Origin of the sequence: Fontibacter flavus (assembly GCF_042432905.1) — a bacterium.
GTDB classification, from domain to species: domain Bacteria; phylum Bacteroidota; class Bacteroidia; order Cytophagales; family Cyclobacteriaceae; genus Fontibacter; species Fontibacter flavus.
In genome coordinates this window covers 57672-115342 of record NZ_JBHLWI010000037.1, presented here as the reverse complement: position 1 = coordinate 115342, position 57671 = coordinate 57672, and the positions used below count along the sequence as shown (strand labels likewise).

The following is a 57671-nucleotide window of genomic DNA, read 5'->3' as shown; positions in this document are numbered from 1 at the left end:
CAGGAAAAACACAGTACTGATCTCAGTGCCACCTTTCTTTCCGGAACCCCCATTTCCAACAGCCTGACGGAAATGTACCTGCTTTTCAAATACCTGCGCCCCAAAGAACTCCAAAGGCAGAAGATTGAGAATTTTGATGCCTGGGCTGCGGTATTTGCCCGCAAAACGGTGGATTTTGAGTTTTCGGTCACCAATGAGATCATCGCCAAAGAGCGGTTCCGGCATTTTATCAAAGTGCCTGAACTGGCCATGTTTTATAATGAGATCACCGATTACAAGACTGCCAAACATATACAGCTTGACAAACCGGAGTTGGATGAAAAGCTGGTCAATATCAAGCCTACTCCCGACCAGCAAGAGTTTATCGGCAAGTTGATGGATTTTGCCAAAACCGGGGATGCCACCCTGATCGGACGAGCGCCTTTGTCGAAGACAGAAGACAAAGCCCGTATGCTGATTGCCACCAATTATGCCAAAAAGATGGCGTTGGACATGCGGCTGGTAGGTGAAGAATACGCAGACCATCCCGGGAGCAAAGTCAATGTTTGCGCAGCTCAGGTAGCCGGTATCTACCGGGGAAGTGCGCCCCAAAAAGGGACACAGATTATCTTTTCCGATACCGGTACGCCGAAAGATGGCTTCAACGTCTATGACGCCTTAAAGGAAAAACTCATCAAAGATCACGGCATTCCCGCAAGCGAGATCACCTATATCCATGACTGGTCGGACAAAAAGAGACACCGGCTGTTCCAATTGATGAACAGCGGCCAGATCAGGGTGCTGATTGGAAGTACAGATAAAGCGGGAACTGGTCTCAATGTACAAGAACGTGTAGTAGCCATGCATCACCTGGACATTCCCTGGAAGCCTTCGGAACTGGAACAACGCAATGGCAGAGGGGCAAGACAGGGGAACTGGATTGCCAAAGAACATTTCGGGAACAAGGTCAAAAGCTTTGTATACGCCGTGGAGCAATCCCTAGACAATTACAAGTTCAACCTGCTGAAGAATAAACAGACATTCATCAGCCAGATGAAAAACGGTTCCCTTCAGGTAAGGAGATTGGATGAGGGAGCGATGGATGAGCAGAACGGAATGAATTTCTCCGAGTACATCGCCATCCTTTCCGGGGACACCTCCCTGCTGGAAAAATCAAAACTCGAAAAGAAAGTGGCTGTCCTTGAAAGCCTGCGGTCTGCCCATATGAAAGAGTGCGCAGGCTCGAAAGTAAAACTGGGATACCTCCGGGAAACTTTGGATAAAACGATGACTGATCTGGGAAGACTTTCAATGGACGAAAAGAAATACAATGGCCTGCTCAAACATGAAAAAGACGGCAGCAAATCCAACCCCATCAAACTGGAGGGTTTTCATTCCGATAAGCCGGAAAAAACAGGGGCGCATATCATCGACCTCCATCAAAATTGGAAACCCGGATCGGGGGAGGAAGGCCATGCCAAAATAGGCTCACTCTATGGTTTTGACCTCTGTATCAAAAGGCAAAAACAGGTTTATCAAGTTGAGGGAAATGTGTACACAAGTTATGCGAACAGCTTCTATGCGGAAAGCCCGGAAACGGGTCTGAAATACACCTACAACAGAGGAGTTCCTAACACCGATAACCCGAAGCTGGCAGCCCGTCATTTTCTCAATGCCATTGACCGGGTTAACACAATCAAAGAACAGCATGTGGAGAGGAAAAATGGGCTGGAAAAAGAGATTCCCAGCCTTGAAAGTCTGGCCGAAAAGCCCTTTGAAAAGTCAGAGGAGCTAAAAAGTCTCAAAAATGAATTGGCCGGATTGGAAAGGGAAATAGCCATCAATATCCAAAAGGAACAGATCAGTGATGCTCCTGCACAATCACAGGAAGAAACTTCAAAAAAGAAAACCCACCTGAACGGACATGGACTAAACGGGCACGGAGTGAACGGCAAAAAACTAAAAGCGAAGAAAAGCAAAAAGAAAAGTGTAAAACTATGAGCTATACCATTAACAAAGGCATCAACAAGCCCATCGAACTGAAAGGCTTCAAAGCCCAGTACATTGCCTATTTGGGCGCAGGACTGGTGGTACTGTTGATCGCATTCGCAGTGCTTTACCTAATTGGATTCCCACTCCTGCTGCTGTTTCCGCTTATCATCGGTGGTGGTGTCCTGCTTTTCACAAAAATCTTCGCCATGAGCAAGAAGTACGGACGCCACGGGCTGCTCAAAGAAATGGCCTTCAGGAATGTCCCGGGTGCAGTGGTATCACGAAGCAGAAAGCCATTTTACAGACTAAGGAAAAAACAATGACACACAACGCACACTACAGAATCGTGGATATGGAGAAGGTTCTTCCGGTCTGGAAGATCGAAAATGACCTGCTGCTGTCCAGACAGGGCGACATTACCTCGGCTTTCAGGGTGGAGCTTCCCGAAATATTCACCCTTTCGGAGAAAGATTACCAAACCCTGCATCTGGCCTGGGTAAAGGCCATCAAGGTATTGCCAAAATACTCCGTTCTCCACAAACAGGACTGGTTTGTTCAGACGGGTTTCAAAGCAGACTTTTCGCACGGCGACAAATCTTTCCTGTCCGCATCAAGCGATAGGTTCTTCCACGAGCGACCGTTTTTGGAACACGAATGCTACCTCTATATCACACAACGGCATCCCGGGCACAAGCTTTCCACATCGGCGGTATCCAACCTTTTTGGAAAGGGTATCGTACCGGAAGACACCCTTAACGAACAAATACATCAAGAACTGGACAATGCCATTGGCCAGTTCAAAAGAATACTTACCGATTGCGGCATGGTCAGCCTGAACCCGCTGGATGCCGGACAACTGGCCGGAACAGCATCCAATACGGGACTGCTCGAAAGGTATTGCTATTTGTTGGAGAAGGACAACGCTCCGGAATTACAGGACATCGTTTTCAGACCCGAATGGAAGATCGGCGAGAACCATTGCCAGATGTTTTCCTTGGCCGACGTTGAAGACCTTCCATCCTCTTGCAGTCCTTCCACCGGCTACGAAGGTTACTCCACAGACCGCACACGCTTCTCCACCGCATTTGCATCGCCTTTGGGGTATCTGCTTCCCTGCAACCATATCTACAACCAGTATGTCATCGTGGACGATGCTGCACTCACCCTCAAACAGCTTGAAAGCAAGCGGCTCAGGTTACAATCCCTGTCAGCATACAGCAGGGAAAACGCCATCGCCCGGGAAGCTGTATCGGACTTCCTCAACGAAGCAATTAGCCAGCAGAGGATGCCCGTAAAAGCACACTTCAACATACTGGTATGGACAGACGAAAGGGATAACCTGAAAGACCTTAGAAACATGGTGTCCTCGTCACTGGCAAGGATTGATGCGGTACCCAAACTCGAAACCCGTGGAGCGCCACAGCTTTTTTGGGCAGGAATACCGGGCAACTCAGGGGACATCCCTGTCAACGACACTTTTGACACCTTTATAGAGCAGGCAGCCTGTCTCTTCAATGCGGAAACTGCCTATCGTTCATCCCTAAGTCCAGTAGGGATAAGGCTGGGCGAAAGGTTGAATGGAACACCTGTCCATGTGGACATATCCGATGAACCCATGAAGAGGGGTTTCATTACCAATAGGAACAAATTCATATTGGGGCCATCCGGTAGCGGCAAATCATTTTTCACCAACCACATGGTACGCAGTTACTATGAGCAAGGCACCCATATTGTTCTCGTTGATGTGGGACACTCCTACCGGGGACTGTGTGATCTGGTAAATGGCTACTATTTTACTTATGAAGAAAACAACCCCATCCGTTTCAACCCATTTTATTTGGAAGATGGTGCCGTTTTGGATACTGAAAAGAAGGAAAGCCTGAAAACATTATTGTTGGCTCTTTGGAAAAAAGACGATGAAGTGTTCAAGCGTTCCGAGTACGTTGCCCTTTCCAATGCACTGACGGGCTATTATCAAAAGCTTGAAAAACACCCGGACATTTTCCCCTGCTTTGACAGCTTCTATGAATACCTGCAAAACGAATTTACCGAAACCCTCAAAAAGGACAGGGTAAAAGACAAAGACTTTGACGTGGAGAATTTCCTGTATGTCCTGAGGCCATACTATAAGGGAGGGGAATTTGATTACCTGCTGAATGCCCGCAAAAACCTTAACCTGTTGCAACAGCGCTTTATCGTCTTTGAACTCGATAACATCAAGGATCATCCCATACTTTTTCCGGTTGTCACCATCATCATTATGGAGATTTTTATTTCTAAAATGAGAAAACTCAAAGGCATCCGAAAGATGATCCTGATTGAAGAGGCGTGGAAAGCCATCGCCAAAGAGGGAATGGCCGAATACATCAAATACCTTTTTAAGACCGTTCGGAAATTCTTCGGTGAGGCCATCGTAGTCACTCAGGAAGTAGAGGACATCATTTCCTCACCTGTGGTCAAACAGGCCATCATCAACAACTCCGACTGCAAGATCCTCCTTGATCAGAGCAAATATCAAAACAAGTTCGACCAAATACAGGAACTGTTGGGGCTTACTGAAAAGGAAAAATCCCTGATCCTGTCCATCAACAAGGCCAATGACCCCGAACGGATGTACAAAGAGGTGTTCATCGGTCTTGGAGGGCAGCTGTCCAAAGTGTACCGCACGGAGGTTTCCCTTGAGGAATATCTGGCCTACACCACTGAGGAAAGCGAAAAGGTAAAAGTCCAGGAATATACCCAAAAGTTTGGCGGTGACATGAAAGCCGCAATAAAAGCCCTGGCTTCCGATATGCGCAAAACCAAAAATCCGAACCCATGAAAAGAAAGCTAAAATCACTATTGCTGGCATTGCTGCTGACAATGACCGTATCTCCACAACAAGCCAAAGCTGATCCTGTAATTGCAGAAATCATCAGGCAGGGTATAATCAAGGTAATTAAGGCGGTGGACTTGAAAATCCAACGCCTTCAACTCAATACCATCTGGTTACAAAATACACAGAAAACCATTGAGAATGTACTTTCCAAACTCAAACTGGATGAAATCTCCGAGTGGACAGAAAAACAAAGAGAGTTGTTTGGGGACTATTACGATGAACTCTGGAAGGTCAAGAATATCATCACCCAATACCAGCGTATCCGTGACATTGCCCGGAATCAGACTTTGTTGATAAACGAATACCAGACAGTATGGAATCTCCTGCGTCAAAGTCAGTATTTCTCTATCGGGGAAATACGGTATATGGAAAATGTCTACACTAAAATCCTTGAATCCAGTCTCAACAACATGGAGCAGATTTACATCGTGGCCAGCTCATTCAGGACACAGATGAGCGATGCGGAAAGACTGGAACTCATTCACCGGGTTGACCGGGATGTCCGTAACAATCTGGCTGATCTAAGAAGATTCAACCGCCAAAATATTGGTCTGGACAGCCAAAGAGGGGGAAACCTTAAAAACATCAACATCATACAGGAAATCTATGGGCTTTAAAATACTTCCCCTCACCGTGGTTCTATTGCTGGCAACTTCAATGTCTTCCCACGCCCAGAAATTTGATGAATGGTTTAAGCAAAAAGAAACACAGATCAAATATCTGGTTGAACAGGTCGTGGCCTACAGACTCATATTGTCCCAATCAAAGAAAGGTTACGACATTATGCAAAACGGACTGGGGTCGATACACGGATTCAAATCCGGCGAGTTCAACGACCACCAAAGTTATATTTTTAGTCTGGATGCCGTCAGTCCCGAAGTCAGAAACCATCAGCGGGTTGAGGACTTTGTCGGAATGCAACACCGGTTTTTGAAAGAATGGCAGACCATCAGTGTCTTCATGGCCAACAATTCCGGCCTTACAGTACCTGAATCAAGCTATATCTCGGATATACACCGACAGGTATCCAGAAAATCGGGGAATCTGTCGATGGAGTTTCAGGATGTAATGTCCAATAGGAATCTGCAAATGACCGATGCGGAAAGAATAGAACGAATTGACCACCTCTACAGAGACTATCTGAAAAACTACCTTCTCTTCAAACGCTTCAACAACCAGATAAAATCCCTGATGGTATCGAGAAGGCATGACCGGAATGCCATTCAGTTTCTGGAAGAATTATACTAACCCAAAAACAACAAACAATGAGAAAAATACTGATGATATGCCTGATGGTATTTTGCCTTTACCAACCGGTAAAGGCACAAGAGCAAGAAACTGCACAACTTCTGCTCAATGTCGAAAAACTCGCCACCCTGAAAAATATTTTGGAAAATATGTACGATGGATACACGATTCTAACCAACGGTTACAATGCCGTAAAGGATATCAGCCAGGGTAATTTTAGTTTGCACCAGACATTTTTGGATGGCCTTATGGCTGTCAGTCCCTCCGTAAGAAGATACCAACGGGTAGTTGATATCATCTCCCAACAGCAGGCCATACTCTCTGAATACAGTAGGGCTTATAACGTCTTTGTGTCGGGAGGGCAGTTTACCCCCGCAGAGATCAATTACATCGGAAGAATATACAGCCAACTCTTTTCCCGGAGTCTGCAAAACCTCCAAGAGCTGACCATGATCGTTACCGCCGGACAGGTAAGGATGAACGATGCAGAACGGTTAAAATCAATTGACCGGATTTATGAGGATATGACCGAAAAGCTCAGCTTTCTCAGGGGGTTCAACAAACAGACGGCTGCCCTGCAAAACCTTCGCAAGCACGACAGCGACAACCACGAACTACTCAAATTGATATACGGACTTTAATTTAATACCAGATGGACAAAAGAAAAACCATGTGCCTTACGGCAATTGCCCTTATGCTGCTGTTGATTGTCCCCGAACAGGCATCAGCCCAGGGATTGACAGGAAGCGTTAGACAGCTCCATGGAATACTGCAAAGGCTCTACGACGACATGATACCTCTGGCAAGCCAGCTTATCGGAGTGGGTAGGGTGATAGCGGGTTTTGCCGCACTGTTGTTTATCTCCCAAAGGGTGTGGCGACACCTTGCCAATGCAGAACCCATTGACGTGTATCCCCTGCTGCGGCCATTTGCGATCGGTATGGCAATATTGCTTTTCCCTTCCGTAATGGCATTGATGAACGGAGTGCTCAATCCATTGGTCAGGGGTACCGAAAACATGGTAGTCAATAGCAACGACGCTATCATGTGGCATATTGATAAACAAAAAGAGGATACACGTTGGGCGATAGAAAACCAGCCTCATGCAAATCAACCTGAACTTGACCAGTATGAAGAACAGGAAGCCAATGAAAACCTTTCCGGCGGCACTTGGGGTGGAAGAATTCTCTATGTGGGAATGAAAAACATGGCATTGTCAGCCATCCGGTGGCTGTTGGAACTGCTCTACGTATCCGCTGCCCTGTGTATCAATTCCATCAGGACTTTTCATCTTATCATATTAACGATCCTTGGGCCGATTGTATTGGGACTTTCTGTGTTCGAAGGCTTTCAGCACATTCTTTCCAACTGGATAGCCAAGTATGTTAACGTATACCTCTGGCTCCCCATTGCCAACATTTTTGGAGCCATCATCTCAAAGATCGTCGAGAACATGGCGCTGATTTCCCAAGACTTCTTTAGCGGCCTGGCCTATTCGGTTTTCATGTTGCTCGCCATTATAGGCTATACCACCATACCAAACATTTCCAATTACATCATCAGCGGAGGAAGCAGGGACGGCATTCTGCACAAAGCCAGTAAAATGGCCGGAAGTGCGGCAGGTGCCGGGGCTTCCGCAGCAGTAGGAATGATGAAGTAAGATAACCATCAAAGCAAAAATGTTTAGACAACTCAAAAATATTGACACCGCATTCAGGCACATTAAAACCTTCTCTCTTGTACTGGTCATTGCCTGTGCCGGAATCTGCTGTTTTACCGTATATCAGGCTTTTAAAATGGTATTGACGGCTCAGGAACGGATTTACCTTCTTGCCAATGACAAGGCGTTGGAGGCATTTTCGGCAGAAAGGAAAGACAACATTCCCGTAGAAGCCCGTGATCACGTGAAGATGTTCCACCATTATTTCTTCACCCTTGACCCGGACGAGAAAGTGATTGAAAGTCACATCAATCAGGCGCTCGGTCTGGCTGACAACTCGGCTGCCAATCAATTCAGTGACCTGAAGGAAGGAGGCTACTTCACCGGAATAATATCTGGCAATGTCAGCCAGACCATAAAGATGGACAGCATCAAGATCAGCACGGAAAGCCATCCCTATTCTTTCCGCTATTACGGCACGCAGAAGATCATCCGGTCAACCAGTGTGGTCACAAGGAAGCTGATTACGGAAGGCAGGTTGAGAAATGTCAACCGCTCCGATTTCAATCCGCACGGTTTTCTGATCGAAAAATGGAAGGTCATCGAAAACCGGGATATAGACATCAACAAACGGTAACTGTAATATGAAAAACAAAGCAATCATACCATGGGCTGACCTCTTTGCAAGGATGATGGCACCTTGGAAACAAACTGAGAAAAGAATAACGACCTACCTCCAAAAAAAAGAAGCCGGATTAAATGTAAAAGAGAAGAAACTGCTACTGATCCTTTACATCCTGCTGGTCACGGGCTGCCTGCTTTGCATCTTACTCAGGGCGTTTGGAGCACTTGGAGGCAGTCCCATCAGGGTTTTGTTACCCATCAACCCGATGGGTATTCTATAAGAATCCAGCTTATTAAACAATCAATCAAATCCTCAAATATCATGAAAACACAACCCCAAAGCGAAAAATTTAAACGACACCGTAAGTTTCTATTGGTACTCCCGTTGTTTGCACTCCCTTTCCTTGTAACCACCTTCTGGGCATTGGGAGGAGGAAATCCTACTGTGGAATACATCGAAGAAAACACAGGTCTTATTGGGACACTTCCCACACCGGACATTGAAGAAAAGCCGATGGACAAGCTTTCCATTTATGAAAAGGCGAAAAAGGATTCCAGCGAAAAGAGAAAACAATACAACCAAGATCCTTATGCCGATTTCTTTCAAATAAAAGAAAAGGAAAGCCGGGATTTGGAAATGTCAGACCATTCGGAATCTACCATCATTGAAACCACACCGATGAAGGAGCAGGAGATAAAGATCAGGCAACAATTGGATGAACTTCAGGCGGTGTTGGAACAACCCGACCCTATCCCTTCCCACAGTATGCAAACAGAGAGGAAAAGGGAAGTGCCGATTGAATTAAGCGGGGACATTGACAGGTTGGAGAACATGATGAAAACCATGTCAACACCCAATACCGAAGACCCGGAAATGATGCAGATTGAAGCCATGCTTGAAAAGATTTTGGACGTTCAGCATCCCGAAAGGGTGAAGGATAGGCTTAGGGAAAAATCCCTTGAAAACAAAGGTAAGGTATTTCCCATTCATGCCGATGGCAAACCAAAGCAGTCACAAGGCATTCCCAAAAAAAGCCGGGAAACCATCGATTATGAAAAGGAAGAGGACGGATTAGTCCCTCTTTTTACCCAAAAAACACAGACCAATGGTTTTTATAGTCTTGAAGACGAACCCACCCCCGATGAGAATAACATTTTTGCGGTTCCTGCTGTCATCCACGGAGAGCAGACACTTACAGCAGGCGCCACGATAAAGATGCGCCTGACTAGGGATGTGTATATCAACGGAACCCGGATACCCTCCGGCAGCTTTGTGTTCGGCAAATGCGGCATTCAGGGGGAAAGGTTGGAGGTCGAGGTTGAAGGCATACGCCACGGAGAGGTAATCTTCCCGGTAAGCCTTTCAGTCTACGATCTGGATGCCATACCCGGGGTAAGAATTCCGGGAGCGATTACCCGAGAATCGGTGAAGGAAGGTACCGCCAGTGCCATACAGGGAGCGCAGTTTATGGCTTTCAACCCTTCACTCGAAGCTCAGGCCGCCAATGCAGGCATTGAGGCTGCCAAAGGGCTTTTCAGCAAAAAAGCCAAACTTATAAGGGTAACGGTAAAAGATACCCATCCAGTCCTTCTCGTTGACCAAAACCAACGCTATTAATAATCTCCAAAACTCTTAATCAAAAGACCATGAATAAAAAAACCATTCTCTCCGTACTGCTGATAGCTCTTGTATCCGCATTATCCTTATCAGCACAAAGCCAGTCTTTTTTTCATCAGGCACTGATAACGCCATACCAACTCAACATAGGATGGGAAAAGACAACGGTATTGATTTTCCCTTCCCCGGTGCAAAGTGCCGACAGGGGAAGTCGTCACATACTGGCACAGAAAGACGAAAAAGCCCAAAATGTGCTGAAGGTAAAAGCGGCGGCAAAGGGTTTCTCTGAAAGCAACCTCAACGTGATCACCGCTGATGGTAAGCTTTATCACTTTACCGTCAATTACAGTGACCAGATTCCAAACCCTGTTATTGATATGGGCTTGCAGAACCATCATGAGACCACAGCCATGTTGTTTGACCAAATCTCTCTCAACGAAGCGCAGGTTGAGCAGATGGCTGAAAAAGTAGCTGAAAAAAACCCTTTCATGAGAAAACGGGACAAAAACAGCCGCATGAAGCTCACCCTTCAGGGGATATATATCCACGAAGATGTTATGTTTTTTCAGCTTTTCATTTCCAACAGTTCAGGCATAGACTTCAATACCGAACAGTGGCGCTTCTTTATTCGGGATGCAAAACAAACCAAAAGAACAGCGGTAAGGGAATTGGAGATGGTGCCGGTATTCGGTTATCCCGGACTTACAAAAGGTGTATCCGGTAAGGACAACAATACCATCGTCCTTGCATTCGAAAAGTTCACCATTGCAGACAGCAAAAGATTCATAATGCAGGTATTTGAACGGAACGGGGACAGGAACCTGACCCTGTCCGTCAAAGGCAAGCACCTGTTAAAAGCCTTGCCCGTAAGTGAGTATCAATCAAAATCCCAATAATCATGGAACAAAAGAATCTCGAATTTCTCAAAGACAAGCTCAAATATTCAGGCTTTGACCCCGAACTAATACAGGAAATGGAAAAGCAGATAGAAAAGGGGCTTAAAGAATTCCAGTTGCAGCGGACAATGGAAATTGAAGGCAGCAAAGTGGATTTCAACCTTCATTTCAACAAGTCCGATACGTCCGAAATGTACTTCTTCAACAAAACGGATGTGACGTTGAATCCCACAATGGAAAACGGGGCTGCCGTAAACCACACGTTTTACCAAAACCAGAATATTTCCGCTAAGGAAGCATTCAACCTCCTGCAAGGGCGGGCGGTCAACAAAACCTTGTTCAATAAAGAGGGGCATTCCTATCAGGCATGGCTCCAACTCGACCTGAAGGAAAAGGACAAGAATAATAACTACACCGTCAATCAGTACCATGAAAATTATGGTTACAACCTAAAAGACCTGATCGGACAGCTTCCTGTCAAGCTTGACGAAAGGCAAGGTGAGTGGCTGGAAAAATCCCTTCAAAAAGGCAACAGACATGGTGTGGCCATGGAGATGGATGGGAAAAAGGAAAGGATTTATGTGGAGGCGAATCCACAATATAAAACCCTGAACTTCTATGACCAGGCAGGCAAGAGAATTTCCAAAGACGACCTGAAAGTCAAAATGGAACATCCGGGGACAAAGCAGTCAACAGGACAGAAGCAGGAACCTGCAAAGCAGGAAAAGAAAAACGATGAGGGCTCAAAAAAAAAGACTGCCCCGAAGGTTAACCAACGGTCTTCTGTCAAAAAGAAGCCTTCAAAGAAGAAAGGGGTAGGCATATAGTCCTGATTGATTGTCAATAATGATTCTTAAACCTTTGATTAATGGAAAATCAGTTTGAACATTACTGGGAGGAAGAGAACCGGATGGATCCTGACCTAAACCCCTTGCTTTATCATACCCAAAGGGATGAGGATATTGCGGATGCGCTGTTTGAAGGAATAAAGAAAAAGGATCAGTCCAATCAAGCGAAATCCCAAACCGAGAAAGAAAGCAAGAAAGTTCCCGGAAAAATATGGAACAAACCATCCGTGAAAAAGAAAAAGTCCTCGAAAAAAGGGCAGAGCATATAATCCTCTTTTCATTTTATTAATCAACAAAAAGTCCCTTCTGGGGCTTTTTTTTTGGCCGTTACCTGCCTCGGCAGGTCAGGCTTTCCGTTCCAATCTTCTCACGAAGGATTTCCACTGCAATCCTTAACGGTGTCAGTTATAGATATGCAAATGGAAAGAACTGTAAAAACAACTTTTTTTGAGCCTACTGCCAACCGTTGCAGCAAAGGTATGCCCCCACCGCCTGCGGCAAGGCCAAGCCCTGTGGGTGCCAGAGAAAATCTCCACACCCTTACGGGGTAGTATTTTCTCTGGCAGCCTTGCCCACTTTCCCACCGCACCGCATTTTGGCTGCTTAACGGTTAGCAGAAGGCGAAGCCGTGTAGCAGTTTTTTAATTTTTTATTAACAAAAACCGCAGTATCAGGTCTGCGGCATACAAGCGAAAATCCTGTTTGCTTATGTCACATAACATCAATTTCAACAGCAAAACCGGAAAACACAGTTTCTTTAGTGTCCGTGAAAGGGCGTGGCACGGGTTGGGACGAATTGTAAAAGATTGCCCCACAAGTGCGGATGCCATCCGGTTTGCAGGACTGGACTATGAAGTCGAAAAAAGACACTTGTTCACCTATGACAACGAAAACCAAATTGCAGATGAAGACATTACCATCAAAATTCCCGAACTGGAGGTTCCGGGGTATTATGCCACGGTACGTACCGACACAGAGCAGGTGTTGGGAGTGGTAGGGAGAGGGTACGAGGTCGTACAAAACTGGGATATCTTCTCCTTTTTTGATGCCATTGTTGGTGGTGGTGAGGGAATCCATTACGAAACCGCAGGTGCTTTGGGGAAGGGCGAAAGGGTATTTATCACCGCCAAACTTCCCGGTTATATTAGGGTCGGCAATGATGACCTGATCGAGAAGTACCTTTTGCTAACCGCCTCCCACGACGGATTTGGCAGCATCAAAGCTTGTTTTACGCCTATTCGTGTGGTATGCAACAACACCCTCAATGCTGCATTAAAAAACATGCAGAATTGCGTGAAAATCCGTCATACCGCCACGGCAAAGGAGCGACTGGAGCAGGCTCACAAACTGATGGGTATATCCAACCAATTCGCCAATGGCATGGATGCGATTTTTAATCATTGGGCAAAAGTTCGCATCACAGACTACGAAGTAAAGAAGCTCATCCAAATGGCATTGGTACCTTCCAAAGAAGTCTTGCAAAAACTGGAAAAGGGAAAATGGGACGAATTGTCCACCCGTTTCAAAAATACCTGTGAAAGCGCTTTTGAATACGCTATGGCAGATGATACCCAACAGTTGGATACAACCAAAGGAACTTTGTTTGGAGCCTTTAACGCTGTAAGTGGGTATTTCCAGAACGTGGCCAACTTCAAAGACGGGGAAGCAAAGTTTGTTTCCATCATGGAAGGAACGGCAAAACTGCGTACCCAAGAGGCCTTCAGGCTTTGCAACGGGTTTGCCAAATCAGGCTCAGATGTATTTCACATGAACTAACCCAACAGCCAAAGGGGGAGAAATCCCCCTTTGGCTTTAAAACAAACGAATATGAAATCAATTGAAAATATGACAAACGTGGATAAGGCCAAACTGCTTCACAAGCTGTTTCCAAACGAAATACCAGGCCTTTTAACCTTTATAAATGATACATGCCAAATCTTCAAAGAACAGGAGCAAGAGATCAGTGAAAGCTGGGATCACCCCGTGTTTACCTTCGCCTTTTGGAGGCATAAGTCAAAATCCATAGAACAGGCAATCCTACAGTTTGGAGACAGACTGGCAAGCGAAAGCGAGCTGTTCTCCATACACCTGTTTGAAGGATACAGGGCATTTTTTTCGGTCGATTGCACGGTAAAATATGCAGAACGAAAAAGCAAAAATCCAAAATTCAAACAAGCGGTAGACCTGCTTTTCAACTTTACCTAACCTGAAGATACAATCTGCAACATTTAGTTTTAAGATGGTCTCAAGTTCCTGATTCCTACAAAATGACCTTTTCTTTTTCTTCTCATTAATTCCAGTACAAATATCGGCTTAGGGGTGCTGAGCGCTCCAAAAGACTACGGCATAATGGCCATGCCTCGTTCCTCAGCCTGTCCACCCTCCGGGACTTATTCCGTTTCCTTTTGGGCTCTATTCCCCTAAGCCAGAGGAGGTACCATAATTAATTTCTAATCTTTAAAACGAATTGTTATGGAAACTTCAAAAAACCTTATTGTCTCAAATGTTGCTGAAATAGAATTGGTATACAAAACCAATGTAAAAGCATCTGAACGACCCAAAATCGCTTCATCAAAAGATGCAAACACTATCCTTTTGGAAAATTGGAATAGTGATAAAATTGAATTTGTGGAACAGTTCAAAGTGATGTATCTCAACCGGGGGAATCATGTCATTGGGATTGTTGATATTTCTACCGGTGGGATTGCAGGAACGTATGTGGATATCAGAGTTGTCTATGCGGGAGCCCTCAAGGCCAATGCGTGCGCCATCATTGTAGCCCATAACCATCCTTCGGGAGTACTTAAGGCAAGTGAACAGGACAAGACTCTTACCCGTGAATTAAAAAAAGCAGGTGAGATTCTTAAAATTCAACTTTTAGACCACCTGATCGTTACCAGCGAAGGGTATTTCTCCTTTAGAGATGAAGGGCTATTATAGCCCTTTTTTTGGTCGAATAAAAAAACTAGATTGGATCATGGATACTACATTTGTCTTTTGCATATTCAAATATGGGAGACTTACACTTTCACATCTAGTCAAAATTGAACGATAAATATCTTTAAAATGGAAATAAAAATATTTTACTCATGGCAAACTTCAACAAAAACGAAGTACAATAAAAATTTTATTCTTAATTGCCTTGAGAAAGCAACAAAAAAACTTAATAGAAAACCAGATTATAAAGGTATCAATTTTAAAGTACTTGAGGGAGTTCGGGATGAACCAGGATCTCCTTCAGTTGCTTCAACAATAACTGACCTGAGAATACCAAACTGTGATATTTTTGTTGCAGATCTTTCTGTAGTAAACCATATTCCTAATTGGAAAAAAGGTATTAGAAAGTGGATGGGAGATCCATTTAAGCCTTTTCAGAACAATAACGTACTCAATGAGCATGGTGTAGCAAAAAATGCGCTAGGAAATGAAAGGATCATTGGTGTTTTGAATAATATCTATGGCTCTCCAAATAATAATCCTGAGAATATTCCTTTTGATTTACGCCATCTCCGTTTTCCAATAGAGTACAGTTATTCAAAGCGAACAAAAGATATTGAGAAGGTTAAAAACCAACTCATTAACACATTTTGCAGCGCAGTAGAGGAAGTTGTTCTGCACGTTCTAAGACATCAGAAAGAAAAGTATTTGCCCTTCATAACATGGAATGGTTGGCTAGATTACAATGCTCCCTCCAAAGCGTTTTGTACCAATGATAAAATCGTTGATACTATATCTCAAATTAAATCAGGCATAAATGAACATACTAAGAGCATTAGACTACTTGGCCTTTCTGGCTTAGGTAAAACTCGAATCGTACTTGAAGCATTCAGAGAGACAGAAGAACAAAATGTGGATGGTGTGCCGATGAAAAACAAAGTTTTATATATAGATTGTAATGTAAATGAGGGAGTTAATTATCACTCAATACTTTCAAAACTGTCCGAGGATAAAGAGGATAAAGTCATCATTATTGATAATTGTTCAAAATCACTGCATCGTCGACTCCTACCTTTAATAAACAATGATAACAACTCACTTTCTCTGATTACAATAGATTCAAACCCTGAAGAATTTGAATTGGATAGGATTAACGGGGTAAGTTATATTCTCTTCAAGAAGGAAGATTTATCCTCAGTTGTTAATGATATCCTACAAGAGGACTTAGCAATATTAGGTGAAGATACTATTTCCAAAATAAAAGAGTTTTCACAAGGGATTCCTTTAATGGCCGTCCTAATTAGTGAAAGCATGAAAGAGGGAGAAAAGTATGTCGGACGGTTAGATGATAAAGATTTGTTAGATAAGTTACTTGGAAAAAAAGGAGAGGAAGAGACTTGGAGAACTATTCTTCGATCATGTTCGATTTTCAACTATTTCGGATATGAAGACGAACTAAAAAGCCAACTTGAGTTTATTGCAAAAAACAATAATATAACAAGTTTAGAGATTGGTGATCAGATTGTTGTTAATAAGTTTTATGAAGTATGTAGTCATTATTTAAAGCGAGAAATTTTTGAAAGAAAAGGGAGGCTTATTGGGATGAGACCTTTCCCTTTGGCAATGTACTTAGCTCAAGAATGGCTAGAACCATGTACCCCAGAAAGATTGGTGCAGGTTATCAATAGTATCTCTGAACTTGATAATCCTGATAGAAAAAATCTTTCTGAAGCAATGGCAGAACAAATGAAATATTTAGGATATAATGAAAAAGCCAAAGAAATAATTGAGAAAATAGCGGGGCCTAATGGCCCTTTCGATAATGCGGAAGTTTTAAATACCGAATTGGGTTCACGCTTCTTCCGCTCATTTGTTGAAGTGAATCCAATTGCTGTGGCTAAAAATTTCACAAGAATTTTTTCTTTACCACCTGAAGAATTGTATAAAATTGATGAAGGTAGACGTAACATCGTATGGGTGCTTGAAAAATTGTGTTTTGATAGAAGAACCTTTTTAGCGGGTGCTAAAACCCTGTTTTCATTTGCAGTCGCTGAAAATGAAACATGGGCAAATAACGCTACTGGACAATTTATACAGTTATTCAAAATATTGCTCCCGGGGACTGAAGCAAATTTAGATGAAAGATGGGCAATCATAGAGTGGGGGTTGGACAAAAACGAACCCAAGTATTATGAATTGGCAATCAAAGCAATGGCATCCGGTTTGAGTTATGGTCATTTCTCAAGAACCGGAGGAGCTGAGCAACAGGGTACCATGAAATTATTAGATTATCAACCATCATGGGAAGAAGTAAGCACATATTGGAATAGGATCCTGCTCAAACTTGTTTCTATAATTAAGTCTAAAGAACACTTCAAAGACGAGGTATGTGACATAATCGCTAACAGTATTCGCTCCATTTCCAATGCAGGATTTGCGAGAATTATTTTAAAGTATATAGTTGAAGTTGCAGAAATCAAGAACTATGACTGGGATGAGGGATTAAAAGGCTTAAAAGAAGCATTTAAATATGAAAAAACAAATCTAAATGTCGAGGAACTCGGACAAATTGAATTACTGATTGACAAAATGACTAAAAAAGATTTTCAGTCAAAGTATGTCAATATTTCAAATTCGTACTATTTAGAAACTGAGGATTATTCAAGTGAAGGCATCAAAGATGCTGTTATTAATCTTGCAGACGAATTCATTAGTCAAGAATTGTCATGGGAAGAGAATTTACCCCTAATATTCTCACGACAAGTGATATTCTCTTTTTATTTTGGGCGGAGGGTCTATGAGTTGATTGAAGGAGATAAATTAAAAGTAATGAGCTTTCTGGAAGATTCGGTAAGCGTAATAAAAGAAATCAATATTAAAGATAGAAACATTACGGCATTTATAGGTTTTGCAACTCAATTAAATGATGAGGAAAAGAGTCAGTTTTATCATACCTTGAAAGAGGATGAAGATTTAAATTATCTCTTGTTTTCTTTTTTGGCTTCTGATCCTGAAGGATGGAAATATTTTGAATTGCTATTTGAATTGATAGATAAAGGAAAATGTGAGTTATCAGGATTTCAATATTTCACACATGCCAATTCACTTAGTCAGTTTGACTATTCGGAATTGGAAAAATTTAGCAAAAAACTTTTTTCTTACGGGAAAGAGGGATACGAATTAGTATTTGATATGTTTTTTAGTCTTGGCTTTCATAATGAAGAAATTAAAAATAAATTGATCCCGATTTTTAAAGAATGTATTTATACTATTGGAATCAACAAAGAAGCAAAACACCAGCTTGATGGATACAGGTGGTCACAAACTATATGTGATATACTAAACCATAAAGATGAAACAGAGTTTGCTGTTTTTATAAACAAATTAATCATTGATTCATTTTCAAGGGATAACATGGTATTCTCATCAGATAGTGATTTCCAAAGAATCTATGAAGTACTTATGAAAATTCATTTCCAATCAGTTTGGACTGATTTATCAAATGCACTACTTTATATTGAAGATGATTTCGTTAAATTTTATGGATTGAAAAGTATACTGGGATCCCGTATTGGAGGTGTCGGCAGGAGAAGTGTAGGTATATTGTTCGATGGCGATATAGAAAAGATATTTAATTGGTGTAGTACTAAAAAGCCATTAGCCCCTGCAAGGCTTGCAGAGTTGGTTCCAATATATGCTGAAAATAATAACCAGTATACCGAATGGCATCCTTACGCTAAAAGACTTATTGATGACTTTGGACATATAAAAGAGGTGCTAATAAGCCTAAATTCAAATATGGGAACATTTTCATGGACCGGATCACTGGTTCCACTACTAGAGGCTCAGAAGGAATTATTTTTAAGTATAAAAAATCATGAAATTCAATTAGTTTCAGAGTGGGTTATGGGAAACTTGGATAATATTGATGAACAAATAAAACGTGAAAGGAATAGAGATCAAGAAACATATTTATAATGGCTGCTAAGAACTCAGTTTTGATATCAAATTAGTGATTGATTCCTCTGGATGAAAGGGAGTATTTGTTCATTTTTGATGCCAGTTTAATAAGTGTTTTTCGTATATTTGTCTAAGAAGTTATCAAGTTCATCGGCACTCAAACCAGTTCAAAAAAAATGAGAACTGAACGGTGAACTACTTGGAACTTGTTTTGTTAAGTAGTTGATAAAAAGAGATTTACAGGATAGGGTGGTCGTCCTGTCACCCCGACTTTTAACAATGAATTATGATAAAACTCCTGTAAAAAGATGGTTTACAGGAGTTTTTGTTTTTAGATTCCTAAATTCGAAATAATGGACAATAAATAGTCCATCAAAAATAAAACCTTTTTATTGCCCTCATTAAAAACCTCCCAATCCATTCGTCAAAACATTGATATTGAATTAAAATCAGGACATGTTTCACTTTCCAACTATCACGATTGTTTAGTCCCACTTTATTTGAATTACGGGAATGAGTAAACCTGCCAGGTTTAAATGGCAAAATTGTGTTTCATAACAACTAAATATAAAGAAACCTGGCGGTTTTTCAGTTCTCAATCATCAAAGCTGAGAAACTAGGCTTAGTAAAAAATATTTTTCTAAAACTCTTCTACTTTGAGGCCCAGGATTCTGATTGAAAGCAAGATGGTATTTGGATTTTGAATGAAATGCCCTTGATTTCCTGAAATAATCCTTACCTCTGCCCACATATAATCCCTGTAAATAATCTGAATAGGAGGCTAGCAAATCACTTTCTTCTATAGTAACTCCCCTCAGCATCATATCACTTATCTTAATATTTTCATTCAAAATCAAATGAGGGAACAACATAGTCTCAGATGAGGGCTGCACCATGAAAACCAACCAGTCTGTACCTTCATCGGCTCGCCCATCCCAAACCGAAAAAGTCAGATCAAAATCTCCATAGGACTCTATTTCAAAAACATCCAATCCCTTTTCCTGTACACTGAAACCTGCATTGAAAATGGATACTTCTTGTGAAAACTGTTTTGCTCTAAACCGGGAAAAAACCTGAGTAGATTCTTCCTGATAGTTCAACTGAAATTCAACAAAAGGGAAAAACTCAGCATAATCCCCTATTTTGATGGAATGCTGATCCTCAAGAAAACCCACTTCAAGAGGATATTGGGAGTAAAGATCCAAAGGATTTTCAAAACCAAAAATTGAATAGGTGCCAAAAACAGGTTTAGACAACTTTACATCAAGCATACTTAATTCCTTCATCATCCCCAAATCCAATTCCACCTGTCCACCAGCCTCCTTCACTTCATCAGTGAAAAATTTCCCCAATTTTCTTGAACCTTGGTTCAAGCATATGAAAAATTTTGAAGGAATATTGTCAAGAAAAAGAAAATAGTTGGAAGAAAGGGTCTGACCATGCGAAAACACTCCCCTGCTGCCAATCCAATATTCCTGATGGGACGGAAGATTCTTTAATTTTAAACTGGCAGATCCAAATTGTGACTCAGGACTTGTTTCAATAGCCAATGGCCATTTTTTACCTAAAGGCAGTTGCCTGAATACCTGCCCAAGTCCCTGTCCTGCACTTTCTAAAGAGGAAAAAATACCCATCGTAAATTCATTTCCTGAAAAAGCACCAAGAGGCACCATGAGGTTACCTGAAACATTAATCTTATCTACTTGATATAGGCTCCCTCCATCATCCCAAATAACCAGAAAATGCTCAATTGTTGAAGCCAAATAACTTTCATCCACCAAGAGTTCAACCAAAAATTGAGCTTTTTCAAATGTCTTGACTATAACATTCGCTGGATTACTTTTCTGATTGACCTTTAATTGATGAACTCCATGCTCAAAATCTGATAAGGAAACCTGCCAAGCGCCGCTTTCCAGTTTTAGAGGCAAAACCAGTTGTTCCCCAATAAAAAACTCCAACTCATCTGCATCTAAAGCTGGAGAAGAATAAACCTCAAACTGGAGAAAATTCCCAAAGGGTCCTTCTCCGATGATACCTATGTCAAAATTAATTCTAGGGTTTTCATCCTCATGATGACATGCTGTCCAACAGATTGAAATCAACAAGATCACTAAAGGCAATAATTTATAATGCTTCATGTGATTTTGGCTTAGTTAGTCAATTATTTAAAATTTTCATTAACTGTTAGATGGGATAAAAATCTTCGTAGTTGCACGTCTTAATAAAGAATCACTTTCTAATCACAACAATTTCATCATCCTTTCCCTTAATTTAAGGCTATCAATCACACAAAGGGAGTAATTGAAAAAGGAAGAAGGGAAAAAAATAAGCACCATTTTTTCACAAACTGGAGCCAATACCTAAAAATCAACACATAAGGTGACTTTTGTCAGGGTTTAATCCATGTATTTGAAATAGATTAGAGGTAATGAATCAAAAGCCCAGAAGCCATGAAAAAGCGAGAACCTATAAGCAGCATTATGACCACAAAAGTTGTGGCCGTACAAGAACAGGACAAGCTGCAAGATGTAATGGAGATATTTAGAAAACATAAAATCAGACATCTCCCCGTCCTTTCCGGAAAAAAAATTGCTGGAATTATCAGCCGTACAGATATAAACAGACTAACCTTTGGTGCCCTATTTGAAAATCAGGAAGGAGCAGATGAGGCTGTACTGGAAATACTCAGTATTCCACAGGTAATGACCTCTAAACTAAAAATGGTGAATCCCAATGATTCCATCAGGGATGTTGCTGAAATCTTTGCAAATGAAGAATTCCATGCCCTACCGGTAGTGGAAGGTGAAGAACTAAAGGGAATCGTCACCACAACAGACATTATTAAATATATGCTTGAGCAATATTAAGGGAAATATGGAAGCTTATTTTTCCACCTTGGGTTTCTTACTGTTTTCAGTATTCAAATTAATTAGGGATTTATTACACATTGGACAAAGAGAAGCATTGGGATTGAAATTGATAGCCTTTTTCAATGCTTCCTTTCCGTTATCATAAGGACCTATATATTCCCTGTGGCTTACTGGAGGCAGATGCACACAATCTCTATGATGAAGTTCATAGATACCTTTATCAGAAGCTTGGGTTGAGAGGTAAAAGAATTTCATTGGCCGATTAATTTACTCTCAAATTTAACCTAAGTAATTCATTACAAAAATACCCAGAACAGGGTATTTTTTACCTAAGAACCTCAATAAAAGTATGTAACAACTAAAAATAATCACATTATTTCTTTCTCCTGATTTCTGATTGCCTCATAGGCATGGAATCAATAGTCCTAAAAATTAAATCCCAGTCCAAGTCACCTTCCTGATTCAGTTTTGCCATGCCGTCCAGCCCTATCAACACCCATTTACTTTTCCCTGCGCTGATTTGATATTTCATTTTCAATTGCTCTTGGTAATTTTCACTGAATTCCATTTCAGCATTGCTGAGCAAAGGATCGTTGAAAATAATATAGACAATCTTGCGCTTGGCCAAGGCTTCTTGCAGATTATCCGCAACAAGTAGGCTCTCAACCTTATCTTTGGGAAAATACAAAACAACCCTATTTTCCCACCTGAAATCCTCCAGCTTTTTGGGCTTTTCCCATGAAGCAAAAAGCAAGAAAAATAGGATGATATAAATAAAATTCATATCTATTAAACAGGATTCAAAACCATTTGTTTATCAACCAATTTCCGAAAACTAACTTGTGTTATTTTTTCCGTAGTTCAATCACTGTAATCTCAGGCCAAATACCGACCCTTCCAGAAAAGGCGTGGAACCCAAATCCCCTGTTGACATAGAGGTACTTCCCATCTTGTTCTGCAAGTCCGGCCCAATTTGGATAGCGGTATTGTACAGGACTCCATTTAATGATTGGCGTTTCTATACCAAATTGCATACCATGAGTATGCCCCGATAAGGTAAGTTGAACAGGGTTTTCATGTTTTTTCACCTCCTCATCCCAGTGAGATGGGTCATGGGAAAGTAAAATTTTGAATTCAGGCTTCTCCGTTCCTTCCAGAGCTTTTTCCAAATTCCCTTTTGACTTGAAGCCAACGCCCCAGTTTTCCACACCGATCAATTGTAGCATTTGACCATCTTTTTCAATAGTAACATGCTCATCAAGCAGTAACTGGAAACCCATTCTTCCATGCTGCTGCTTTAATTTCTCAAAATTCTTCTCTTTGGCATCTTTATTTGGCCAGGGTATATAATCCCCATAATCGTGATTCCCCAATATGGAAAATTTTCCATAAGGGGCTTTGATGGCCTCAAATTGGTCTAAAAATGGTTCTATTTCTTCAGCTTTATGGTTTACCAAATCTCCCGTAAAAACCAGCAAATCTGAGCCCTGTGCTTTTGCAAGATCTACTCCTTTCTGAATGATGGCCCTGTCTTTGAAACTCCCGGAATGGATATCAGAAATCTGCGTGATGGTAAAGCCATCAAATGCCTCAGGAAGATCTTCAAAATAGATCGTTTCTTTGTGGACTTTAAAATTATGCTTGCCAACTGTGATGCCATAAACAAAGCTGAAAAATGGAATTGCAGCTACCAGAATGGCCAGTGTACTTACCCATGTTTTTCTTGTAGGAAAAGCAAAATCCTTGGCCCCACCAACTAAATAGGAAATGCCTGCCTGAATATTTCTCACTATATCTTCACCAAACAAAAACACTACGCAAACCAGCTGAGTAACCACTACTGTCAAGAAGACATTTAGCATCGTTTGGGTCGAGGTACTGATCTCCCCCTCTAAAAAGATCCTCAGGAAAGTGACCAAGTACCAAATGGTAATCCCTCCGAAAATAATCCAATAAGCGACATAGATGCCCTGTCTAAGTTTTTCCGAAGTCAAACCTAGGCTCAAGGTCTTGATGGCTTGAAATACATACCAGTTGAGAAATGTGGAGAATAATAATATTGCCAGTAAGAAAACTGCGCTACCTAATAGGTTCATGAAGATTATTTTTTTACCATTCTAATACAGCAAATCTGTCAGAAATGTTCACTATTCTAAATAAAATAACACTTCCCCAAGCATAATGCTTCTCTTGAAAATATAGGAAAGGGATAACCCTGCTTTCACAAAAAATCCCACTAGGCAGTTCCTTGGATAAGCAAAACTTCATAGTGGGATAAAAAGAGATGTAGGCACGTTCTCCATGGAATGACCTACATGATTTTCGTCAATTGTCAATTAAGAAATGGTAGAACCATCTGCTGTTGGCCTATCAGGATTCAGCAACCTCAAACTGCCATCCCTATCTTCCGCCATCAGGATCATCCCCTCAGAATCTACCCCCATCATTTTACGGGGAGCTAGATTGATCAGCATGGTTACCTGTTTTCCAATCAGGTCTTCAGGTTTGAAATGTTCTGCCACGCCACTCAAAACGGTTCGGACACCCAACCCGGTATCAACTGTCAGCTTTAGCAGCTTTTTGGACTTAGGCATAGGTTCAGCCGTCAATACCTTCACTAGCCGCATATCCAGTTTTGCGAAATCATCATAGGTGATGATATCCTTCATTGGAGCCGCTTTGGCATTGGCCAGTTCATTTTGCTTTTTTGATTCCATCAATTTGTTCACTTGGGCTTCTACCACATTGTCCTCAATTTTTTCGAATAACAGGGAAGCTGCGTTGATTTTTTGCCCAGCCTGCAGCAAATCCTGACGACCGGTATCCTGCCATTTCAAACCTTTCAGATTAAACATGTCAAACATTTTAGCTGCAGTAAAAGGAAGGAAGGGTTCAGCCAATACTGCAAGATTAGCAGCAATGTTCAGGGCAATATTCAGGATTGTCCCAGTACGTTCTTGATCTTCCTTGATGGTTTTCCAAGGTTCTGTATCTGCCAGGTATTTATTCCCTACTCTTGCAAAGTCCATTACAAAAGACAAAGCCTCTCTGAAACGGTACCTTTCGATAGAGGCCGCAATTTTCTCAGGATACTCTTGAAGCGCAGCTAAGGCGTCTCTGTCAAAATCATTCAACTCCGCCAATGCAGGTATCTGACCATCGAAAAATTTATGGGTAAGCACTACTGCCCTATTGACGAAATTACCGAAAACTGCAACCAGTTCGGAATTATTCCTGGATTGAAAATCCTTCCAGGTAAAGTCATTGTCTTTTGTCTCAGGTGCATTTGCCGTCAATACATAACGCAACACATCCTGTTTGCCGGGAAACTCCTCCAAATACTCATGTAACCATACGGCCCAGTTTCTTGAAGTGGAAATCTTATCTCCCTCCAGATTCAAAAACTCATTGGCTGGTACATTTTCCGGAAGGACATAGCCTCCATGGGTTTTCAAAATGGCAGGAAAAATGATGCAATGGAATACGATATTGTCTTTCCCTATAAAATGAACCAATTTGGTTTCCTCATCTTTCCAATAAGGTTCCCAATCGATTCCTTTTTGAGCAGCCCACTCCTTGGTGGATGAGATATATCCTATCGGCGCATCAAACCAGACATAAAGCACTTTACCTTCTGCCCCTTCTACTGGAACTGGAATTCCCCAATCCATATCCCTGGTCATTGACCTGGCCTGAAGACCTTCTCCTGCCTCCAGCCACGAGCGACATTGACCCAGCACATTGTTTTTCCAGTCGTTTGCATGCTCAACAAGTATCCAGTTTTTCAAAAAATCTGTATATCTCGCCAAATCCAGAAACCAATGTTTGGTCTCTCTCAAAACCGGTGTACTCCCACTTAACTTTGATTTGGGATTAATCAGATCTGTAGGATTGAGCGAACTGCCACATTTCTCACACTGATCTCCATAGGCACCATCATGGCCACATTTCGGACAGGTACCTTCTATATATCTATCTGCCAAAAACTGTCCTGCTTCCTCATCATAATATTGCTCGGTAACCTGTTCCAGAAATTCTCCTTTTTCATATAGATCTTTAAAGAATCCTGCAGCTGTTTCATGATGGATTTTAGCAGAAGTACGGGAATAGTGATCAAAGCTGATTCCAAACTCTTCAAAGCTTTTTTTCATGATCTCATGGTACCTGTCCACCACTTCCTGAGGGGTAATCCCCTCTTTTTTGGCTTTGATGGTAATGGCTACACCATGTTCATCTGAACCACAGACATAGGCAACATCCCTGTCATTGGATCTCAGGTACCTGACATAGATATCTGAAGGAATATAGCATCCCGCCAAGTGACCAATGTGAAGAGGTCCGTTGGCATAGGGCAAAGCTGAAGTAACTGTATATCGTTTAAAATTTTTATTTTTCATCGGCTGCAAAGATAGTCAATTGAACGGGATTGGTACAATCAAACCCCTTTTGGAAACATTTCAATTTAGATTGTCTTATAAGGTTTATCCTAATCCATGAAAATCTTTTTTGGCATCTTCAGTCAGGATTCCGTGATAGATGATCTGAATAACCTGATCATATATTTCGGAAGTTTTCAATCCCATTTTATCTTTGATTTGTCCTGGAAACTGTGCTAAAAATTTAGAATCAATCAGATTTTGGATGGCGGAGGCATATATCAACACTACCAAACTTACATTTACATGAGAAGCTACAAATCCCTTTTCCTTTCCCTCCTGAATAAGTTTATGAAACCGGAGATATGCTGATTCCCGAATATACTCCTGCAGATTTTTCCAGATTTCAGGTGCATGTTCCCTTAAATCCTCCAAAAGCTCAGGATTGATTGGCGCAAGGTCGGTAGCCACTACCGTCAGCAAGGATTTCAATTTAGCAGTGTAGGGAATGTATTGGTTTTCCAATAGCGTTGATACTTTCAAAGAAAGTCGGTTTTTTAGAATCTCAAATGAAGCTGCCAACAGTTCCATTTTACCCGGGAAATACTTGTAAAGCGTCTTTTTACTCATCGTCAAACGCTGGGCAATATCGTCCATGGTGGTATTTTTATAACCCTGTTCCAAAAAAAGTTTGTAGGAAACATCAAGGATACGGGATTCGATATCTGCTTTTTTACTCATATTGTGCTGAATTGAGAACAAATATAGTCAATCCCGATCATTAACGTCATCCATCAAATAAAAACCATTGTTGCCCATGTATTGCTTGTTCATTCTTTGGACAAAGCTTAATTTTGAATGATTACACCACAGAAAGTTTTGAACTAATATCTATGACTCCACAACAGGCCAAGGCTAGGATCGAAGAACTTACCAAGCAGATCAATTATCATAACCATATCTATTACCAGGAACACCGAATCGAAATCTCTGATTTTGAGTTTGATAAACTCTTGGAAGAACTCATCAGTCTGGAATCTGCCTTTCCGGAATTTTTAGCATCTGATAGCCCCAGTCAAAGGGTAGGCGGCACCATTACCAAAGAATTTGAGACTGCACTCCACGAGTACCGCATGCTATCCTTGGGTAACACCTACTCAGAGGAAGAGCTTTTGGCTTTTGATGAGAGGGTTGCCAAAGGGCTTGGCCATAGAGAGTATGAATATTTTTGTGAGTTGAAGTTTGATGGGGTAGCGATAAGTTTGGTGTATGAAAACGGCAGATTGGTAAGAGCTGTCACCCGGGGAGATGGTACACGAGGAGATGTGGTGACTGAAAACATCAAAACAATCAGAAATATCCCTTTACACATCAAGGGTGACAATATTCCTGAAAAATTTGAAGTACGGGGCGAGATTTTTCTTCCGAAAAAAGAATTCGAAAAAATCAATGAGGAGCGAGAAGCAAACGGTGAAGCTTTGCTGGCCAATCCGCGAAATGCGGCTTCCGGAACTGTCAAAATGCAGGACAGCAGCATAGTTGCCAAAAGGAGGCTAAATTGTTACTTCTACCAATTGTTAGGCGATGAGATTGGGGTAGACAAACATGACGAGGCTATCCATCTCATTGAAAAGTGGGGATTCAACGTCTCTCCTACTTATACCAAATGCAAAGACATCAGAGAGGTATTGGGATATATAGAATCCTGGAAAGAAGACCGTTTTACTTTGCCTTTAGATACCGATGGCGTAGTACTCAAAATCAACGACTACGAACAGAGAGAAGAACTTGGCTTTACTGCCAAAATACCAAGATGGGCAATTGCTTATAAATACCAAGCCGAGAGTGCTGAATCTGAATTGCTATCCATTACCTATCAGGTGGGAAGAACAGGTGCCATTACTCCTGTGGCCAATCTTGCTCCTGTGCATTTGGCAGGAACCACAGTGAAGCGTGCATCACTACACAATGCCAATGAAATTGAAAGATTGGGACTGCATGAAGGGGATACTGTTTTTGTGGAAAAAGGAGGTGAAATCATCCCAAAAATCACCGGCGTAGCGCTGGAAAAAAGAAAAAATGGGGCAAAACCAATTGCCTACATCGACCTTTGTCCGGAGTGCGGTACTCTCTTAGAAAGAAAAGAAGGCGAAGCCAAACACTTCTGCCCCAACACCAAAAGCTGCCCTCCACAATTGCTGGGTAGAATTGAACATTTTGTTCATAAAAGAGCCATGGACATTGATTCTTTAGGGACCGAAAGAATCAAAACCCTTATAGATCAGCATTATATTCGAAACTTTGCAGATCTCTACGAATTGGAAGGTAAGGCTGACCAGCTACTTGGTCTTGAAATGAGTCAAGACCAATATCAAAAATCAGATGACGGCTATCTATTTATTTCCCTCACCAAAGCATTTTTTGCATTAACCGATGGTCTGTCCCTGTCAGCAATCCAAAAATTCACAGAGAGACACACTGATCAACCTTTGAAACGGGTTATCAAAGCCTTTGAACTTTTCATCAGAGCCTCCAACAAAAAAGTAGCCCAGAATGTGGGCACACTGATGAAACTGGAAGAAATTCTGGAAAACAGTCCCTTGCCACAAATGGAAGACCATCTACCTGTACCGGTTGTGCTGAATGTGCTGATCGGTAACTGGATATCCTTGAGCAAACTAGTAGAAGCTTCAATGCACGAAAACACAGTACATGGCATCCTTCTGAAGCTGAATCTGCCATTGAGCAGGGAACAGGAAGATAGGGTCAAAAAACTCAAAGCCAATACTTTTCAGGAAGGTGTCATTTCCAATATGCTGGAAGGGATAAGAGCATCGAAATCCCAACCTTTTGAAAAACTCCTTTTTGCTTTGGGAATCAGAAATATCGGTGAAAATACAGCCCAGATTTTGGCCAAGCATTTCAAAAATATTGATGCTTTGAAAAACGCAGGTGCAGAGGAACTTTTGAACATCAATGGTGTGGGAGAAACATTGGTCAGCAGTATCCATGAGTATTTCAAAGACCCGGAAAATCTGGAATTAATTGAAAGATTGAAAACCCATGGGCTGAACTTTGTGTTGGTAGAGGAGGAAAGGAAATTAGAAAGCACGAGTCTGGAAGGATTAAAGATCTTGGCTTCAGGAAAACTTAACCATTTCAAAAGGGACGAAATCATAGACTTCGTAGAGGCAAATGGGGGGCAATATCTCAAATCCGTTTCGAAAGCACTGGACTTTATCATTGAGGGAGAAGACATGGGACCGAGTAAAAAAGAAAAAGCCGAAAAATTGGGTGTTAAAATGATTTCTGAAGATGAATTCCTTCAGATGGTCGGCAAAAAGGCTTAACAGATGAAGTGGATCAAAGACATCATGGTGCAGAAGCAGAACCAATCAAGGATGCGACTGCAGTCAAAAAAAGAAATTATCGTTCCAACTCAAATCAAACAGATCGGCATCCTCGCAGGTGCTGAGGAGGAATTTGAACTTACCAAAGAAGTAATCAGAAACCTTTGGGGCTATAAGGTGAGGATAATTGGCCTGTTTTACAATGAAGGAAAATCAACAAAAGTAGAAGCCTTTTCTCATAAGCATTTCAATATCTGGGGACAGCATTCTGACTACCTAAATGAGTTTCTGCTGGAAAAAATGGATTTTATTTTAGTCCTTCCTTTACAGCTTAATCCATATTTGCGTTATTTGCTGCTCGCTAATAAGAGTTCCCTTAATCTTGGCTTTTATTCTAAGGAAAATGAAGCCTATTTAGATCTCATGCTTCAAACTGAAGGCGATGATCTACATGAAAACATCCAACATTTGATTAATTACTTAAATAAAATAAAAGAAGCATGTTAAAATTTCACGGAACAGGTGTTGCATTGATTACCCCTTTTCATGAAGATATGTCCATAGATTATGATGGCCTAAAGCGCGTCATCGAACATGTCATACAAGGAGGAGTAGATTATCTTGTGGTTCAAGGTACCACTGGCGAATCTTCCACCATGACCAAAGAGGAAAAAAAATCTGTCCTAAAAGCTTCTTTGGAATACAATGCAGGAAGATTACCCATCGTATATGGCATCGGAGGAAATAACACGCAGGCTATTTTAGAAGAAATCAAGCATACAGATTTCTCAGGTATTGATGCCATTTTATCAGTAAGTCCATATTATAACAAACCTACTCAAGCTGGCATCATTGCCCATTATCAGGCTATAGCTGATGCATGCCCTGTTCCTGTAATCCTATACAACGTGCCGGGTAGGACCATGTCCAATCTAACTTATCAGACTACTTTGGAACTGGCCAAACATCCCAATATCATCGGCATCAAAGAGGCCAGTGGGGATCTGTCCCAATGTATGCGTATAGCAGCAAAAATGCCTGAGGATTTTCTATTGATCTCTGGTGATGATATCCTGACACCATCTATGAAAGTCATAGGTGGACATGGTGTTATTTCAGTTTTGGCAAATGCCTATCCGGCAATTTTCCGGGATATTTGCCATGCAGATCTAGAAACTTCAAGAATGGCTGCTTTCAAACTATTGGACATCAATCCAATGATGTACGAAGAAGCTAATCCTGTTGGACTGAAATATTTGATGAGTGTATTGGGAATTTGCGGAGATACAGTAAGACTTCCTTTACTCAAAGCCAGCGAAAACTTAAAATCAAGAATTAATAAAAATCTTGTAAAATAAATACCTGATTTCCCAGCTATTTATGCCCTATCCATAAAACGATAGGGCATTTTCTTTTCCATAATTCAGTTTTCCTGATTAATTTTCCGAATGCAGCAAGCCATTTCACTTTTAGCGCTCAACCAGCTCATCAAGGAGACCCTGGATATCCAATTGGAACCTGCCTACTGGGTAATAGCAGAAATCGCTGAACTCAATCAAGCTAGACAAGGCCATGCCTATTTGGATCTGGTGGAAAAACAGGGAAATCAAATTGTCGCAAAAATCAGGGCCAATATCTGGGCATATACTTTTAGAGGAATTGCCTCCAAGTTCAAAACCATCACAGGGCAGGATCTGAAGACAGGCATGAAAGTACTTGCACAGGTCAATGTGACTTTTCATGAAATATATGGAATAAGCCTAAACGTAAAGGATATAGATCCGAATTTCACTTTAGGAGAGAGGGCCCGTATTCGTCAAGAAATAATAGATAAACTTACTGCAGAGGGTATGATGGAGCTGAATAAAAGGCTGGCACTTCCTGAAGTTCCTCAGAAAATCGCTGTAATCAGCTCTGCAACCGCTGCTGGGTATGGTGATTTTATCAACCAAATCGATAACAACCGTTTTGGATACAGGATCCACTATAAGCTTTACCAGGCGACCTTACAGGGTATAGACGCCCCTGCAACCATGATCAGGGCCTTAGACGAAGTTATACAGGACAATCTTACAAAAGCCTTTGATGCTATTGTGCTGATCCGGGGTGGTGGGTCACAATTGGACCTGGACTGTTTTGATGATTACCAATTGGCAGTTAAGATCGCCTCTTGTCCAATCCCTGTCATTACTGGTATCGGGCATGAAAGGGATGAGACCATTGCAGATTTGGTAGCACATACCAAAATGAAAACGCCTACGGCCACAGCTGAATTCCTGCTTTCAGGATTTCATGCCTTTGAGGAAAAAATAAAAGGTTTGATGAAAATTTTGGAAAGAAACGCTTCTCAAATTTGGTTTTGGGAAGAAAAAATGCTGAGAGAACTTGAAAGAAGGCTTCACCAGCAAGCTAAATTCACTTTACACCAAACCACTGATAATCTTTCCTTTAGAACAAAACAAATCAGGTCACTTGCTGTGCAACAACTTTCCATTAAAGCCCTGAATTTGGACAACTTCAATCAAAACCTGAGAAAGGCGAGTACGCTCCTTATTCAAAAATCAGAGCAAAAGATCAGGCAATTGGAGAAAGACATCGCCAGAATGGACCCCAACACATTCTTTGAGAAAGGTTATACCCGCTCTGAAATAAATGGTGTCCCACTGCATTTGGGAACCATCAAAACGGGAGACAAAATGACTACTTATTCCGTGAAAAACATCATTGAAAGTACAATCATAACTATTGAGAAAAAAAAATCATGACAATATGAGCTACGATAAATCACTTAAAAGATTGGAAGAAATTGTCACCTTGTTGGAAAAAGGTGAAACTGGCATGGATGATCTTTCTAATTTGGTTAAAGAGGCATCAGCACTGGTCAAAGAATGTAAATCAAAATTAAGGATGACTGAGGAGGAAATAGGCAGAGCCTTAAGCGACGAACCTGAAGCTTAATATATTTATTGACGCAATCAAACCATTCTTTTAATCCCTTAAACTTTAAGTCCCTTTGATGTCATTTTCAGCTACCTTTAAACCACTTGTTGTAGGAATTATGTTCTCTTGCTTAACTTTTCCTGCAATTGGTCAGAGTTTTTATAAAGAAAAAACACCCAAAAACAATATTTGGGCTTTGGGAGCGGGACCTTCCTTTATTTATGGAGACAATGCAGGGCCTTATGGAACATGGGATTTTCTATGGAAGCCTGCTATTACTGGTTCTTATACCAAAAAATTCTCTCGGCACTTTGGATACCAAATCAGTACCGGCATACAATGGATTTCTAGTAGTCCAGATGGCTTATATGGGCCAAGAATAGAAGAAATCTGGAGATCAAGAGGAAGTGCTTTTACATTTAGAGGACAAGCATTTTACTTGGATCTGATGCCTGTTTTTTGGCTTTTCCCTTATGAAAACCATATGAACAGGGGTATCTTCAACCTTTATGGAGGAATGGGATTAGGTGCCCTGTTTGTTAATCGCAAAGAATCCTACTCCTATAATGCAACAGAAACCAGGGCCAATACCTTTACTGCCCATGTACCTATACGGGCCGGAATTAACTACAAGCTGGACAATTGGTCAGATCTGGCGCTAGAAGGTACCCTCTTGATTTCTTTTTCTGATGAATTGGATGGAAATGCCGGGTTTAACCGATTTGGAGATCATATGGCCCAAATACAAGTGGTTTACAAAAAACACTTTAACTGGAAATCCAAAGCACAATAAAGATTGCTCAGGTTTAAGAAATCACCTCCAAAAATTTCCTTGGGATATTTACCATCATGTTCTGATTGATTCCAGGGATTCTAATAATAAAGTAATCCTTATTACCTTTATTGACGCACTCCCCTTGCATTCCTTCCAGCGGCCCGCCCAGAATCCTGACCTGTTGGCCTTCTTCGATGTCAGAGCCATCAGTCTCTACAGCCACCCCAGTTTCCAGAATTCTTTTAATCGTATTTATTTCCTCTTCCCGAACAGTGGCATGTTCTCCAGCAAAATGAACAAATTTGACAGCACCCGGTACCTGTAAAGCTTCCCAAAGGTTGGCTTTGGCTGTTTTTACAAACAAATATCCATTGAAAAGTGCTTTCTGTACTTTCTTTTTTCTATCCGACCACTGTCGGAGCTCCTCTACCATTGGCAGGAAAACTTCCAATCCATTCTCTCTTAATCTTTGGGCAACTTTCTTCTCTGCTCTTGAAGTTGTATACAAAACAAACCATTGTAAATCGCTCATAAAATCAATTCAATCTAAAACCCAAATTTAAACATTCTTACTGGCTTATCTGGTTGAAAAAGCTTTTTATTTCATAGTTAAAAAAATAAACCCCTGGAATATTATCCCAAGGGTTTAATCATTTAAAAACCACCAACCTTTATTTAATCATGCTATTTCAGTCTACGAATCAACATGTTTAATTTATCTGCCAGTAAATACATGACAGGTACGATTACTAACGTTAGAAAGGTCGCAAAGGTTAGACCAAATATTACAGTCCAAGCCATTGGCCCCCAAAAATCTGCATTGTCACCTCCCACATAGAATTGAGGATCGAAAGAACTTAACAACGTAGCAAAGTTGATATTCATTCCTATGGCCAAAGGCACCAAACCCAAAACTGTAGTAACCGCAGTCAACAGTACTGGTCTCAACCTGGTTTTACCGCCCACAATAATACTTTTCAACAACTCATCATAAGGAAGGTATTCATCTTCCGGAACATCTAGTTCTTTTCTTCTCCTTTCCCTTACAAGGTTGGTATAATCAATCAATACGATGGCATTGTTCACCACAACCCCTGCAAGGGAAATAATCCCGATACCTGTCATGATGACCACAAAATCCATATTGAAGATCACCAATCCCAAAAACACACCAATTGTACTCAGCACCACCGATGCCATAATAATAAATGGCGTAGTGACTGAATTAAACTGGGCAACAATAATCAGAAATATTACAGAAACTGCTATAAATAAAGCTCTCATCAAAAAGGCTGTGGATTTTGCCTGCTCTTCCTGCTCACCTGTAAATTTGACTGTAATACCGTCTGGGATTTCAAAATTGGCTACCATATCCTTCAACTGATTATTGATTTCAGTGGGGTTATACCCATCCGTAACGTTGGAGAAAATGGAAATCACTTTATTGAGGTCTTTTCTTTTTACCGAACCATAAGTAGATCCATATTCCAGTTCAGCTACGGCAGAAATCGGAACTTCCTTCTTGTTGCCAAATTTGTCCCTGAAATTTATTTTTTTATTGATCAGTGAAGAAAGGTCGTATCGATACTCATCTTTCAATCTCAACTGAATAGGAAAATCATCTTCTCCTTCCTTGAATTTGGAAACTTCCAACCCAAACAAGGCTGTTCTCAGCTCATTGGCGATCGTAGAAGTAGACAATCCAAATCTTCTTGCCTTTTCTCTGTCAATTTTCAAAATCACTTCAGGGCTTCCCAATTCCAAGTCGGATTTCAATTCCTCTATACCTGGAATATTGGCAGACCCGAGATATTCTTTAAACTGATCTTCAAAAGCAATCAATTTTTGAAAATCTTCTCCACTTACCTCAATGTTTACAGCCTTACCAACTGGAGGGCCATTTCTCTGCTTATCTACTGTGATCAGTACACCCGGATATTTTTCCACCAAATCACGTATTTCTTCCATGATCTTATTGGTATTAACCCCTTGGCGATACTGATACTCCACAAAGCTCATCGTAATCTTTGCCTTATGTGGGGTATTGGCCATACTTGGTCCTTCAGATTGATCACCTGTACCTTGTCCCACTTGCGTAATGATAGATTCTACTACACTACTATATGGTTCCATTAATTCCAACATCTCGTCTTCCAACTCTATTAAAAACGTATTGGTCGCTTCAATGTCAGTTCCTATTGGATTTTCAATAAAGATATTGACAAGAGAAGGCTGATTGTCTGGAAAGAATAGCACTTTTGGAGCCTTGATTCCCAGCAACACGATGGATAAAACCAACAACAAATTCACACCTCCAAAGAAGTAATAAGGATTTCTACCTCTTAGCGCAAAGTGAAGCGTGTTTTCATACAAATCTTCCATTCTTACCAGGAAGACATTCTGAAACCATCTGATCGCAGATCTTAAGAAAAAAACATTGAAAACGGTCAGCACAGCAGCAATCATAAAGAGGTTTCCGAAAGTCATGGAACCAGCTAAATAACTGATAATTGCCATTGTTGCGAAGACTAATGCTACAATCAGACTCTTCTTTTTCGGCTTGATCACATCCACATCCTGAATCTTCATATACAAGGAAGTCAGTACAGGATTGACCACCAAGGCCACAAACAAAGATGAAGAAAGTACAATAATAAGCGTAATCGGCAGGTATTTCATAAACTCACCGATAATATCATCCCAGAATGCCAGTGGCAAGAAAGCCGCCAAAGTAGTAGCTGTTGAAGTAATGATCGGCCAAGCAACCTCTCCTACTCCTTCTTTTGCTGCCTGTACAGGCTTCATACCTTCCTGCATCAATCGGTAAATATTCTCTACCACCACGATACCGTTGTCCACCAACATCCCCAATGCCAGAATCAAGGCAAAAAGCACCATAAGGTTAAGGGTAATGCCAAAAGAGTTCAAAACTAGAAATGAAATAAACATGGACAGTGGAATCGCAATACCTACAAAAAGGGCATTTCGGAAGCCAAGGAAAAACATCAATACCAACACAACTAAAATTACCCCGAAAATAATGGAGTTCTCAAGGTCGTTAACCTGGGCACGTGTTGTCTTGGACTGGTCATTGGTGATGCTGACCTCCAAATCACTAGGAAAACGCTCCGCTTGCGCTTTTTGTAAAATGTCTTTTATTTTATCGGAGGCATCCAATAGGTTCTCACCACTTCTTTTCACAACATTGACCGTGACCACCGGAAGCTTGTTACTCCTGGCATAGGATTCCCTTTCCTTGTAAGTATCCGTCACTTCGGCCACATCAGACAGGTATACGATTCGGTTGTTCTCTGTTTTGATAATGATGCCATTGAGCTCATCGGGTGACTTGAATTCCCCAGTGATCCTTAGAGAACGTCTAAATTCACCGGCAAGAATATTACCGCCGGAAATAGTGACGTTTTCTTGGGAAATTGCTTCAGAAATATCTCCAAAAGAAACCCCCATAGCTTCCATCTTATAGATGTCAGCATCAATTCGGATCTCACGTTCAATTGTACCTCTAAGCTCTGCTTTGGAAACTTCAGGGAGTTTTTCGATTTCATCTTCCAGAAATTCCCCGAATTTTTTCAACTCTTCCTCAGTGTAATTACCGGAAAGATTAACGTTCATGATAGGAAAATCAGAAGTATTGACTTCAATCACATCCGGTTCCTGATCTAAGTCCGTAGGCAGTTCACTCTTGGACTTATCAACTGCATCCTTCACGTCCTGAATAGCCTTGGAAATCTCAACACCTGGATTGAATTCCACCACTATGGAAGAGAAATCCTGGACTGAAGTGGACTTGATACTTTTGACATTATTGATGGATTTAAGCTCCTTCTCAATAGGTCTGGTAATCAGGTTTTCCATATCCACAGGAGAGTTGCCCGGATAGGCTGTACCTACATAGACTGTAGGAATGACAATCTCTGGAAAACTTTCCTTGGGCATGGTCTTGTAGCCCAAAATCCCCAATACTGTAATAATGACCGCCAATATCACGACGGAAGTCTGATTATCTACCGAGAGGGAGCTCAATCCAAACTCTCTGGTAACCTTGTTTTTTTGTTCTTCTCCTTTGGACATGACCGATTATTGGGCAACGTTTACCATAAAATTATCACCAACTTCCCTGAACCCTTTATCTACCAAAGTTTCCTGTCCGGTAAGACCTTCCAACACTTCGGTGATTTCCCTATAAGTTTTACCTCTTTTGATGTATTGCTTCTTACTGGTATTGTCTTCCACTTTGAAGATATAATCTCCTTTATTGTCCTGAAGTACCAGGTAATTAGGCACCATGACGGCCTCCTTGCTTTCATAGTCCTTGATTCTCAATACTGAGATCATGTTGGGTTTCACCAATGGCATATTCTGCAGAAAGACTTCAACCTTGAAAGTTCTGTTATTTTGATTGATAATAGAACCTACAGCCGAAACTTTGGTGCTCATAGTCTGATTGATGGATGGGAAAGTAATTTCCACTGAATCGCCTTTGTTGACGATTCCCACATACCTTTCAGAGACATCTGCTTCGATAAACAAATCGCTTTCGCCTACAAATTGGAACATCGGTGTACCTGGCTGCACCAATTCTCCTGTCCTCACCAATACCGACTCCACTGTACCGGTAAAAGGTGCTTTTACCAATGTTCTTGATTCCTGAGTTTTCAATGTCGCCAGACTTTTTTCAAGAGACTCTTTTCTGTTTTTAGCCTCTAAATATTGAATCTCTGTGCCGATCTGCTGATTCCAAAGTCTTTCCTGTTTTTCAAATATGATTACTGCAAGTTCTAGTTGCTTTTGAACCTCATCGATATTTCGAAGAATGGCCTCTGCATCCACTCTCGCTAAAACCTGACCTTTGGATACACGCATGCCTTCAACAGCGGAAATTTCCTGGATTCTTCCTGAAACTTCTCCGGAAATGGAAACATTTTTCTTGGATAAAACAGATCCTGTAACTTCTACAAAGTGATCAAACTGTCCCACTGTTGGTTTTATAGTAGAAATAAGCACTGCTTTTCGGTTGGCCAGTGCAAATTCAGGATCAAGCTGCGCGATTTCCTTTTCCAAAGCCTCAATTGAACTTCTTAATTCAGATGCTTCTTTTTTCATTTTGGCCAAATCATCCTTCTTGGCAGTCAGTTCATCTTTCTCCCCACAGGAAGCCACCAATAGAAGTAGGGCAATGATTAAAAATTGAAAATTCGTTTTCATATGTGTTTTTAAGATTTTGCTTAATAATTGGTTATAGTATTCCTAATGCTTTTTCTAGATCCACTTTGGCTATTAAAGCATCGTAAAGTGCAGAGAAGTAATTGGTTTCTGCCTCTTTAAGCGCAGAATCTGCTTCCACTACTTCAAGGTTGGAACCCACTCCTTCACTATATTTTATTTTGGTCATATTGAAAACTTCCATAGCCAATTCCCTGTTTTCTTTCTGAACTTCTAAAGTCCTAATCGAATTGACGAGGTTTGTTCTGGATTGAAATTTTTCCAATTCAACATTTTCTTCAACAAAAAATCTTTGATTTTCCAGTTGTCTTAGCTGAACTCTATTCTGCTGTATTCTATAGCTTTTTCTTAAACCATCAAAGATTGGTATTGACATCCTCAATCCCACAAAAGAAGAAGAAAACCACCTTTGGGAATCAAAAATAGTATTGAGGGCCTGTGCACCGGTTACCCTCTGGAATGTTCCAAAAGCTGAAATATTTGGGATATACTGAACTTGGTTATTTTTCAAATCCAATCTGACCAAATCAAGATTCGTGGTGATTTGGTCTATTTCAACTCTTTTTGAGCCATTTTCTGCTAGCAATGAGTTCATATCTCCTAAAGCTTCAAGGTCTGAAAGACGAGAGGATATTTGAATATCGACTGATAAAGGCATACCCATTTGGATCTTTAGGATCTCCTTGCTGATATCCAAAGCTGCTTTAATTTTTTCCTGTTCAGAAATCAGGTTATTAGTTTGGACTTTGACTCTACTAACATCCAATTTTTCCACAAATCCGACATTATAGAGCTCTTCTGTTTCCTTCAACAATGCTTTGACCCTTTCTAAATTAGCTTCGACCAATAATTTTCTTTCCTCATTGATCAAGACTGTGTAATAAGCTTTCTTCACCGCTTCTTTTACTTCAATCTCGGTTTTCAACCTATCAAATTCAGTAAGTGATTTTAAGGTCTTAGCTGCTTTAAGTCCAACAAAATATGAACCATTGAAAATCATCTGCTCCAAATTGAAAGCAAGCGATGACTGATAATTAACAGCAAAAGGTATTACTGTAATGTCAGAAGGGCCACTTCCCTGATCAGGATCCCCATTGCCTCCACCAATGACACTCCCTGCCTCGGCCGGTAAAATAAGTAAGGGAGGTTGGAGGTTTTTTGTCATTTCAAATGAACCGGTGATCTGTGGCAATCCAGCAGCTCTGTTTTCTCCAATAATACCTTTGGAAATCAACACCTCCAATTGGGCATTTTTCGCATCCACATTATTTTCCAAAGCATATCTTAAACTTTCCTCCAAGGACAATTCAACCACCTTCTGGGCGATGAGATGAAAAGGAGATAAAATAGCAATCAGGAAAACCGAAATCCTGAAAAGCATTTTAATTGTGGTTTTCATTAACTGTGTTTTTTTGGTTTAGGTAAGCTTCTCTTCCTTTTTCTGTAAAAATTCCATAAAGGAAATGTTCAAATACTTCAATCTGTAAATCCACCGGATTGTACTTAGATGGTGGGAACTTTATCGGATCAAATATGGCCATCATCTGCTCAAGACGCATCGTTGCTATTATTTCAGTGTTGATCTCAGGTCGGAAATAGCCTTCTTCCTTGCCTTTTTCCAATAATTCCTTAATACCCTTGATGACATGCTCTTGCTTAAAATCCTCGAACAATTTCCAGGATTGCGGAAAATAACGCTGTACTTCATTCAATACATAGGGATTGAGTGAAGCAAATCTTTTCCTGATGTAATTAGTAAGACCGACCAAATGCTCAATCACACCATCTTTGACCTTGGGCAAAGTTTCCATTTTCTCGATATCCTGCTTCAGTGCTGAAGAAAAAGTATCGAAAACCAGTTGGTTCTTATCCGAAAACTCCTGATAAATCGTTTTCTTCGAAACCCCCGCTAATCTGGCTAAGTCATCCATTGTCACAGACCTTACGCCATACTGCATAAACTGCTCTTTGGCAGCCTCAATAATTTTCTCTCTTGTCTCCAAAGTTATTTCAAATTCTGATGCAAAACTCAGGAAACTATTGGAAAGTTCAAAGTTTCTTAGGTTTTTTAAAGAAATTTTATTTCGGCAAAACATGAAATCAGAACTAAAAACATTATAAAAAAACAATTTAATTCACAAAATCAAAATATTAAACTTTAAAATAGATATCTAAAGAATTTTGACTCATTAATTTTAACTTTAGCAGACAATAATTTTATTTGATTATGGTATTTCTGGAAACCAGCTTTGGCCACTTGGCTTACGAAAAACATGGATCCGGTAAAAACATCTATTTACTTTTTCATGGCTTCGGACAAAATATGAAAGCCTATGAACCATACTTACCTTTGAGAGGTAAAGATGACTGCTTTATAGTTTTTGATATGTTTTATCATGGTCAAAGCAGTTGGAAATCAGTTCACCAAAAACTGACTAAAGAGATTTGGCGTGAAATCATTCTCCAATTAATGACAAAAGAAAATTTTGAAAAATTCCATTTGATAGGATACAGTATGGGAGGCAAATTTTGCCTGATTACCTATGAAATTTTTCCTAACCTTACCCAGTCACTCCTCTTAATGGCCCCTGATGGGATCAAGACCGGGTTCTGGTACAATATGGCCACCTTTCCAGGAATCCTAAACAGGCTTTTTAAACATGTGGTATTCCATCCTGAACGTTTTTTTAAAACCATGGACGTTCTTCACAGTATTGGCCTTTTACAAAATTCACTGATCAAGTTTGTAAAGTCACAAATGCACTCCCGGACGATGAGGGCACAGGTGTATTTTACATGGAATGTCTTCAAACCTTTAAAACCTAACCTTGGTCAAATCATCAATCATTTGAGGTTAAATAAAACACCGGTAACCTTGGTGACAGGCACTTATGACGCTATGATCACAACCAAAAACCTAAATAGATTTAGTTCTAAAATCCCACAAATTGTCACGATTGAACTTCCCTGTGGGCATAATACCCTGATCGAAGAAACTTTTCATCATTTGGTGAAAAACAAAAAAGAGGTGAACTAAGCCACCTCTTTTTTGTTTTCCACTCTCCACTGACAATTACGGGAAAATACCCAAATCAGTATAGCTGATCACAATTCGCTCAAGCGCTAGAATAAAAGCTGCTGTTCTCAAACTCTGTATGTTTTTCTCTTTTCTTTTTTGATTAAGTGCCTGATAAGAGGTCACCATGGTTTCTTCCAATCCTGACAACACCAAATCCCGCTCAGATGCACCACGGATCAAAGCATCCCTTTCAATATCAGTAAATTCCTCACCAGTGGCATTTTCTATGGTGCTCAGCAACTTCCTGTATTTCTCCATATCATAGCGCTTTTCCAACTTTCCAAATGAAACCCTGGAAAGGTTTTTGAGCCACTCAAAATAAGAAACAGTCACCCCTCCCGCATTGAGGTACATATCAGGAATGACCAATTTGCCTTTTTTCAAAAGGATTTTTTCAGCTTCCTGGGTAACTGGACCGTTGGCTGCTTCACCTATAATTTTTGCCTGAATTTTATCCGCATTTTCCATGGTAATCTGGTTTTCCAGTGCAGCAGGCACCAAAATATCACAAGGATAAGTCAATAACTCTTTACTTTCCTTGATAAATTCTCCCTTGGGATAACCTTTAAAACCTTTGTTCTTGACTTGGTACTGCTTAAGCGCCTCGATATCTATTCCATGCTCATCCCAGATACCCCCATTCCACTCTGCTACTCCAACAACCTTGGCTCCTGCTTCACTGATATATTTGGCGGAATAATACCCTACATTACCCAAGCCCTGAACAATCACTGTTTTATCTTTCAGACCCGGCTTCAGTCCCAAAGCTGCCATATCCTCCTCTACATTGACTGCTTCCCTGATTCCGAAGAATACACCTTGTCCAGTCGCTTCAGTTCTGCCATCAATTCCATGCTGCGACAAAGGCTTTCCTGTAACACAACCTTTTGCATTGATCAATTCGGGGTTAAAAGCTTCGAAAGTATCCACAATCCAGGCCATTTCCCTCGCTCCTGTACCATAATCCGGCGCAGGTACATCTATGGCAGGACCTATAAACTTCTTTTTGATCAGCTCAGCAGTATACCTTCTTGTAATTCTTTCCAGTTGGTGCTCATTGTAATTCAATGGATCTATAGACACGCCGCCTTTCGCTCCACCGAACGGGACATTCACCAAGGCACATTTATAAGTCATCAATGCAGCCAGACCTTTCACCTCTTCCTCATTGACATGGGTACTATACCTAATCCCTCCCTTAGCTGGGAGCTTATGCTGTGAGTGCTGAATCCTGTAACCAGTAATGACTTCATAACTCCCGTCATCATTCCTCAAAGGGAAGTTAAACTTATAGATGCTATTACATTGCTTAATCTGTTCGAGAAGTCCTGGATGTACATCCATATACTTAGCAGCTTCATCCACGAAACCACATACATCATCAAACAAGCTGTATTCTTTCTTTTTGCTCATGGAACTTGTTATTTTGGTATTACGACTAAGATACAAATCATTTTAAAGAAAACTTAGTAAACAATGATGATATTGATCATTCCAAAACATGAGCACTTACAGTAAGAAATTGTTTCTTTTAAAAAATTCAGAATCGCAGGATAAAAGACTTCATTATCTCTTTTGAACCAAAATTAAGTCCAAAAGCCAAGAATAGTACAGAATGAAAATTTTTACATTTTAGGCAAAACTTTATTCAATTGTTGCCAGATTTCATCGAGGAACATAAAAGGGACCAAAGATTGATCAGGGCTTTCCCCCAGCCTGACCATTACAAGTTCCATAGAAGGTATAATGCATACGTACTGGCCATCCCTGCCAAGACCACAGAACATATCACCTGGGGCATTGGGAGCCCAAGAACCCTGAAACACATTCTGAATCGTAGGCAGCATAAATGAATTTTTTCCATTTAACCACCAAAGGTAGCCGTAACTGTTATTTAGCTGCTGGGAAGTATTAACCATTTGCTCGAGGTACCTTTTATCCTGTATCACTTTTTGACCATCCCATTCTCCATTGGCCAATATCAACAGTCCAAACCTGGCCATGGACCGGGAATTGCTGAAAAAGACATTATTGAAGCCAACCTTTTGCCAAGAACCCGTCATTCCAATCTTCGATGCTAACTTCTGATTAAAATAATCCGAAAATGACATATCTGTAGCTCTTTCAACCACCTTATCCAATAAGGTGTAGGGAGCATTGTGATAAGCCCATCTGCTTCCGGGTTTTGCTAAAAACTTCAGGTTGTCAGAACTGAAATCATCCCTATCACCCACTCTGTCATCCAAGCCTGTGGTCATGGTCAATTGGTGCCAAATGGTTATTTCACGCTCTTGGGTCATGGTCAAAGAAGTCCAGCCCTGGCCTAAATATGTTGAAGACGGCTCATTTAAATCCAATTTGCCTTCTTCTTGGGCAAGACAAACCAAAGTAGCGGTCAATGCTTTCCCCGCTGACGCCCAATACCAAAGGGAGTTTTGATCATATGGTTGATTGCTTGCCAGTCGGGAACCGAAATAAACCTCTCTGACAATTTTCCCTTTTTTCAATAGAATGAAAGCCCTTGTACCATTAGCTTCAAGCAAATCATCCAATCTGTTCAGTTCCTGAAGGTTCCAATTGAGACCTTGGGTATCCAAAGTCTCCCAGGTATTCCCTGATAAAGGGGGGAAATATAAATTAGAAGGGCCATTATCCGGTTCTTCCTTTTCTGAACAGGAGAAAAAAACCATAATAAGGGGAATAAACAGAGAAAGAAGTCTTCTAAACATTGATTTATTCAATTGATATGACCTGATAAACTCAGAAATTATTTAATAGGAAAATGTTTTCTCACAAAAACATGACCAAATTAAATTATTAAAATCTAACCCAATAAGATAAAATGAAAGGATGAATCCTCCAGCTTGCTTCTATCCATGGGAAATGATCATGCCGTCTTCCATGACAATGGTCCTGTCAGTTTTTGAGGCCATATCAAAATCATGGGTAACCATCAGCATGGTCTGATGAAATTCCTGGACAAGCTCTTTAAATATTCCTAATACCAAATCTGAATTCTTTTTATCCAGATTTCCGGTCGGCTCATCACTCATAATAATTAGGGGATTATTCATCAAGGCTCTTGCAATGGAAACCCTTTGTTTTTGCCCTCCTGACAATTGATTGGCCTTTTTGAGTGCATGGTCCTGCATGTCGAAAACCTTTAGCTTTTCCATAGCGATTTGCTCCAACTCTTCCCTTGATTTCTGATTGAGTTTAAGCCCAGGAATCATCACATTCTCCAGCACCGAAAACTCATGGATCAAGTAGTGAAACTGAAAAACAAACCCGATTTTTTCATTTCTCAAATGGGACAGGTAATTGGATGATTGACCAGTAATCAGATTGCCATCTAAATATAACTCTCCTTCGTAATCTGTATCCATGGTAGAAAGGATGTAGAGCAAGGTAGACTTGCCGCATCCGGACTTTCCCATGACAGACACAAATTCACCTTTTTTAACCGAAAAGGTAACCTCTTTGAGCACTTGGGTCTTCCCAGGACTGTAGAAGAATTTATTAATCTTTCTGGCTTCAATTACCTTTTGACCATCCATATTACTTTCCTCTGATGATTTCTACAGGATCTACTTTACTTGCCTTACGTGAAGGGAAAAACCCGGCCATATAGGTGGTTACCAAACTAAAAATCCCTCCGATTAAATAATATTTGGGATTGAAATTCACAGGATAAGTTTTGATGGTGGGCAAGGCCTCGGTTTCAAAAGGGATTCTTTCAATGCCCAAACAGGCCAAAAAACCAAAAAGCAATCCCAAAAGCCCGCCTACAAACCCTATAGAAACCGCTATGCTGATGAAAATATTCCTTACATCTGCACCGGAAAACCCAATGGCCTTTAAAATAGCGATGGTATCCATTTTTTCATAGATCATCATATTCAGGATATTGTAAATCCCAAAACCCGACACCACCAACAAGGTGATTCCCACTGCATAACTGATCAAGGACCGTACATTTGAACCTGTCTCAAACAGAGCGTTTACGGTCTGAATATCATCAGCATCAATCCCAAAGGTAGATCGGTATTCTTTGGCCAAGGCCGGAGACTGATTTAAATCATGCAATTTGACCTGAATGTCTGTGATATAGGAAGAAGTTTCTCCCAACATTTTTTGGGCGGTGGCCAAAGACACATAAGATTGTAGATTGTCCAATTCCCCAATTCCTGACTGATAATAACCTACTACCTTTAACAGCAGCCTATTCCCTTGGGCGGTGGTAATCTGTACATAATCTCCAATTTCCGCCATCATCTTATCTGCCGCACCCTTTCCCAGAATGATACTATTGGTAGTATATTGAAGGTCCATAAAATTTCCTGCCACCACATAATCACTGAAGGCGAATAGGCGATTTTCCTCTTCCACTTCTATACCATTTAACACCCCCGGGATATCCACATTGCCCACATTGAAAAAAACCTGAACAGAAATTTTTGAAGCCACCCCCAAAATCCTTTTGTCCTCTTTAAGGGTCCGGATGATAGCATCATTGTTGTAAATACTTACCCTGCTCACGGAAGGCTTCACGGAACGGATGATATTGTGAAAATCTTTAAAATCTTCCGAAAGCGTTACCGGCTGCTCCTCATTAGGTTTGATATCATTATAAAAACGGACATGGGCGGTACGGTTCAAAATAAGACCATCCAATAAATCATTCAAACCGTTCATAAAGCCTAACAAAGCAATAAACATGGTGATGCTGAAAGTGACACCCACAGCTGCCACCATGGTCTGCTTGATCCTAGCCATCATCAGTGCTTGCGCTATTTCTGCAATCAGGGCAAACCGCATGATTATGGCTTTTTGAGTTGTGTGGCTTCATCAATCCCGCTCTGGATTTCTACTTTCTGTAAGTCTTTGATACCCGTTTGTACAAGAACAGAATCCCCCTGGGTATCAATCACAAACTTCTCTTTCAGAAGGAATGCCCTCGGTATGGTCAATGCATTTTCCTTGGATTGGATGATGATATTGGCTTCAAAATTAAGGTTGGGATAAAGTGTTTCCGGTCTTTTGACAAATTCCCCTTCTACGGTAAAGCTTTTGTTACGTTCATCCATTATAGGGTTGATTTTACTCACCTTTGCTTCAAACACTTCCCCACGGTAGCTGTCCATGGTGACCAGTATTCTTTGCCCTGTTTTGATTTTGGCGATATCATACTCATCTACCTGCATTTCCAAAATAAACACCTCTGCACTTCCAATAATGGCCAAGGGTGTTTGTGGATTGACCATCTCCCCAACTTCTACCAAAAGCGCATAAACCTTACCATCTATTTTACTTTTCAAGAGAAGATCACTTTCCAATGACCTGGAAAGGGCCAAGCTTTTACCTGCATTTTTTTCGTTAAAATCAATTTCCCTCTTCAAATCCTCATAGCGGAGCTTGAAGGACCTGAACAATGTCTTGGAATTTTCAAAATTTAACTCTCTCTGCTCCAGATCGATTGCTTTTCCAATTCCCTGAGCCCATAGTTTTTTTTGCCTTTCCAGCAAAATGGAATCATTTTCATACTTATTCTTGGCCAGTTCTATGTTGATTTCGAGATCTTTCAACTTGGCCATATTTTCCCTGCGGTCGGTATAAGCCCTAACCAATTCCGCAGTTTCCCTATTAAGCCGGGTAGTTTCATTGGTGATTTCCAAAATAACTTCGCCTGCGTTAACTCCTTCTCCTTCTTGAACATAGAGGGCTTTCAAAATCCCTGAAGTATTGGCAAAAGCCCGGTACTGATCTTTGGCTTTGACAAGTCCGGAGGCAAAAACCGATTCAGAAATATTTTCTCTTTGAGGATATACTGTTTCTTCTTTTTGCCCACAGGAATAATGGATCAGGATCAAAAAAAATAAGGTATAAACCCGGAGTCTCATGGTGCTTGGTTTGGTTTAGGCTAATTTAACCTGTCTTGGAGAAAAAAAATAGTTTTGGCTTACTTTAATTGGCAGGACAGATCAGGTAAAAAATTGGCTTAGGAATGCTTGGGCTAATTCTGATTAAAATCAATATGATTATCCGCAATTATACCACTAACTTAATTGCATAAAATTTACCTGTATATTAGAATCAATATCCATGAATAACTTGTCCGCCGAGACGGATCCAATATCAATAAATATCAGTATGGTTAAAAACCGCATTTATAATGATTAATGGTATCATTGCGGATTTACATAAAAATCAAAAAGCCGGCTTATACCGGCTTTTTCAATTCATTAAAAAGGTAAGATCACTTTATCAATTACATGGATCACACCATTGGTAGCTTGGATATCTGTAGCAACAATTCCAGCTTCTCTTTCTCTAAAATCTATCAATTTTGGTCCGCTGATATCAATACCTAAATCATCCCCTGAAAACATCTCGATGGTCGTATTGGAAAGGTCGCTAGAAAATACCCTTCCCGCAAATACGTGATAAGCCAAAACACGCTGCAAACCAGCAATTCCTATTCCTGTATCCTCGTCGATCAATGCCTCCAAACTTGGAAAACCCAATTCATCCAAAAGGTCCCCAAAAGCTGCATTGGTTGGAGCAAAGACAGTCAGATTATTGGTTGTTGCCAACAAATTTCCAAAACCTGCAGCTTGAACAGCAGCAACAAGAATTGTAAATTCTGGGTCTGCTCCCAATGCAATTTCAACAATGTTTTGGGTAGGAGGCAAGAGCACCTGGTCTATTCCGTGAATCACACCATTTCTGGCTCTTTTGTTTACCATCACGATATTTGCATTGTTGACTATTGCACCATCGTTCAAATTGATTTCGACTGCTGCTCCATTCACTGTAGGAACAAAACCGTTTCTCAAATCAGTAGAAAGCACAGTTCCACCCACCACATGGTAAAGTAAAATCTCCTTCAAATTAGGTTGCCTTCTGATATTGCCCGGATTTAATCCTAATGCAGCGAATGCAGCATCTGTAGGTGCAAATACTGTCAGCTCATTTCTGGCGAATACAGAGGCCAGACCTGAACTTCCCAAGGCAGCATTGAAGGTAGCATAGGTAGCGCCAGCATTCTTTCTGGCATTTTCTACTCCATCTTCCTCTACACCGTTTTCTATTGATTTCAAAACTTCAACAAGCGTCATTGCACCTTCAGTGTCCTGAGACAATTGGGTTTCCTGCTCCAGATCAGAGCAACTCCAGCTAATAGCAGCAACCATAATCAACAGCGCTGCTAAAATTGATTTTATTGGTTTCACATTCATTTTCTTGTGGTTTATGGTTATGTATTTGTAATAAAACAACCACAGAACTTTATGTGCCAAAAAAAGTTTTGTCAAAATGAAAAATAATTGGGGTAAATTAAATTGAATTTCAGATGGTTAATAAAAAATGACATAGAATTAAATCTCAATTTGAGACTCAGGTCAAATGTCCACTAATGAGCCAAAGTAGCCTTGCTTCACGATAACCTTGTAGAGTCACCTTATTTTAAAAACTCCCAATCTAAATGGACGCCATTAGGATTTAAAATTTTACTTTTTAAATACATCTGTAAAACATGAAAACTAGAAACATTGGAAGAATCGATCACACTATCAATACATTGAATTGATAACCAATCACTTAAATACATTTCAAGACATACTCTCCAAAGAAGAAGCTGCATAGTTTAAGCAAAAAAAAATATTTTATTATAAAAATCTTTTCTTAAATTTTCGAGAAAGTTAAATCACCCAAAACAATATTTCATAAAACCCAAAATCACAATGACTCAACAAAAACCTTTAGGAGTTCCTTTACAGGATAGGTATTTAGCACTTGATGTACTAAGGGGTCTCACTATCTCACTGATGGTAATCGTGAATACCCCTGGAAGCTGGTCAAATATCTACGCCCCTTTCTTGCACGCTGATTGGCATGGATTTACCATTACTGACCTGGTATTTCCTACATTCCTTTTTGTGGTAGGCAATGCCATGAGTTTCAGCATGAAAAAAATGGAAAAACTTCCCCAAAGTGCTTTTCTGAAAAAAGTATTTAAAAGAACTGCTTTGATCTTTCTTTTTGGCTGGCTGCTCAACGCCTTCCCTTTTTATGATTACAGTAGTGAAACAGGGTATACAATGATCAATTGGGGAGAAGTCAGGCTTCTGGGAGTTCTTCAAAGGATTGCGCTTTGCTACATGGTGGCTTCACTTGTCCTATACTACCTGGGCAACAAAGGGGCCGTGGTATTCAGTGCTGTTTCTCTAATTGGATATTGGGCTGCCATGTATTTTTTTGGTGATGCACAAGATCCTTATTCGTTAAATGGCAATGCAGCCCTCAAATTGGATCTGTGGTTAATTGATGTCAAAAATCTTTATACAGGGGAAGGTGTACCTTTTGAACCTGAAGGTATACTAAGCACCTTTCCATCTGTTGTCAATGTTATTGCAGGTTTTTGGGCAGGAAAATTCATCCAAAATAATGGCAATAATGCCGACACTGTCAAAAAAATATTGTTATACACATTGGGCCTGATTGTCCTTAGCCTTATTTGGGATATGGCTTTCCCAATCAACAAGAAGATTTGGACAAGTTCCTATGTCTTATTGACCGTTGGCCTTGACCTTATTGTACTTGGTTTCCTAATAATGGTAATTGAAGTATGGCAAAAAAGAGACTGGACCTATCCTTTGGAAGTATTTGGACGTAATCCATTAATTCTCTACATACTTTCAGGCGTAATCATCACCCTATTCAATGAGATCAGAATCGGAGATCAGAGTATAAAAGGCATTCTTTATCAAAACCTTTTCACAAGTTGGTTGGGACCCAAAGATGCCTCACTTCTATTTTCCATTGCCTACATGCTACTGATTTGGGCAATCGGACTTTGGATGGACAAAAGAAAAATCTACATCAAAGTCTGATCAGGCAGATCAACGGTCAAAGAATGACCTTCTTCTGGAAACTTTCAAATCCTGCAGGATAGATGATTTCACTCTGATATCCACATTGTAAGAAGTAAATCTTCCAAAAGGAATCCAGTTGACATTCATCTGCCAACAATGCAGGTCACGTGCTATGCCTATCATAGTCTGCGTGATCTGCGCTGTTCTGAAATCATAACCACCATTGAAGTTGATTTTCCATTTGTCTGAAATACTCAGATCTCCATTGATATTAATGGCAGAAGTGACTGTGGCCTGGCCATTTTGACTCTTGGTGTAGGCGATGTTATAACCAAAGCCAAGATTCCATGGAATATTCCAATCAATATACTGTGAAGGATCACTGACAATTCGGTTGATCTCATTTTCGACAAACTCGTTCATAATCCCCCCCTGTTGTAAAAAGTCATTGGTAATATCTTCCCTGACCTCTCCGGGCGTTCTGCCGGAACGGTTTGGGTTGACGTTACCATTGATATTCATCTGCAATGACCTCAGGGTTCCTATTCCCTGACCTCTAGACCAAGCAAACTCATTGATTCTACGGGTAGTAGAAACACCGGTCTCTGCATTAGTGATTGTCCTAGTAGCATATGGATCTATATTACCGGAAAGGTTTACCGATAATTTGTCTTCAAAAAAGGAAGTACGGGTATTGAAATTTAATGGTGCCAGATTAAAAGAATCTGCCGCAAAATTATAACTGGAAGACAAGTTAAGCGACTGCAACAAAGGAACCTTTTTGGTACTGCCATCACCTGTTTCCTGGTCTGTTTTCACCTTTGCCTCCAGTACATTCCTCAAGTTCATGCTCAAAGACCTGGATTCACCCAAAGGCGCCCCGCCAAATAGAAAACCCTGATGTCTTGAAAACAATTGTGCTCGTCCTTCTGCATCTACCTGAACCTCTTGGTAATAGCCAAGAGCCGGATTTGAGAAATCAGGAGTATAATTAAAGCCGAAAGAAGGCTGCATGTGATGTCTGATTGCCTCTATTCTTTTCTTGTTTTTAAAATTATAGAACCCATAGATATTGGTATTCAGCGCAAATGAGGAGTTATAATAAGTCACCCTGTTAAAACCATTCTCCAAAATCCTGTCAACCCTATTCTCTACGGGATTGTAATAAAAATTGATTCTTTCCAAATACCATAATTCCGTCAAATTCACTGAGGCTGTACCCGTGAAATATTTAAATAAGGTAAAGTTAGAAGTAACCGGAATCGTGTTTCTGGCACCGTTATCAGCATCTCTCAGTAATTGGGGCAAATTGGCCAAGGTAAAATCAACAACATTTGGCCTGTTGACCAAGGTTTCTCCCTGTGCACGTTGCAACACTTCGTTTTGAACTCCAAATGTTGGTGTAATCCTATTGTTGATAGAGTTCTGCAAACTGAAATTCCAGGCAATATTCAATGTTTTCAAAGGTTCAAATTTGACATTTTGAAACGGATTCTGCCTGTTCATATTGATGGCGATATCAGGTAGAATGATATTCACCTCATCTGTCTGCATGTTTTGGGAGTGTCTCAAATTGGCGGACAAACTAAAAGGTGTGCCCTGAAAAGTTTTGCTATAGGAAACATTGGATGAGAATTCTGACCTGACGTTATTGACAAAACTATTAGGGTTAACGACCACGTTATTATAGTTAGTGGTACCTGCGTTAACGGATGCTGAAAACCTGGAATTCCCTCTTGATTCCGGCTGATGGCTCCACCTAACCCAGAAAGTATCATAATCAAGTGGATTGAGTTCTGTTTCAGGACTTTTGAACTTTTGATAGTCAAAATCAAAAGAGCCGTTATACCGATATCTCTTTTTGTAAATGGTGGCAGCTTTGGCCCCATAACCTCCCTGCGTGTAAATATCGCCTGTTATCCGGGTGTGGATGTAATCATTGAAGGCGAAATAGTAGCCAAAGTTCCTAAGGAAAAAACCCCTGATCCTCTCTTGGCCATAGGAAGGGAAAACAATCCCCGATGCTTTCTCATCAGGTGTGTCCGGAATAATCCCAAATGGCAAACCCGCTGGTGTTGGAATATTATTGAAATAGAGGTTGAAAGGTCCTGTAACCACCTGTTTGCCTCTTATGGATTTGATTTTTGCGGCACTGATATGCCAGTGGGGTGTGGCCAAATTACAGGTAGTATAATAACCATGATCGAGGTAAATGCTCCCGTCCTGATCCTTTTTGATGGTTTGTCCTCTCAGTAAACCATCTTGCTGCTCGGTCACCACATCTTTGATAATGGCCTTTTGGGTTTTGAAATTATACCGCATTTCCTTGCGGATTTCGTAAGTGGAATTCCCCTCTTTAAAAATCGGATTACCCTGAATATTTCCCAAGCTATCGGTTATCCCTGATGCAAAAAGTTCACTTTTGTCCCAATCAATGATAATAAGATCCGCATCTAAGCGAATATTTCCATATTCAAACCAAGCTTCATTATAAAGGTAAACCCTGTTTTGGGTAAAATCCGTAATGATACTATCTTCAGCATAATAATTGATAGTAGTTTGAATATCACCTTTAGGCACTACATTTGTAGTGTCTGATTTGGGTAAGGTGTCTGAAGGTATCAGCTGTAAGGAATCTAGCTGGGGAAAGCTAAGTGCAGCCGGATTAAGTACAGAATCAGGAGCGACAACAGCCCTTTCAGGAACAGTTCTGGACCTTTGTTGAGAAAAGCCAACCTGGGGCAAAGCCCAAAGAAGAGTAATGACAAGCAAACAGATCCAAGTATTACGCACTTATTAATTTCTATTTGTTTAAAAATTTATAAATTTTACGCGGGCAAAGTTAATAGTATTCACACGCATGAAACGATTCAAAGTTAAAAATATTCTTATATTTTCGTTAGTAACCTTCTTTTTCCTTTTTTCCGGATTTTCAGCAGACGGCCCAAAAGCACCTGATCGACTCAGACGTATAGTTATAGACGCGGGTCATGGCGGTAAAGATCCCGGTGCACTCGGATCCTATTCTAAGGAAAAAGACATCACCTTAGCAGTAGCCTTGCAGGTAGGAAAATATATTGAAGAATACCTTCCTGGAGTGGAAGTCATCTACACCCGTAAATCAGATGTCTTCCTGGAACTGAAAGAAAGATCCAATATTGCAAATAGAAACAGGGCAGATTTGTTCATCTCCATACATTGCAATGCGGCTGCAAATAAGGGCGTCTATGGTACCGAAACCTTCGTCATGGGTACGAAAAACTTTGAGGCCAACTTTGATATCGTGAAAAGGGAAAACTCAGTGATTACCCTTGAAGAAAATTATCAGGAAAATTATGAAGGCTTTGATCCTTCCTCCCCTGAATCCTACATGATGTTCAACCTGACGCACAAAGCATATATTTCCAACAGCATTTCTTTGGCCGCAAAAATTGAAGATGATTTTACATCAAGAGTCAACAGATCGAGTCGTGGTGTTAAACAAGCTCCTTTTTATGTGCTTTGGACGACAAGCATGCCATCTGTTTTGATCGAACTTGGTTTTATCTCTAATACCAATGAGGAAAGATTCCTCAATAATAAAGACAACCAGGCTTATTTGGCTTCAGCCATTTACAGATCCATTAAAGCTTATAAAGAAGAGCTGGAAGAGATATAGAATTACCAATGACAAATGACAAATTTCAAATTTCAAAGGCAAAAACTCAAAAACCAAAATCCAAATCACAATATCCAAATTACAAAACTCAAGGATTAAACTCCCAACTGAAAATCACAAACGCCAGAATGATGAGATTTCAGTTTAAGGTCAAAATTTTTGGAGCAGGTTTTTGATTCGGATGGACTATTAGCATTATCAACAAGAAGTCTGACGGTGCATATAAATAATTTTTTACGTTTGGGAGAATACCTTATTTTAGCATCAGAGAAAACTAAACCCAAAATAATTTTATGGATATTGAGTTCAATAAAAACGAAGACCAGAACAAACAATTACTTTTCCAACTCCATAAAAAGCTGGAAGCTGTCAAACTAGGAGGCGGCAAATCCAGAATTGCCAAAGAACATGAAAAAGGTAAATTGACCGCTAGAGAGCGGATCAGTTACCTTACTGACGAAGGCTCTGACTTCCTTGAAGTTGGCGCATTGGCTGCTGACGGCATGTATGAGGAAGAAGGCGGCTGTCCTTCTGCAGGTGTGGTGACCGGCATCGGTTATGTGTCAGGCAGAATGTGTATGATTGTGGCCAACGATGCCACCGTTAAAGCAGGAGCTTGGTTTCCGATGACTGCCAAAAAGAACCTTCGCGCTCAGGAAATAGCCATGGAAAACCGCCTACCCATCATTTATTTGGTCGACAGTGCGGGTGTATTCCTTCCTATGCAAAATGAAATCTTTCCTGATAAGGAGCATTTTGGCCGTCAATTCAGAAACAACGCCAAAATGTCTTCAATGGGCATTATTCAGGTGGCCGCCATCATGGGAAGCTGTGTGGCAGGAGGTGCGTACCTCCCCATCATGTCAGATGAAGCCATGATTGTGGACAAAACAGGCTCCATATTTCTGGCTGGCTCTTACTTAGTCAAAGCAGCAATTGGTGAAACTGTGGACAATGAAACACTGGGCGGAGCTACCACACATTGTGAAATCTCCGGTGTCACAGACAACAAATATGACAGCGATCAGGAATGTCTGGACGCTATCAGGAAAATCTTTGACAAAATAGGAGACTATGAAAAAGCAGGCTTTGACAGGGCTGAAGCCAAAAAACCTGCAAAAAACATGGATGAACTTTATGGTATTTTCCCTTCTGACAGGGTTAAACCTTATGATATGCATGATGTCATTTCCCGATTGGTTGACGACTCAGAATTTGACGAATACAAAAAAGACTATGGCAAGACACTCTTATGTGGTACTGCCAGAATAGACGGATGGGCTATCGGTATTATTGCCAACCAAAGAAAGATCGTCAAGAATAAAAAAGGTGAGATGCAGATGGGCGGTGTCATCTATTCTGATTCGGCAGATAAGGCTGCACGATTCATTATGAACTGTAACCAACGAAAAATCCCATTGCTATTCTTGCAAGATGTCTCTGGTTTTATGGTAGGAAGCAAGGCAGAACATGGCGGAATCATCAAGGATGGCGCAAAAATGGTCAATGCCATGGCCAATTCAGTTGTCCCAAAGTTTACCATCATTGTCGGTAACTCTTATGGGGCAGGAAATTACGCCATGTGCGGCAAAGCATATGACCCGAGATTGATCTACAGTTGGCCAACCGCCCAAATGGCAGTAATGAGTGGGGCATCGGCTGCTAAAACTTTGTTACAGATCAAAGTGGCTTCTCTAAAAAAATCCGGAAAGGAAATATCTCCAGAAGACGAAAAACAACTTCTAAGGGAAATAACCGATAAGTACAATGAGGAATTGAGTCCTTATTACGCAGCCGCCAGACTTTGGGTGGATGGCGTAATCGATCCACTGGAAACAAGAAAAGTGATCAGCATGGGCATCGAAGCCGCCAACCATGCCCCTATCACAGAAAGATTCAATGTGGGTGTAATCCAGACCTAAACAAAATCTAAATGATATGACATTAATGACAGGCATTTTTTCAATGGCCTGTCATTTTTTTTAGACAAGTTCTCTGAAATGCAAACAATTACACCTAATTATAATTCTGATACCTGATTTTTTCTTGACTTTCAAGGAAACTTCATTCCCTTTCCACCTGTTATTTTGTAAATTGAAGTCCTTGGAATAACGATGGAAAATTTATCAGAAAAGGAATTGGATGCATTGGTTTCATTGTTGGATGATACTGACAGAGAAGTGAAAAACCATGTTCGTGATAAAATCATTTCTTTGGGAAGTGAGATTATCCCTTTTTTGGAAAAAAAATGGGAAACAAGTTTCAATCCTGATATCCAAAAAGAAATTGAAGAGTTGGTTCACGATCTTCAGTTTTCCCAACTGAAAGAAAGGTTATCAGATTGGAAAAAGAGTCCCGATCAGGACTTGCTTACCGGACTTTGGATTCTCAACACCTATCAATATCCAGATCTTGAATTTGACAAACTCAATGCCGATATGCATCAGATTTATTTTGATGTATGGACAGCATTCAAAAATGACCTTCTCCCCTATGAGCAGATCAGGATTATCAACGGTATACTATTCGGTCAACTGAGATTTTCGGCCAACACCAAGAACTTTCATTCTCCAGGCAATAGTATGCTTAGCAATGTTCTGGAAACAAAAAAAGGTAACCCAATCAGTCTTTGCGCCATCTATTTATTGGTGGCTCAAAAGCTTGGATTACCTGTTTATGGTGTCAATCTCCCTAATCTATTTGTTCTGACTTATAAGTCAAAAGATATTTCGTTTTACATCAACGCTTTCAATAAAGGCTTGATATTTAGTAAACAGGATATCATCAATTATCTGGACCACTTGAAAATTGAACACAGACCTGAATTTTTCGAACCATGTACCAATATCGACATTATTGCCAGATCACTTCGGAATCTGATGGTGGCTTTTGAGAAACTCGGAGAACTTCAGAAGGTTGAAGAGGTCAAGCAGCTTCTGGAAATTATCATTGAATCAAATCCTGAAACCTAATAGTTCAATAACTTCAGGTTACAGCCCACTGCCCTACTTGAGGATGGACTTGGATTTCTTCTGTTCTGTATGGCGTGAAGAGCACTTTCCAAATATTTGATATTTGCGCTTGCTGCTACTTGAGGATTGTTATCTATTGCTCCTCTATAAGCCACTGAAAAACCAGTTGGACTTGGCGTAATTACCAAAACTTCCGGAAGTTTGGTAATCCCCAACTGCTTGGCCACTCCTTGATCAGCATCAGCAAGAAATGGAAAATTAATGTTTTTTTCTGCAGCTCTGCCTTTCATATCTTCAGGCTTTTCTCCCTCATCGACATTGATATGCGGGTTGATCAAAGCAAAAACAAACCCATCAGAGGAAAACGTCTGATGAAGTTGCACTATTCTGTCTTCATATAACTTTGAAAATGGGCAATTGAGACTGGTAAAGATCAGTACCACCCCTTTTGCTTCACTATGAGCGTTCAATGTAAATTCATTCCCTGACAGAACGTCGTTCAACTGGAAATTTTCAACCCTCTGTGCATTGGCCTGAAAACCCACGAACAAAAAGAGGGACAAGGTTACAAATGCTTTTTTCATGAATGCTTAGTTTTTATGCTTATCAAATATACACACAAAGACTTTACCAAATTGTATAAGTCAGTACAATATCCTTCTCCCTATCAACCCTGACTTGGTAATGGTGATCTGAAAAATCTGACTGATAGACCTTCCCGATGATCACTGAGTCATTCAGGGTAAAAGGCTCCAAAAGGATGTTGTTTTTAAGGCTGATACCCCTTTTTCCCTGACATTTAAAAATTGATTCTTTTGCAGACCAAGCTATGGTGTGTAGAACCGGATCATTGTCAAGAAATGCTATTTCAGATGGGTCTAGAAATTTAGGTCC

Annotated in this window: 49 protein-coding genes (2 of these 49 cut by a window edge); 29 read left to right on the top strand and 20 right to left on the bottom strand. The window is 40.7% G+C overall.

Going from position 1 to position 57671, the window contains the following annotated elements; all coding sequences use genetic code 11:
- From ACFFIP_RS13585 to ACFFIP_RS13505, 17 genes are all read left to right on the top strand, one after another.
- Positions 1–1980, top strand: the 3' portion of a protein-coding gene (locus tag ACFFIP_RS13585; RefSeq protein WP_382388194.1) for a helicase-like domain-containing protein. The gene continues 1332 nt to the left of window position 1, outside the view; the window shows 1980 of its 3312 coding nt (coding positions 1333–3312); its start codon lies off the left edge, out of view; its stop codon occupies positions 1978–1980.
- The gene (locus ACFFIP_RS13580) at positions 1977–2294 is read left to right on the top strand and encodes a DUF4133 domain-containing protein (RefSeq protein ID WP_382388193.1); all 318 of its coding nucleotides are present in this window, start codon (positions 1977–1979) and stop codon (positions 2292–2294) included. Before ACFFIP_RS13585 ends, ACFFIP_RS13580 begins: the two co-directional genes overlap by 4 nt.
- Positions 2291–4792, top strand: a complete 2502-nt coding sequence (locus tag ACFFIP_RS13575; RefSeq protein WP_377064256.1) for a TraG family conjugative transposon ATPase — start codon at positions 2291–2293, stop codon at positions 4790–4792. The genes ACFFIP_RS13580 and ACFFIP_RS13575 overlap by 4 nt, the downstream gene beginning before the upstream one ends.
- Positions 4789–5466, top strand: coding sequence for a conjugal transfer protein TraI (locus ACFFIP_RS13570; RefSeq protein WP_377064258.1), 678 nt, complete (start codon positions 4789–4791; stop codon positions 5464–5466). The genes ACFFIP_RS13575 and ACFFIP_RS13570 overlap by 4 nt, the downstream gene beginning before the upstream one ends.
- Entirely contained in the window at positions 5456–6097 is a 642-nt protein-coding gene (locus ACFFIP_RS13565; protein ID WP_382388192.1) for a hypothetical protein, read from the top strand. Before ACFFIP_RS13570 ends, ACFFIP_RS13565 begins: the two co-directional genes overlap by 11 nt.
- 17 nt (positions 6098–6114) lie before the next feature.
- Positions 6115–6738: a TerB family tellurite resistance protein gene (locus ACFFIP_RS13560; protein ID WP_377064262.1), complete on the top strand. Its 624-nt coding sequence runs from the start codon at positions 6115–6117 to the stop codon at positions 6736–6738.
- A gap of 11 nt (positions 6739–6749) precedes the next feature.
- Complete coding sequence (locus ACFFIP_RS13555) at positions 6750–7757, top strand: TraJ family protein (RefSeq protein ID WP_382388191.1); 1008 nt, start codon at positions 6750–6752, stop codon at positions 7755–7757.
- 19 nt (positions 7758–7776) lie between these two features.
- A complete protein-coding gene (traK, locus tag ACFFIP_RS13550) occupies positions 7777–8394 on the top strand; it encodes a conjugative transposon protein TraK (RefSeq protein ID WP_377064266.1) in 618 nt (205 codons plus the stop codon).
- 7 nt (positions 8395–8401) lie between these two features.
- Positions 8402–8662 (top strand): hypothetical protein, encoded by a 261-nt coding sequence (locus ACFFIP_RS13545; RefSeq protein WP_377064268.1) that lies wholly within the window; start codon positions 8402–8404, stop codon positions 8660–8662.
- Between the two features lie 41 nt (positions 8663–8703).
- Positions 8704–9999, top strand: a complete 1296-nt coding sequence (gene traM, locus ACFFIP_RS13540; protein ID WP_382388190.1) for a conjugative transposon protein TraM — start codon at positions 8704–8706, stop codon at positions 9997–9999.
- A 29-nt stretch (positions 10000–10028) separates the two neighbouring features.
- A complete protein-coding gene (gene traN, locus ACFFIP_RS13535; RefSeq protein WP_377064272.1) occupies positions 10029–10895 on the top strand; it encodes a conjugative transposon protein TraN in 867 nt (288 codons plus the stop codon).
- A 2-nt stretch (positions 10896–10897) separates the two neighbouring features.
- Complete coding sequence (locus ACFFIP_RS13530; protein WP_377064274.1) at positions 10898–11722, top strand: hypothetical protein; 825 nt, start codon at positions 10898–10900, stop codon at positions 11720–11722.
- A gap of 41 nt (positions 11723–11763) precedes the next feature.
- Positions 11764–12012, top strand: a complete 249-nt coding sequence (locus tag ACFFIP_RS13525; protein ID WP_377064276.1) for a hypothetical protein — start codon at positions 11764–11766, stop codon at positions 12010–12012.
- A 439-nt stretch (positions 12013–12451) separates the two neighbouring features.
- Positions 12452–13519 (top strand): DUF932 domain-containing protein, encoded by a 1068-nt coding sequence (locus ACFFIP_RS13520; RefSeq protein ID WP_377064278.1) that lies wholly within the window; start codon positions 12452–12454, stop codon positions 13517–13519.
- A 51-nt stretch (positions 13520–13570) separates the two neighbouring features.
- A complete protein-coding gene (locus ACFFIP_RS13515) occupies positions 13571–13948 on the top strand; it encodes a hypothetical protein (RefSeq protein WP_377064280.1) in 378 nt (125 codons plus the stop codon).
- A gap of 267 nt (positions 13949–14215) precedes the next feature.
- Positions 14216–14683 carry a JAB domain-containing protein gene (locus ACFFIP_RS13510; protein WP_377064281.1) on the top strand — a complete coding sequence of 156 codons (468 nt, stop codon included), beginning with the start codon at positions 14216–14218 and terminating at the stop codon, positions 14681–14683.
- Positions 14684–14809: 126 nt separating this feature from the next.
- Positions 14810–18658, top strand: coding sequence for a hypothetical protein (locus ACFFIP_RS13505; RefSeq protein ID WP_382388189.1), 3849 nt, complete (start codon positions 14810–14812; stop codon positions 18656–18658).
- A 584-nt stretch (positions 18659–19242) separates the two neighbouring features.
- Here the strand turns inward: ACFFIP_RS13505 and ACFFIP_RS13500 are convergent.
- Entirely contained in the window at positions 19243–20778 is a 1536-nt protein-coding gene (locus ACFFIP_RS13500; RefSeq protein ID WP_382388188.1) for a hypothetical protein, read from the bottom strand.
- Between the two features lie 312 nt (positions 20779–21090).
- Here ACFFIP_RS13500 and ACFFIP_RS13495 point away from each other — a divergent pair, with 312 nt between their 5' ends.
- Entirely contained in the window at positions 21091–21507 is a 417-nt protein-coding gene (locus ACFFIP_RS13495) for a CBS domain-containing protein (RefSeq protein WP_382388187.1), read from the top strand.
- Between the two features lie 15 nt (positions 21508–21522).
- On the opposite strand, the gene ACFFIP_RS13490 is transcribed toward ACFFIP_RS13495, so the two are convergent.
- The 5 genes from ACFFIP_RS13490 to ACFFIP_RS13470 all read right to left on the bottom strand — a co-directional run bounded on the left by ACFFIP_RS13490 (position 21523) and on the right by ACFFIP_RS13470 (position 26627).
- A complete protein-coding gene (locus tag ACFFIP_RS13490) occupies positions 21523–21765 on the bottom strand; it encodes a hypothetical protein (protein ID WP_382388186.1) in 243 nt (80 codons plus the stop codon).
- Between the two features lie 118 nt (positions 21766–21883).
- A complete protein-coding gene (locus tag ACFFIP_RS13485; protein ID WP_382388185.1) occupies positions 21884–22294 on the bottom strand; it encodes a DUF4174 domain-containing protein in 411 nt (136 codons plus the stop codon).
- 61 nt (positions 22295–22355) lie between these two features.
- The gene (locus tag ACFFIP_RS13480) at positions 22356–23606 is read right to left on the bottom strand and encodes a metallophosphoesterase (protein WP_382388184.1); all 1251 of its coding nucleotides are present in this window, start codon (positions 23604–23606) and stop codon (positions 22356–22358) included.
- Between the two features lie 240 nt (positions 23607–23846).
- Complete coding sequence (metG, locus tag ACFFIP_RS13475; RefSeq protein ID WP_382388183.1) at positions 23847–25907, bottom strand: methionine--tRNA ligase; 2061 nt, start codon at positions 25905–25907, stop codon at positions 23847–23849.
- 84 nt (positions 25908–25991) lie between these two features.
- The gene (locus tag ACFFIP_RS13470; protein ID WP_382388182.1) at positions 25992–26627 is read right to left on the bottom strand and encodes a TetR/AcrR family transcriptional regulator; all 636 of its coding nucleotides are present in this window, start codon (positions 26625–26627) and stop codon (positions 25992–25994) included.
- Between the two features lie 152 nt (positions 26628–26779).
- Between ACFFIP_RS13470 and ligA the strand changes: the two genes are divergently transcribed.
- From ligA to ACFFIP_RS13440, 6 genes are all read left to right on the top strand, one after another.
- The gene (gene ligA, locus ACFFIP_RS13465) at positions 26780–29236 is read left to right on the top strand and encodes an NAD-dependent DNA ligase LigA (RefSeq protein WP_382388181.1); all 2457 of its coding nucleotides are present in this window, start codon (positions 26780–26782) and stop codon (positions 29234–29236) included.
- Between the two features lie 3 nt (positions 29237–29239).
- Positions 29240–29743, top strand: coding sequence for a DUF6913 domain-containing protein (locus tag ACFFIP_RS13460; RefSeq protein ID WP_382388180.1), 504 nt, complete (start codon positions 29240–29242; stop codon positions 29741–29743).
- Positions 29737–30594 (top strand): 4-hydroxy-tetrahydrodipicolinate synthase, encoded by an 858-nt coding sequence (gene dapA, locus ACFFIP_RS13455; RefSeq protein WP_382388179.1) that lies wholly within the window; start codon positions 29737–29739, stop codon positions 30592–30594. Before ACFFIP_RS13460 ends, dapA begins: the two co-directional genes overlap by 7 nt.
- A gap of 90 nt (positions 30595–30684) precedes the next feature.
- Entirely contained in the window at positions 30685–32001 is a 1317-nt protein-coding gene (xseA, locus tag ACFFIP_RS13450) for an exodeoxyribonuclease VII large subunit (RefSeq protein WP_382388178.1), read from the top strand.
- Between the two features lie 4 nt (positions 32002–32005).
- A complete protein-coding gene (gene xseB, locus ACFFIP_RS13445; protein ID WP_382388177.1) occupies positions 32006–32194 on the top strand; it encodes an exodeoxyribonuclease VII small subunit in 189 nt (62 codons plus the stop codon).
- A 58-nt stretch (positions 32195–32252) separates the two neighbouring features.
- Positions 32253–32969, top strand: coding sequence for a hypothetical protein (locus tag ACFFIP_RS13440; protein WP_382388176.1), 717 nt, complete (start codon positions 32253–32255; stop codon positions 32967–32969).
- A 13-nt stretch (positions 32970–32982) separates the two neighbouring features.
- Here the strand turns inward: ACFFIP_RS13440 and ACFFIP_RS13435 are convergent, their stop codons facing one another.
- The 5 genes from ACFFIP_RS13435 to ACFFIP_RS13415 all read right to left on the bottom strand — a co-directional run bounded on the left by ACFFIP_RS13435 (position 32983) and on the right by ACFFIP_RS13415 (position 40198).
- Positions 32983–33483 carry a UpxY family transcription antiterminator gene (locus ACFFIP_RS13435; protein ID WP_382388175.1) on the bottom strand — a complete coding sequence of 167 codons (501 nt, stop codon included), beginning with the start codon at positions 33481–33483 and terminating at the stop codon, positions 32983–32985.
- Positions 33484–33635: 152 nt separating this feature from the next.
- Complete coding sequence (locus ACFFIP_RS13430; RefSeq protein ID WP_382388174.1) at positions 33636–37043, bottom strand: efflux RND transporter permease subunit; 3408 nt, start codon at positions 37041–37043, stop codon at positions 33636–33638.
- Between the two features lie 6 nt (positions 37044–37049).
- Positions 37050–38177, bottom strand: coding sequence for an efflux RND transporter periplasmic adaptor subunit (locus tag ACFFIP_RS13425; protein WP_382388173.1), 1128 nt, complete (start codon positions 38175–38177; stop codon positions 37050–37052).
- 31 nt (positions 38178–38208) lie between these two features.
- Positions 38209–39594, bottom strand: a complete 1386-nt coding sequence (locus ACFFIP_RS13420; RefSeq protein ID WP_382388172.1) for a TolC family protein — start codon at positions 39592–39594, stop codon at positions 38209–38211.
- Positions 39578–40198, bottom strand: a complete 621-nt coding sequence (locus ACFFIP_RS13415; protein WP_382388226.1) for a TetR/AcrR family transcriptional regulator — start codon at positions 40196–40198, stop codon at positions 39578–39580. Before ACFFIP_RS13415 ends, ACFFIP_RS13420 begins: the two co-directional genes overlap by 17 nt.
- 224 nt (positions 40199–40422) lie before the next feature.
- Between ACFFIP_RS13415 and ACFFIP_RS13410 the strand changes: the two genes are divergently transcribed.
- A complete protein-coding gene (locus tag ACFFIP_RS13410; protein WP_382388171.1) occupies positions 40423–41232 on the top strand; it encodes an alpha/beta fold hydrolase in 810 nt (269 codons plus the stop codon).
- A gap of 36 nt (positions 41233–41268) precedes the next feature.
- On the opposite strand, the gene ACFFIP_RS13405 is transcribed toward ACFFIP_RS13410, so the two are convergent.
- The 6 genes from ACFFIP_RS13405 to ACFFIP_RS13380 form a co-directional block, all read right to left on the bottom strand.
- Complete coding sequence (locus ACFFIP_RS13405) at positions 41269–42687, bottom strand: Glu/Leu/Phe/Val family dehydrogenase (RefSeq protein ID WP_382388170.1); 1419 nt, start codon at positions 42685–42687, stop codon at positions 41269–41271.
- Between the two features lie 212 nt (positions 42688–42899).
- Positions 42900–44003: a serine hydrolase domain-containing protein gene (locus ACFFIP_RS13400; protein ID WP_382388169.1), complete on the bottom strand. Its 1104-nt coding sequence runs from the start codon at positions 44001–44003 to the stop codon at positions 42900–42902.
- A gap of 141 nt (positions 44004–44144) precedes the next feature.
- Positions 44145–44831 (bottom strand): ABC transporter ATP-binding protein, encoded by a 687-nt coding sequence (locus tag ACFFIP_RS13395; protein WP_382388168.1) that lies wholly within the window; start codon positions 44829–44831, stop codon positions 44145–44147.
- Between the two features lies 1 nt (position 44832).
- A complete protein-coding gene (locus ACFFIP_RS13390) occupies positions 44833–46092 on the bottom strand; it encodes an ABC transporter permease (RefSeq protein ID WP_382388167.1) in 1260 nt (419 codons plus the stop codon).
- 2 nt (positions 46093–46094) lie between these two features.
- Entirely contained in the window at positions 46095–47174 is a 1080-nt protein-coding gene (locus ACFFIP_RS13385; RefSeq protein WP_382388166.1) for an efflux RND transporter periplasmic adaptor subunit, read from the bottom strand.
- A 342-nt stretch (positions 47175–47516) separates the two neighbouring features.
- Positions 47517–48512 (bottom strand): fasciclin domain-containing protein, encoded by a 996-nt coding sequence (locus ACFFIP_RS13380; protein WP_382388165.1) that lies wholly within the window; start codon positions 48510–48512, stop codon positions 47517–47519.
- A 504-nt stretch (positions 48513–49016) separates the two neighbouring features.
- On the opposite strand from ACFFIP_RS13380, the gene ACFFIP_RS13375 reads away from it, so the two are divergent.
- Positions 49017–50165, top strand: coding sequence for an acyltransferase family protein (locus ACFFIP_RS13375; protein WP_382388164.1), 1149 nt, complete (start codon positions 49017–49019; stop codon positions 50163–50165).
- A gap of 9 nt (positions 50166–50174) precedes the next feature.
- On the opposite strand, the gene ACFFIP_RS13370 is transcribed toward ACFFIP_RS13375, so the two are convergent.
- A complete protein-coding gene (locus ACFFIP_RS13370) occupies positions 50175–52940 on the bottom strand; it encodes a putative LPS assembly protein LptD (RefSeq protein WP_382388163.1) in 2766 nt (921 codons plus the stop codon).
- 67 nt (positions 52941–53007) lie between these two features.
- On the opposite strand from ACFFIP_RS13370, the gene ACFFIP_RS13365 reads away from it, so the two are divergent.
- The 3 genes from ACFFIP_RS13365 to ACFFIP_RS13355 all read left to right on the top strand — a co-directional run bounded on the left by ACFFIP_RS13365 (position 53008) and on the right by ACFFIP_RS13355 (position 56777).
- A complete protein-coding gene (locus ACFFIP_RS13365; RefSeq protein WP_382388162.1) occupies positions 53008–53805 on the top strand; it encodes an N-acetylmuramoyl-L-alanine amidase family protein in 798 nt (265 codons plus the stop codon).
- A gap of 293 nt (positions 53806–54098) precedes the next feature.
- On the top strand, positions 54099–55727 hold the full coding sequence (locus ACFFIP_RS13360; protein WP_382388161.1) for an acyl-CoA carboxylase subunit beta: 1629 nt from the start codon (positions 54099–54101) through the stop codon (positions 55725–55727).
- 192 nt (positions 55728–55919) lie between these two features.
- On the top strand, positions 55920–56777 hold the full coding sequence (locus ACFFIP_RS13355; protein WP_382388160.1) for a transglutaminase-like domain-containing protein: 858 nt from the start codon (positions 55920–55922) through the stop codon (positions 56775–56777).
- Here the strand turns inward: ACFFIP_RS13355 and ACFFIP_RS13350 are convergent.
- Together ACFFIP_RS13350 and ACFFIP_RS13345 are read right to left on the bottom strand one after the other, a co-directional pair.
- A complete protein-coding gene (locus tag ACFFIP_RS13350) occupies positions 56774–57361 on the bottom strand; it encodes a redoxin domain-containing protein (protein ID WP_382388159.1) in 588 nt (195 codons plus the stop codon). The genes ACFFIP_RS13355 and ACFFIP_RS13350 overlap by 4 nt on opposite strands.
- 43 nt (positions 57362–57404) lie before the next feature.
- Positions 57405–57671 carry the 3' end of a 4'-phosphopantetheinyl transferase family protein gene (locus ACFFIP_RS13345; protein ID WP_382388158.1) on the bottom strand. 363 nt of this gene lie beyond the right edge of the window, so only the last 267 of its 630 coding nucleotides appear in the window; the start codon falls outside the window, past its right edge; it ends in the stop codon at positions 57405–57407.

Coding starts and splice junctions, on each gene's coding strand:
- ACFFIP_RS13580 (WP_382388193.1), top strand. CDS start 1,977: ATGAGCTATACCATTAACAAAGGCATCAACAAGCCCATCGAACTGAAA.
- ACFFIP_RS13575 (WP_377064256.1), top strand. CDS start 2,291: ATGACACACAACGCACACTACAGAATCGTGGATATGGAGAAGGTTCTT.
- ACFFIP_RS13570 (WP_377064258.1), top strand. CDS start 4,789: ATGAAAAGAAAGCTAAAATCACTATTGCTGGCATTGCTGCTGACAATG.
- ACFFIP_RS13565 (WP_382388192.1), top strand. CDS start 5,456: ATGGGCTTTAAAATACTTCCCCTCACCGTGGTTCTATTGCTGGCAACT.
- ACFFIP_RS13560 (WP_377064262.1), top strand. CDS start 6,115: ATGAGAAAAATACTGATGATATGCCTGATGGTATTTTGCCTTTACCAA.
- ACFFIP_RS13555 (WP_382388191.1), top strand. CDS start 6,750: ATGGACAAAAGAAAAACCATGTGCCTTACGGCAATTGCCCTTATGCTG.
- traK (WP_377064266.1), top strand. CDS start 7,777: ATGTTTAGACAACTCAAAAATATTGACACCGCATTCAGGCACATTAAA.
- ACFFIP_RS13545 (WP_377064268.1), top strand. CDS start 8,402: ATGAAAAACAAAGCAATCATACCATGGGCTGACCTCTTTGCAAGGATG.
- traM (WP_382388190.1), top strand. CDS start 8,704: ATGAAAACACAACCCCAAAGCGAAAAATTTAAACGACACCGTAAGTTT.
- traN (WP_377064272.1), top strand. CDS start 10,029: ATGAATAAAAAAACCATTCTCTCCGTACTGCTGATAGCTCTTGTATCC.
- ACFFIP_RS13530 (WP_377064274.1), top strand. CDS start 10,898: ATGGAACAAAAGAATCTCGAATTTCTCAAAGACAAGCTCAAATATTCA.
- ACFFIP_RS13525 (WP_377064276.1), top strand. CDS start 11,764: ATGGAAAATCAGTTTGAACATTACTGGGAGGAAGAGAACCGGATGGAT.
- ACFFIP_RS13520 (WP_377064278.1), top strand. CDS start 12,452: ATGTCACATAACATCAATTTCAACAGCAAAACCGGAAAACACAGTTTC.
- ACFFIP_RS13515 (WP_377064280.1), top strand. CDS start 13,571: ATGAAATCAATTGAAAATATGACAAACGTGGATAAGGCCAAACTGCTT.
- ACFFIP_RS13510 (WP_377064281.1), top strand. CDS start 14,216: ATGGAAACTTCAAAAAACCTTATTGTCTCAAATGTTGCTGAAATAGAA.
- ACFFIP_RS13505 (WP_382388189.1), top strand. CDS start 14,810: ATGGAAATAAAAATATTTTACTCATGGCAAACTTCAACAAAAACGAAG.
- ACFFIP_RS13500 (WP_382388188.1), bottom strand. CDS start 20,778: ATGAAGCATTATAAATTATTGCCTTTAGTGATCTTGTTGATTTCAATC.
- ACFFIP_RS13495 (WP_382388187.1), top strand. CDS start 21,091: ATGAAAAAGCGAGAACCTATAAGCAGCATTATGACCACAAAAGTTGTG.
- ACFFIP_RS13490 (WP_382388186.1), bottom strand. CDS start 21,765: ATGAAATTCTTTTACCTCTCAACCCAAGCTTCTGATAAAGGTATCTAT.
- ACFFIP_RS13485 (WP_382388185.1), bottom strand. CDS start 22,294: ATGAATTTTATTTATATCATCCTATTTTTCTTGCTTTTTGCTTCATGG.
- ACFFIP_RS13480 (WP_382388184.1), bottom strand. CDS start 23,606: ATGAACCTATTAGGTAGCGCAGTTTTCTTACTGGCAATATTATTATTC.
- metG (WP_382388183.1), bottom strand. CDS start 25,907: ATGAAAAATAAAAATTTTAAACGATATACAGTTACTTCAGCTTTGCCC.
- ACFFIP_RS13470 (WP_382388182.1), bottom strand. CDS start 26,627: ATGAGTAAAAAAGCAGATATCGAATCCCGTATCCTTGATGTTTCCTAC.
- ligA (WP_382388181.1), top strand. CDS start 26,780: ATGACTCCACAACAGGCCAAGGCTAGGATCGAAGAACTTACCAAGCAG.
- ACFFIP_RS13460 (WP_382388180.1), top strand. CDS start 29,240: ATGAAGTGGATCAAAGACATCATGGTGCAGAAGCAGAACCAATCAAGG.
- dapA (WP_382388179.1), top strand. CDS start 29,737: ATGTTAAAATTTCACGGAACAGGTGTTGCATTGATTACCCCTTTTCAT.
- xseA (WP_382388178.1), top strand. CDS start 30,685: ATGCAGCAAGCCATTTCACTTTTAGCGCTCAACCAGCTCATCAAGGAG.
- xseB (WP_382388177.1), top strand. CDS start 32,006: ATGAGCTACGATAAATCACTTAAAAGATTGGAAGAAATTGTCACCTTG.
- ACFFIP_RS13440 (WP_382388176.1), top strand. CDS start 32,253: ATGTCATTTTCAGCTACCTTTAAACCACTTGTTGTAGGAATTATGTTC.
- ACFFIP_RS13435 (WP_382388175.1), bottom strand. CDS start 33,483: ATGAGCGATTTACAATGGTTTGTTTTGTATACAACTTCAAGAGCAGAG.
- ACFFIP_RS13430 (WP_382388174.1), bottom strand. CDS start 37,043: ATGTCCAAAGGAGAAGAACAAAAAAACAAGGTTACCAGAGAGTTTGGA.
- ACFFIP_RS13425 (WP_382388173.1), bottom strand. CDS start 38,177: ATGAAAACGAATTTTCAATTTTTAATCATTGCCCTACTTCTATTGGTG.
- ACFFIP_RS13420 (WP_382388172.1), bottom strand. CDS start 39,594: ATGAAAACCACAATTAAAATGCTTTTCAGGATTTCGGTTTTCCTGATT.
- ACFFIP_RS13410 (WP_382388171.1), top strand. CDS start 40,423: ATGGTATTTCTGGAAACCAGCTTTGGCCACTTGGCTTACGAAAAACAT.
- ACFFIP_RS13405 (WP_382388170.1), bottom strand. CDS start 42,687: ATGAGCAAAAAGAAAGAATACAGCTTGTTTGATGATGTATGTGGTTTC.
- ACFFIP_RS13400 (WP_382388169.1), bottom strand. CDS start 44,003: ATGTTTAGAAGACTTCTTTCTCTGTTTATTCCCCTTATTATGGTTTTT.
- ACFFIP_RS13395 (WP_382388168.1), bottom strand. CDS start 44,831: ATGGATGGTCAAAAGGTAATTGAAGCCAGAAAGATTAATAAATTCTTC.
- ACFFIP_RS13390 (WP_382388167.1), bottom strand. CDS start 46,092: ATGCGGTTTGCCCTGATTGCAGAAATAGCGCAAGCACTGATGATGGCT.
- ACFFIP_RS13385 (WP_382388166.1), bottom strand. CDS start 47,174: ATGAGACTCCGGGTTTATACCTTATTTTTTTTGATCCTGATCCATTAT.
- ACFFIP_RS13380 (WP_382388165.1), bottom strand. CDS start 48,512: ATGAATGTGAAACCAATAAAATCAATTTTAGCAGCGCTGTTGATTATG.
- ACFFIP_RS13375 (WP_382388164.1), top strand. CDS start 49,017: ATGACTCAACAAAAACCTTTAGGAGTTCCTTTACAGGATAGGTATTTA.
- ACFFIP_RS13365 (WP_382388162.1), top strand. CDS start 53,008: ATGAAACGATTCAAAGTTAAAAATATTCTTATATTTTCGTTAGTAACC.
- ACFFIP_RS13360 (WP_382388161.1), top strand. CDS start 54,099: ATGGATATTGAGTTCAATAAAAACGAAGACCAGAACAAACAATTACTT.
- ACFFIP_RS13355 (WP_382388160.1), top strand. CDS start 55,920: ATGGAAAATTTATCAGAAAAGGAATTGGATGCATTGGTTTCATTGTTG.
- ACFFIP_RS13350 (WP_382388159.1), bottom strand. CDS start 57,361: ATGAAAAAAGCATTTGTAACCTTGTCCCTCTTTTTGTTCGTGGGTTTT.